The organism is Paenibacillus sp. TY11 (assembly GCF_059772165.1).
On the sequence record NZ_JCBAIQ010000013.1, the window covers coordinates 57,672 to 115,342 of the forward strand.

The following is a 57,671-nucleotide window of genomic DNA, read 5'->3' on the forward strand; positions in this document are numbered from 1 at the left end:
TGTACTCTGGCAAAGCCGCACGAGGTATTCGAACAGAATTTATGAATGACATGCATCGGTATCCCGGAAAAATTCCTGCCTACCCAATTCAAAACGCAATGACGAGGGACATTCGCCAGGCAGCTGCAAAAGCGAATAACCCTGAGTACATGTCACTCTGGGCGGGCCAAGGTCTTCGGTTAGCCACTGATCGCTCTGCCGCTGCAACTGTCAAACAGACGATCGATCAAGCAAATGTGCTTGTCAAACTAATCTTTAATCTTCGAAGAGTCGGAGACTAATACAATTAACTGGACATTACGCTAACGGGAAACGTTAGTGGAATAACCAGGGAGCAGATTGCCGTTGCAGCTGTTCCCTAGTTTTCATTGAAGTAACGGGCAGGATAGTTGAATATTAATTCCAGTGAACCGTATCATATGTAAATGAGATTTTTAAATATTGCGAAAAAAATGTATTGCGAGGTTTTTATATGGAGAAAATACATAATATTTTTAGTATCCTTATTGGTGAATTTAGAAATGATACACTTAATCAAAATTTGACATTTGTGGTTGTGATTGCTGCGGGTTTATTAACAATCAGTGCTCTTGTTACAATTTTTATTTCATTGAACAAGCAGCATATAATTCAAAAATGCAAAGAACTTACATGGGATATAGAAGATATTATTAACGGAAATGGAAAAGATTACAATAAGTATGAGTTAAAAAGTAAATTCACTTTATCCTGAATTTCGAAAGCCCGTAACAGTAATGAATCGAGAGACTCAGCGTTCGAAAAACCTGTAAGAATCAGGGATAATTTACAGGGGGAATATTCAAAAATTGATTTCCAGCATACAACTTCCCCCACCCAGAAGACCGGGCATCTGAATTTCCATGTTAGATTTTAGAAGTCTTCATTCTAGCTGGGCAATGCGGAATTCCATCCGTTTCCAGCTGTGGCGGTTTGTGAATATCTTCGCCAGTTTGAGGACGGTGGTTCGACTGTGACTCACCAGCGTTGCTGCACAGTGGAAGAATTCCAGACGAAACCTTGCATTGGTATAGCCCCTATGAACCGGTTCGCAGAGGTTATAGGCCAGCAATTTGACGAGCAGGTCGATTTCATTCGCTTCAAAAGAGCCGGTGGCGATTTTGTCGATGGAAAATCCGCGTTTGGCTTCCTTGATGTAGTTCTCCATACAACAGCGTTGGTTATAAAAGCGCCACAAATCGATGGATTCCCAATCCAGGTTCGTGACGATGGCCTCGTACTCCCAGTCGGTATCCAGCAGGAGACAAGCTTGGTCATCATCAACGACTTTTGCCTTGCGGATCACGGCGACCCGCCGAGGCTTTTTCCAAGACGTGGCTTGGTACCCAAGAGCGATGCCTTCAATGATCCAGTCTTCGTCCACGTAACGTTTCCAGTACCGGCAAGCGGCCACTTCTGTTGCCAAACGCTTTGTCCATTTCATTTTGCCCACGTATCCAATCTTCCGCCCCTCCCACATGGAATAGAAGTCTTCGCCGCCAAAACCTTTGTCAAACCGGGAATAGAGAACCTGATGCTGACCGAAGAGGTTAAAGGTCTCTTCCAGAAAAGGGACAGCCTCGGTGGAGGAGTGAACATTTCCTGAGCGGAGCACGGCATTCAGGCAAAGGCGGGACTGTCCCTCAAAAGCGAGCAAGGAGTGGTAGCTTTTTCGCCCCGGTTTATGGGCATTCACGCCTTTTGCTGCTTTGGCCTGATGGCCATAGACCGTCTCCACCGTCGAATCCAAATCAAGAATGAGCTTGGAAGGCAGACAAGGCCGGATCACTTCGAGGTTCACTTGCCGGAGTTCCATTCGAACATGGGGATTGGTTTTCCCCAGCCGATCCAGTTCTTTGTAGAGAAGGGAGTGGTGTGGACAGCGTCCTCCAAGAAACCGCTGAAGGAGAGAGTCCTTTTGCCATCGGCGAAAGTGAAAAAGACGCTCACAGCCGAGAACCCAGCCGACAATGAGATATAGCAGAATGCGATGCACGGAAAACAAGGCATTGTGTGCTTTGCCTCCGGCTAAGATTTGCAGCACCTGGCTCAGTTTAATTTTTTCGAGATAATCGAGGAAGATCTTGCTTCCTCCGATGCTTGTGGACTGATCCAGTGAAAATTCGGTCTTGATTTTATGGATGGGTGTGGTAGACTTCACCTAAAAGGTGCTCCTCTCTTTGGGTGATTTTGTTCTCGCAAACACCATTCTACCAAAGATTTGAGCCCTTTTTTTTGTTTTTTAATAGAAGGTTACTTTCGAAATTTAGGTTAATGTTTCCTATATTGTATGCGGAAGCCCCTTAGGAGTAAAAAAACGCTATGCCGGCCACATCCAAAGGCTTAGCGTATATTTTCGTTAAAATGTTGGCGGGACCCCAGGAAGCGCTTGAGTAGGGCCGTGTTTATCCGCAGTACAAGCATTGAAAATAATAGTGCAAAGGATCAGGTCGCTGCTGCGGTCTGATCCTTTTTTGCTTGACCTTAGTCTAGGTAATGAACTAGACGGAAGACTGTGTGGGGAAATAATCCATCATGTTATACTGAGAGGGCACTTCCAGCCTATACCAATTTCATTGAAGGAGAATTTTCTAATGCGTAAAAAAAGAGTTACAAAAGTGCTCGCTGTAACGCTAAGCACGTCTCTAGCTGTGACTTACTTGATTGCTTTGGTCGGAGGGCATAGTGTTAGTGCGGAACAGCCCCCTCTTAAGGGGCAAACAATCACAGCGATTCAACCTGCAGCTGTTCCTGCTGCTCCAAGCGGTCCGGTTGACCCCAAAGAAGTGGAGGCCTTCGCGGACAATTACTTTGGGGAAAGCTTGAAGAAGTTCAATGTCCCGGGTGCCATGTTCGTCGTCGTTCAGGACGGACAAGTAGTTTTATCCAAAGGATACGGGTATGCAAACAAAGAAAGCAAAACCCCAGTTGATTCCAATACCGTTTTTCGCATCGGTTCCATTTCTAAGACGTTTACGGCTGCGGCTGTGCTGCAGCTTGCTGACCAAGGGAAGATCAAGCTGGATCAGGACATCCAATCCTATCTCGGAGGTATCACAATACCCAATTCGACAGGTAAACCGCTAACTATGGAAAATATGCTGACCCACATGACTGGGTTCGATTTCCCATATGAAAAAGATGATGACGCCTCGCCCGATCTTCTTAATCAAGAGACTTCTCTTCGAGATTTCTTAATTGATCGAATGCCAACCATCGTCCGGACGCCGGGGGAAGCCTACCAGTATGACGATTATGCTTTTGCTTTGGCGGGATATGCCGTGGAACAAGTTACCGGGCTCCCTTTTCATGAATACATGGATAAAAACATCTTTCAGCCGCTCGGCATGAATTCTTCCCATGATCTTGTAACCCCAGAGCTTAAAGCCCGAATGGCTACAGCTTACGATCCGCAAGGCACGCCATATCCGGAGTATGGCATTTATCCTACGGACATGCCTCAGGGCGGAATGTTGTCCACCGGAAGCGATATGGCTAAATTCATGGTCATGCTTCTGCAAAAAGGAAAGGCCGGAGATCGGCAAATGTTAAGCGAACAAAGTGTTCAGCGAATGAGCAAGTTTTCCGTTTTCGCTCATCCGGCCATACCTATTACAAGCTATGGATTTGAAAGCATTTTCAATGAACTGTCGAATGGTCAGTATGTCGTCGGCAAAGGCGGGAACATCCCCGGATATGCCTCATGGATATGGCTACTGCCTGAGCGCAAAACGGGATTGTTCGTCATTTATAATAATGATTCCGAATTGCGCTCGGATTTGTATGCTGCCTTTATGAACCATTATTATCCGAAGAGCACCGAGACGCCTGAATCGGTATCACCTCTGACAGAACAGCAAGCCGCGCGTTACGTCGGATTATACAGAGACCTGCATACCCCGGCATTTGTGACTAGAATTACGTACAATAACGGACAACTTGTAGCGGAAGACAAATACAAATTGAGGAATGGCAAGACTACTTTGAAAAAGATAGATCCCTTGTTGTTTATGGATGACCACGGGAAGAAAATAGCATTTCTTGAACAAAAGGATGGCGGTATTGCTTATATGTACAGACCTACCAAATCACCGTTAGCCTATTCGCCCAAAATGCAGGAAAAAGCGCTGTTTTCCGATGTCTCGAAAGAAAGCCCCTACCAACCGTCTATTGAAAAGCTCCATTCGCTGGATATCATCAATGGAAGAGATGGGCGCAGCTTTGACCCCAAGGCACCCATGACCCGGGCGGAATTCATCACAATGCTGCTGCATGCTGTCGGCTATCCGCCCTCCAAATCGAAATCCGGTTACACGGATATCGAACACCATTTTGCGGTCAAAGAGATACAGGCGGCGGTCGAGCATCATTGGTTGGGGGAGGAGCCCGGAGGCCGATTTGAACCGGATCGCACGATAACTCGGGAAGAAATGGCCGTCATCTTAACGCGCATTCCTCTTCCATGGCCGCTTGGCGATGAGGTGCGATTGGCAGGGCAAACCGATGAATCGGCTATCAAGGCCGTAAGCAAGCTTGTTGCTGCCGGAGTTACGGATCCAGTCACAATAACCAATTCTGACGGTTCAGTCGATTTCCGCTCCAAAGCACCTTTGCTTCGCCAAGAAGCCTCCTTTTTCATTGACAAGGCTCTATTTGTTCCTTAATCTCTTATCGGCCGTTACAGCCGCATTCGCACCGTGACAGAAACTCCAATCATGACTAACTTGTTGTTTGCTTCCAGTTTCATCTTTCACTACCATCCTTTCTTCATTTGACGGATTGTAATATGAAGTGGACACCTGCTGGAAATCAATAAAAAAATGGCCCATGACCTGATTCGTGTAGAATGAAAGTTCCAACACCAGCATTCACACAAGGAGAATCAGTCCATGAGTTATTCACATCTTAGCCTAATCGAACGCAGCAAGCTAGAAATCCTGCATCAGCTGTCAGAAGAAAATAAAGTTGTAGACTAGAAAAAGACTGACGGTTCTTCCTTAAGCTAACGGGCAGAATAGTTGAATAAAATGTGGAAATATACTAATAGATTTCGTAATGACCTGATCGATGTGACGGCTACCGCAGAGCAAAGTATAAGGACAGCTACCGCGCAGGGCACGAAAGCAGTATTTTTTTGTATGAAGCAGCCACCAAAGTATTAAAGGCAGCGCAGATCGGCGGCAGGCTCCCGAACATCGCCGCCCTGCAAGCGGAATACAAAAGGCTTCAAGAGGAAAAGCTGTATACCGACTATGGGAAACTGAAAAAGCAGGTAAAGGAATACGACGTTATCAAGCGGAACATTGATGGGATTTTGCGACAGCCAAGAGAAGCCGAACGGCAAAAGGAAACTGAACGATAAGCACAAAAAAAGAACGGGGCGCGGCGGTCATTCATAGACCAACCGCACCCCGTTTTTACTATGGGTGTGTCACGCAGCAGAACGATGATTTTGAGGGAAAAGGTATAAAACCCTTGCTCCTCTCAAAACGCGTCCGGAAACCAGCACTATACAAGGGCCTATGCGCCCCTATTGCGTAACATCCCGCTGTTTCTGCTTGCGCTCGGCGGTTGTTGATACTGAATTTCTTTCAAAATATCTCTCGTTGAATAAAAAAATTCTGATATACTGTTGATAATTGAGGTACTGTGTTGTACGATGTATATGCAGGAGGTAGGTGTGAAAGGCGGAACAGATATGACGAATATATGAAAAACAAACCAGTTAACAGAGTATTTTAAGGAAAAGAATTAATTTCCGGGATGCGAAAAAAAGAGGAATTTACCGCTTGTTAGGACAGAATGGCGTTGGTAAAACAACAATTATGAAGATGATTACAAACTTACAATATTAATAGAGAAGAGGAATTTCTTATGAAAATACGTAGTCAAATTACATTTGCAAGTCTGGCCCTTTTAATAACTGGAAGTTCCCTGCTATACACATTGCCAACCTCAATTGTAAAAGCAGAGCCCACTCAAAATGTATCTAGTTCGTTACAAACAACCACTCAACGAGATCATAATTCCGTCAAGCAAGCAATGCGGGATACATTGCAACTTGGATTCCCGGGGATACTTGCTAAAACTTCTGAGGGTGGAAAAACGTGGGGTTATGCCGCTGGGATAGCGAATCTGAGCACCAAGAAACCAATGGAAACAGATTTTCGATTTCGCATTGGCAGCGTGACGAAGACGTTCACCGCAACGGTTGTACTTCAATTAGCTGGAGAGAACCGCTTAAATCTAGACGACTCCATCGAAAAATGGTTGCCTGGTGTCATTCAAGGAAACGGATATAATGCTAAACAGATTACCATCCGGCAGATATTGAACCATACAAGTGGTATCGCTGAATACTCAAGGTCAAAAGACGCTGATTTTATGGATACAAAAAAATCGTATACGGCTGATGAAATAGTGAAGATGGGGATTTCTCTGCCCCCAGACTTTGTCCCAGGAAAGAGCTGGTCTTATTCAAACACGGGATACGTATTACTGGGTATTCTTATTGAAAAAGTAACCGGAAACAGCTACGCGGAAGAGATTGAAAAACGGATTATTGAACCGCTTGAATTGTCGGATACATTCCTACCTGGCAATTCAAGCGTTATTCCAGGCACCAAGCATGCTCGGGGATATTCCCAACCAGACGAAGCAAGTGAGATAAAAGACGTTACTTATTATAATCCAAGTGCAGGTAGCTCGGCTGGAGATATGATTTCTACTGCTGACGACTTAAATAAGTTCTTCTCTTCCTTGCTCGGTGGCAAATTACTGAAGGAACCGCAACTAAAACAAATGCTTACTACAGTTCCTGTAGGAAGATCAGGAATCGATGGATATGGTCTTGGAATCTCTGAATTTAAGCTTCCAAACGGTGTCTCGGTATGGGGGCACATAGGTGGCATTCTAGGGTTTTCTACTTTTGCAGGAGGTACACTTGGAGGCAAGCATACGTTGGTCGTCAGTTTGAACAGTTTGGGTAGAGATAACAGTCCTAATCCTTTTAAAAATATTTTACTTGCTGAATTTAGCAAATAGGAAAAAAGGAAAATACGGATAAATTTTGTCATAGTTTTTATAGTTAAAAATATACCTTTCTAGTTCAAAAGCCTCTGCGTTCGGCGGTTGTTGGTACTGAATTTACTATTGATAAATATAGTACTGTGTTGTACGATATATATGCAGGAGGTACAATACATGAATGTAGAAGATTGGAAATCACAAATTAAGCGAGGAACACTCGATTTCTGTATTCTATTGCTAATAAAGCAACGACCATATTATGGGTATGAAATCATAAGTAAGTTAGAGCGGTATCCTATTGTTGCTGCAAAAGAAAATACAATTTATCCACTGCTTAGAAGATTATTGAAAGAAGAATATATTTCTTCATCTTGGCAAGAAAGTACAGAGGGCTTGCCACCGAGAAAATATTATACCCTTACAGAAAAAGGAAACGAATACTTAAAAGCGATGTCCTTAGAATGGGATAATTTATTAACAGCTATATCAGAAATTAAAGGAGAGTTAGATTATGGATAAAATTATGAATGACTATCTTGTAAAAATTGAAAAGTATTTGAAATCTATGTCCGATTCCGAGCGTATTGACATTGTAAAAGAAATCAAAAGCGTAATGCTTGAATTGCAAAATAATGGTGTATCTTCTGAGCAAATCATCGAACGGTTAGGAAACCCAAAAGAATTAGCGACAGCATACTTAGGTGAAGCTATTTCAAAGAACAGTAAATTTAGTTGGCGTAAATTCGGCGCAATATTTGCATTTTGTAGCAGCTTTGCAGGCGTCAGCGGTATGTTACTTTTGCCGTTCATCAGTACTCTTTCCATTGCTTTAATGATTGGTGGAGTTATTACGCTGATAGGCGGAATTGTTAAATTTTTCGGGTATCTTATGGGATATGATATTGCCGGAATAACAATCGAAATGGGAGCATTTACACCAAGCCCAATGCAGTTCTTGCCAATTTCTATTGTGATTGGTGTGTTAATGTTTTGGCTCGGGAAAGTCTTATGGAAGCTTACTATTAAATATATACACGCAATTAGTCAGAAAAAGAAAACAGTGTAATAATATAAAGAACGGGGCGCGGCGGTCATTCATAGACCAACCGTACCCCGTTTTTACTATGGGTGTGTCACGCAGTAAAGCCCTTACCCCTCTCAAAACGAGAGCGGAAACCTGCGCTATACAGGGGCTTATGCACCCCTATCGCTTAACAATGCCCGTTGTTGTCCTTGAGGCAACCGGACATTACCATCGAAATCTGGTAGGGTATCTTAAACGCAGTGGATGGATTCATTACATCGTCAACCCCCTGCAAGCGAAACGATCGAAAGGCACACAGCTTCGTAAGGTGAAAACAGATGCAGCAGATGCTTGGCATTTGGCTGAGATGAATTACCGAGGGGACGTTAAAGCACACCGTAGCCATCGGAGTTCACGACTGGAGATGAGCCGGGTTACCGGGTCGTGCGGCTATCACAATTGGGCAAAAGAGCATTTCAAAATGGAGATTAGCTTTGTGTTTATGTATATTTAGTGGTCAAACTGTACTCTGTACATTGTACAGTTGATAAGACGACTCCTTGAACAGAAAAGTTGCGAATCGACGAGCAAAAGTTCTCTTTGGTCGCTCAAACATTTGGCTGTATTGTATACTGGATTCCGTATAGCGCATAACACGAAGTTGCCAGTTCTAAGAATTGTGGATCTTCTTCTGTTTCTGAAAGGAATTAGGCTTCGTTGAATTATCGGGGAACGATAGCACAAAGAAGAACACAGGCTGCCATAATATCGGCAGCCTGTTGAGCTATACCAGCTAATAGCTTGTCAAGATTACCAGTAAAGTGATTCTAAATCATGTGGTATAGTTAAAATGAGCATGCCAAATAACCCTCCAATTTCCGTTGTGTCTTGGAAGGTTATGCCAATAATAATCTTTTAAATTGGACGAAATTCCTTTTTGTTTTTCAAGATTGCATAGAGCCAATGGACGAGCTTATTTGCACATGCGATTAGAGCTACTTTATGTGGTTTTCCTTCTGCTCTCTTGCGATCATAGAACGCTTTGATTCGCATATTTCGGGAGCGTATAAGCCCACACTGGACAGCCATTACCAGTGCGTAACGCAACTGCCTGGAACCACGTTTCGTGATTCGATTTCGAGTTGCTGTAAATTTACCGGAAGCAAAGACACTCGGGTCAATGCCTGCAAAAGCCACTAACTTTTTAGGATGATCAAATCGGTCGACTTCTCCAATTTCAGATAAAATTGTTGCAGCAATTTTATGCCCAATACCGGGAATCGACTGAATTAATTCATACTCTTCAATTTCTTCAGCCAGAGCATCTATGTTCTGTTCCAGTTCAGCAAGATGCTCTTGGTACTGAAGAATAAGGGTAATAAGAACTTTCAAATTGATTAAGTGGCTTGCATACATGGTTTGCTGAAATGGGTTTTGCTTTGCCGCGTCTAGCAGTCGCTGAACCCGTTGGTTAATCCAGCCCTCTGAACGCCCCCGTTTCGAAGAAAGTAGTTCTTTCATCTTAGCTTTGAGTGTAATTTCATCCGTCTGCAAAACTGAATATGAGGTTGGAAATTTACTTAAAAACCGTAGTGAAATACGGGAATACATAGCTCCAAAGACGCCTTTGCTGGGAAAACCTGATCTAAAACGGCTTGGAATTGCAGCTTCGTCTGTACACACATCTTTGAAAGGGACTCATACTGTCTTGTAAGATAGCGCAGATTGAGAAGTTGCACACCTCTTTTCTTAAAAGGTTCAAACTCTTCCTTGTAGTACAACTCTCCCAATAGGTAAGCGTCCGCAGCATCCGTCTTTACTTTACGAAGTTGAGACTTTCTAAGCCGATTTGAGATGAGCGGATTAATGACAATGTAAATGTAGTGATGTTCTTCTAGGAACTGAACAACGGGACTTTGGTAATGGCCGGTTGCTTCTAGAATAAGTAGAGGACGTAGTCTGGATGCAGTCTCAACATCCTTCAAAACTTGATGTAAATTTGCTAGGCCATCACGAGTGTGCTCGAAGTGGAATGTCCCTCTGAAGGGCTTTTCGCGCGCTAAAAAGGCTTGTCCATGACTTTCTTCTTTTGAAATATCTAGACCGACAACTGGATTCATTTCATCTCTCCCTGTAAGTTTAGATTCCCCGGCATCCCTAAGGTTCTTCTTGTCGCTCCATAGCATCGCTTGTTATACGGGATCTTACGTCCCAACCAGCCTCAATCATGGTCATGACAAGTAGGGCGAACACTATAGCGCTCGGGATCAAGTCCCACGGGCAGGTACGTTCGACCAGGCTACCTTAATCCTCTATGCAAATGAAAAAAGGATCAACCAGAAAGAACTGGTTGATCTCATAATACGAACGGGCAGTTTAACGCAACAATATTCTGGAGCAGTAGCCTTAGATTCAGGTTATTTAACGACCCCGATTTGCAAAGGCCTTCAAGATCGAAACATTCGCAGTATGTGTGTCCGCAACAGTAAGAATTGCCCTACCGAACTACGGATGGACGGAGCACCTTAGAATTAGCAAAAGAAACCCGAAGTCTCATAAAAGACGTGGGTTTCTCGTCAATCTGAGCAGCCTTTAGGACTACTTTTTATTTCCCAATATTAAACCAACCGGGCATTGCTTGAATTACATTCCAAAGTTTTTCTGGAATATTAAGCTGGTTGAGTTTCGAAACGTTCAACTCAGAATCTACCTCGGCTTCACGTCCATTTGCGACCTTTTCAACCCAGTTAGGATCCATAATTAACGCATGCCCAATGGCGACTAGCGGCAATCCTAATTCCGCAGCTTGAAGAGCATCATCCGGTGTTAGTATGGAACCAGCAGCCATCACAGGTATCTTACCGTTTGCTCTTTCAAGAATTAATTCAAGCCGTGTTTTTTCATCTTGACTATCTACTGGCTTTGAAGACACATTATCTAATGAAGCATGAATATAATCTAAATCCTGTTCAACAAGGAAATCAATTAATTCATACGTGTCTTTCATACGTAATCCGTCCACTTTGTGGGATTCTTCAGGGGAAAGCCGGAAACCAATCATAAATGGTTTTGCAGCATGTTTTTCAATGACATTTTTGATTTCGTTAATAATCGCCAATGGAAAACGCAAGCGATTTTCAAGTGATCCTCCCCATTGGTCCGTCCGTTGATTCGTTGCTGGCGACCAGAAGTTTTGAATTAAAAATCCATGTGCCCCATGAATTTCGACGCCATCAAATCCGGCTTCAATCGCTCGTCTTGTTGTATCTCCAAAAGCACGTACAATCGACAAAATCTCCTCATGTGATAGTTCTCTTGTTTCTGGAGTTGAACCTAAATTAGTAATTTCGGGTTGCAATGCACTCGCACTAACTGCATCCAAATCGGGCAAAGCTTTATTGCCAGCATGAAAAATCTGTAGGATCGCTGGAGAGCCTCCACTTTTCGCTGCTTCAGCTAATTTTCGTAAACTTGGAGTAAATTCATCATTGTACCCAGCGAATTCATTCGTAAAACCCTGCCCATTAGGTGTAACATGAGTACACCCTGTAATGACGAGTCCTACTCCATTCACTCTTTGTTTGTAATACTTTACTTCGTCATCCGAAATGGTAAGATCGTCATTGCTTGACCAGGTGGTCATAGGTGCCATAACGATACTATTCTTCATTGTTATTCCACTTCTGAATGTGAAGGATTCAAATAACCTACTGTATTTTTGATTCATTTCCTTAACCTCGCTATCATATTTTATTTTCTGTTTCAGTGTAATTGGTTACTGTTACAGTAGGTCAAGGATTTATTTTTATATGATTACATATAGAATTGTTGTGCTTTCATTCTCTTTATGATATATATTTAGTTACAGTAACTGTAACTAAAGGTGGGACAAGTAGATGTTGTATTCAATGACATACGTAGTGGAGAATTTAAATGTATCTGCAAAGACACTTAGGTTTTATGAAGAGCAGGGGATATTACCAAATATATCTCGTGATGAAAAAGGCCGTAGAGTTTATAACCAACAACAAATAGATTGGATTTCTTTTATTCGTTGTCTCAAAGAGACAGGAATGCCTCTTTCAAAAATCAAGGATTACAAGGAACTTTATGAATTGGGAAATAGCACCTTTTTGCAAAGAGAGGAGATGTTGATACAGCATAAATTGGAACTTCAGAAGAAAATTGACGAAAGTTTTAAACACATGGAAGAAATAAACTATAAACTAGCCATGTATGAACTTCAGAAAGAAGAGGTTATGAAAAACCCTAACTATAACTTTAAATGTCACGGTCACGGCCTGGAGATTAAGACGGTGAATTAATGTAATGTACTTGCGCTAACGGGAAACTTTAGTTAAATAGCCTCAGTCTAAAACCTCTTATTTGAAGCAAACTATCATTAATTTATCTTAAATCTATGCTCAACTACGCGGAGAACGACGGAGAGAACTATATCGCCGATTCTTTTAGCCTGTGTTAGCGGCGGAATCACATTTAAATATCTGCCGCTATTCAACTATTGGGCATGATAGCTTAATAAAATCATGGCTTTACACAAGCTCATTCAGCAAATGAGTAACTGTGTGAAACGCACGCTAAGAAAAGCGATATCCTTTTGAGCTGATATCCTGGATGCGGTCAATGACCTTGGATACTCTGGAAAAAAGGCTGCATGCCTGATTAGCTGCAAACATGCCATATGGCTTTAAAAATTCACGCAGAGTAAAATCAAACGCTAAGTGACTTGATTGTATTCATTTTATTATTTCCAGTTTGCCGAACAATCACTAAAATGTATAATGATTATTCGAGGTGATGACGGTGGCAAGATCCAAAGAGTTCGAAGTTAATGAAGTATTAGATAAAGCAATGCATCTGTTCTGGACACAAGGATATGAGAAAACTTCGATGCAAGACTTGGTTGAGTCTATGGGTATTCATCGAAAAAGTATATATGATACCTTTGGTGATAAGCATGCCTTGTTTATGAAAGCTCTGGAACGATATGAAACGAAGCAGACCAGCAAAATGAAATACCTTATTGAAAAACAAAAATCAACCAAACAAGTAATCCGTGAGATGTTTATGTCGACTGTAAGACACGAAGGAGAACCACTAGGGTGTTTTATCGTAAATTCAGGCGTGGAACTGGGTGTATTGGATTCCGAAGTTTCATCCTTGGTTAGCGAGAGCTATACCCGAACGGAGGAATTCTTGACCAGCCTTATTCTGGAAGGGCAACAAACTGGTGAGATCAAGCTTGATCTTGACCCGGTAGTTATTTCTCATTATTTAATGAATGCGTGGTTAGGGCTGCGTACTTTGGTTAAGACCTCAACAGATCAACAAAAATTAATGAATATTATTGATATGACACTATCTGTTTTAGAATAAAATGGATTACAACAACTCACCTTAATAAGGACTGGCTGTTTTCATGATACAAGTTCTTACCCATCTAATTGAACAAAGAACTTGTATCACTTCAAGAAAGCCAAGAGACGTTGTTCTCAAATTAAAAGAATAGTGATAAAAATAATTCTTTACTGTTCGTTCTAGAAATGATATCATGACAGCAAGTTAGATCTAACAGTTTTTTTTGCACAATAGAGAACGATCGTTCTAAATAAGTTTCATGATCTTATACACATTAATCTGCAGGATATGAAGGAGAGAATATGGTGAAATACACAGTGATTACAGGAGCAAGTTCCGGAATTGGATATGAAACGGCATTGGCATTTGCAGCACGAGGCAAGAACTTGATTTTGGTAGCGAGAAGATTGGATAAATTGGAAGAGCTTAAATCCACTATTCAGGGTATTGATCCTAAAATAAATGTTATCGTTCATACAAGTGACCTGTCTGTTACAGCAGAAGCGTACGCACTGTATAAAGATTTGAAGGAATATCAAATCGAGACTTGGATTAATAATGCTGGGCTCGGAGACAGCTCCTTCATTTCTGATCAGAATTTGGATAAAGTGGAGACTATGTTGCGTGTTAACGTCGAATCCTTGACCATCCTTTCTACATTGTATGTGCGAGATTATGCAGATGTCGAAGGCACTCAATTAATTAACGTATCTTCAGCGCTTGGATATGCAATCGCTGTTGGAAGTGTTGCTTATTCTGCATCGAAATACTACGTTAGTGCCTTCACGGAAGGGCTTGCTAAAGAACTGGAACTGAAAGGTGCAAAACTAAAAGCGAAGATCCTGGCACCAGCGATAACGGAAACGGAATTTGTGAAAAAATCAATAGATACTGAAGATTTTGATTACAAGGCAAATATGCCCAAGTACCATACAGCTAAAGAAATGGCGGGCTTCATGATCGATCTGTATGATCGTAACGAGGTGGTAGTAGGGATTGTAGATCAGAACTATGATTTCCATCTGAGAGGTTCAATCTACCCAATCATTTCAGAATTGAACTAATACATCTGTTAAATATTATTTGAAGAGGAGTGTATTTAATTGAAAAAGGTATGGAGTAAGACGAAAATTGGCAACATGGAATTGTCCCATCGACTAGCGATGGCCCCCATGACACGCAGTCGAGCACAAGAAGATGGTACACCGGGGGAGCAAGCTGCACTTTATTATGCTCAGCGTGCAACCATGGGACTCCTAATTACGGAAGGTACACAACCTTCTGATGATGGACAAGGTTACTTGTGGTCACCTGGCATTTATACCGATAAGCATATTGGAGGATGGAAAAAAGTTACGGATGCCGTGCATGAAGCTGGTGGATATGTATACATCCAATTAATGCATGCAGGTCGCATGTCACATCCAGACAATACCCCACATCATCGTCAACCTGTTGCGCCCTCTGCCATCGCACCTGGTGTGGAAATGTTCACGGCTACTGGGATGCAGGATATCCCCGTTCCGCGGGAATTGAGTAAAGAGGATATTCAAACGACCATCGTCGATTTCCGAAAAGCAGCAGCGGCGGCGATTAAAGCAGGTGCGGATGGCGTCGAAATTCATGGAGCCAATGGATATCTGATTAATCAATTTTTCGGAGAAAATTCGAATACACGTACAGATGAGTATGGAGGATCTATACAAAATCGTGTTCGCTTTGCTATCGAGGTCACAAAAGCCATCGTCGAAGAAATTGGAGCAGAACGAACAGGCTTCCGTATTTCACCAGGGACACCTCTTGGTGGAATCCAGGATGGTGAACAAGGTCCTGAACTTTATCGTTATCTTGTAAAGGAATTAGCTGATTTGGATCTAGCTTACCTTCACGTCATGCATCTTGGTAATGAACCGCTACTCCAAGACATTCGCGAAATCTGGCAGAATCCATTGTTGGTCAATCGGGCTGGAAGAGCTCTGGAGGATCTCACTGTGGATATAGATCAAGGTCTCGCTGATGTGGTACCTGTAGGGGTATGGTCTTTAGCCAATCCGGATTTAGTTGAACGACTTCAAAAAGGGGCGCCACTAAATGAAGCAGATCCCACAACATTCTTTGGTTTGGGGAGCAAAGGTTATACAGATTATCCAACGTTGAAAGAACAAAAGTTGTAAAAGGAGCTACACTAGTATAAAGCATGAAACGTGGCGTACAACTGAACATTGTACGCCATGTTCATAGTCTATTAGCAAAGGAAGAAGATGAATGATGAGAGCAGCCCAAATACAGAAATACTCCAAAGAAATCCAAGTGGAAATAAATAATGTCGATATACCACAGATCCATAGTCGTGAGGTCCTTGTCAAAGTAAAAGCAGCGGGTGTAAATCCACTGGATATTATGAATATGAACGGCAGCGTTCGGATGATTGCCGACTATAAGTTACCTTTAACTTTAGGGAATGAGCTATCTGGTGTGATTGAAGCAGTCGGTGATGATGTTTTGAATTTTAAAGTGGGGGATTCTGTTTATACAAGGTTGCCGCTGAATAAAATTGGTGCTTTTGCTGAATATGCGGCTGTGCATGAAGATGCTTTATCCATGATGCCTGAGAATCTATCTTTTATTGAAGCTGCTGCGGTACCCCTTACTGCATTGACTGCGTATCAAGCATTGCATGATGTACTTGGAGTCGAGCCGAATAAAAAGCTGTTCATTCCTGGAGGAACCGGAGGATTCGGTGCGATGGCCATTCCCATTGCCAAGTCCATGGGATTAACGGTTATTACAAGTGGTAGCGAGAGAGGCCGATCACGTACACTGTCGATCGGAGCAGATCAGTTCATCAATTATAAGACAGAGAATTATCCGGACATCCTGTCCGATATCGATTATGTCATCGACACCTTAGGTGCCGATGAGATCAAAGCTGAACTGAGCATTTTGAAACCACATGGAAAATTAGTTTCTCTGAAAGCGGGACCCAATTATCGTTTTGCAGTGGACAGTAAACTTCCGATGTGGAAAAGAGCATTGTTTGGTCTCGTGGGTGCTCGCCTGGATTCCTTAGCGCGTAAGAATCAAAAAGAATATCGTTTTTTATTTGTGCATTCCAGCGGAAGTCAATTGCAAGAAATCACAATCCTTGTAGAAAAAGAAGGTATCAAGCCCTCAATTGATTCAACGTATAAATTTGATGACATTGAAAGTGCATTGATTAAAGTGTCGGCGGGTCATTCCCAGGGCAAAGTCATTGTTACCTTATAAATACAATTAAGGTATTTTTTATGATAATTTGTCTGAACAGGAGGGACCCAAATAGTGAGAAGCAAAGAATTTGAGGAGTCTGTTGTGCTAGAAAAAGCGATGAGACTTTTTTGGAAACAAGGATACGAGAAAACGTCCATGGCCGATCTGGTTGAGCATATGGGAATTCACCGTAGAAGCTTGTATGACACATTTGGCGACAAATATACGCTCTTTCTAAAGTCAGTAGATCTTTATAATCAAAAAATTAGTACCACTCTTGCAGCAGGGGTAAAGCGCTCCAAAACAGCAACGGAAGCACTTCAGTGTATTGTTGGCTTTTTGATTCATGGAGAAGAGAATCCGGGTTCAGGCTGCTTAATCGTGAATTCAACGGTGGAATTAGCGGCGCTTGATGACGACATCAATACCCGATCATTGGAGATGTTTGCGAATACGGAGAAACTATTTGAGGACATTATTTTGTGGGGACAGCAAAGAGGTGAATTCACAACCGAGTATAGCGCTGAGGCATTGGCAGAGTATCTGCATAATGTAGGGGTTGGGCTGAGGGTGATAGCCAAGACTTCGATTTCCAAAGAGAAACTTCTTCGTATAACGAATCTATCCATGCAGCTTATACTAATATAACCGTTTAGCTTGAACTTTCTAGAATAATCATTCTAATAATGTTATAACATCATTCCAGATGGATAAAATTTCACCAAAAGGAGAGGCAGGCACCAAATGAGAAAAACAGTTTTAATCACAGGGGCATCGGGCGGGATTGGTAAAGAGTTAGCAGATCGATTTGCCAAAGGTGGATATAATATTGTGCTGGTAGCTCGTAGCGAGGGTAAAATATTGGATCTTGCACAGGAGTATCAGAAAAAATATGGCATTCAGGCGACGGTTATTGCCAAGGATGTAGCGGCAACTGGGGTACCACAGGAGATTTTCAACGAGCTTAAGGAAAAGGGAATTATTATTGACTACCTTGTCAACAATGCGGGTTTCGGTCTGTTTGGGACATTTATGGAGACGGATATAGAACAAGAAATCAATATGATTGACGTAAATATCAAGGCTTTAACCGTTATGACGAAACTGTTTTTGCCAGATATGATCAAGCGTGGACAAGGAGGAGTGATGAATGTGGCCTCGTTGGTGGGCTTTTTTCCTGGGCCGATGATGTCGGTTTATTATGCGACAAAGGCATACGTACTTTCGTTCACGGAGGCTCTGGAGAACGAAGTAAATGATACTGGCGTTACGGTGACGGCACTGTGCCCAGGTTTGACATCCACCGGATTTGTTGATCGCTCGGGTATGGGCGTCTCGAAGATGTTGCAGGGGCCGATAATGGAAGCCGGACAAGTGGCGGAAGAAGGATATCAAGGCTTCTTGGGTGGCAAGACGTTAATTATACCAGGTGCTCGAAACCGATTCATCGCCTTTATGCCACGGCTATTGTCTCGCAAAATAATGACTCGCATGATTAGATCCTCACAGGACAAAACAGGATATTAATCGAATTGAGAAAGATAAATACTTAAAAGAGTGAATCGCTATCGAATTTTTGTTGGAACAAGTAACAACATATAAAAAGGACCTGGCCATTTGATCTTTTCTGATTCCCCTCAAGCAACCGTTTCATGGAATGAGGAAAAAAGATAGTTGTTTTGCAATGGAAGAGCTATACACAAGGTGAAATATAACGTATACCACTAAATAAAAAGGTCGTCTGCTGGCCGTTAATTCACCAGATGAACGAGAAAGGGTTACACAAGATTGGTAATAGAGATCACTCGCAAGCAGGACTCAAGTATTCCCAGAGGTTGTTCCCCATAAAGTGATAACGTACCTTGTCCCAAAGACTGGGGGCAGATAAGTTTATCGACTACACAACGGAACAATACACAGTTGTACTGAAAAACTATGACTACGTTATTGATACTCGAGGAGCCGGCGAATTTAGTAAACAATTGAAGATACTCAAGTCAGGTGGTAAATTAGTGTCATTAAACGCAGGTCCTAATGTCCGTTTTGCGAGTCAAATCCCCGAATTGTCTACTTCAAAGAAAATCCTCTTTAGTATATTGGGAACACCTTTTGATGGTACCGCTAAGTGTCAAAAGAAAAGTTATGACTTTATATACGGCAACCGAATGGTATGCAGTTAGTTGCTTTCACCCAGTTTCATGAAAAAAAGAATGTAAAACCAGTAATTGATTTGATATCCCTTTGACCAAGTGAATGCTGCGATTGCTAAGATTGCGACTGAGCATAGCCAGGATAATGTCATTTTAATAGTAGACATTGGAGATAAGCAAAGAGAATTGTTACAGTTAAATGGTTTCCATACCGAAAAGCTTCATCAAACAATGGATTTTAACTTACAAGAACACAATTTTAAGAATATTCAGTCGTTAATAGCACCATTTTCTGAACTATATAGTTCGTGGGAGCATTGGTTTCATCGTGAATTGCATTGGTGTTCGAAGTGTATGGAGGGGGGTATCATTCTTGGCTGCATCAGTTTAAACTTCTGGATGAATGCGCATTTCATGATCTCAAATTGAATAATGCTTGTCCTACCTGCAGGTCAACAATACCTTTCTTGTTGTCGAATAGACAGTTAGAACATGCTTTTCAGTGCAAGTGTGGATATGCTTTTGCTACTTTTCATATGTCCAGTTGGAACGAATGGAGAGCGCCTGATCAAATGAATCCTGCTGTCCTTCGTTGGCTTCAGGCAAACCAGGCAAACATGAAGACATCAATTATGAATTCCAAATGGATCATTCATGCACAACATTGCAATTTAAAGCGTTTAGTTACGGATGAACCCGAAGAGATAAAAGTATTTAATTCAGAAGAATCCGCGCACAGACAGGATTATTTCTCTAACCGTTTCCAAAAAGATTTACTGCAAGTTACTTCTAATGCTGTTCAACAAGTTGTAGACCGATTATTTCAGAGTTCACTTAAGTCTCATCAACATTGCATAACTCAATTGATGGAGCTTAGAAAATCGAATGAAACGATTGAATTCCCTGAAATTTGTCCCTATGCATATGCTTATGTTTTTTGGAGAAAATCTCTTTTAAAGGAGGAGCATTTCTACGGCTTTAATTCTTTAAGAACAAGCTTGATTTCTGATGTAGCACCACTTCTAATCAGGGAGCTTCTGGAGTATTTCTCTGATCAGGTCGTCAATTATCAAATGAAAATCCGTAGAAGTATTGATATGGGGGGGCTTTCCTGGATTCTTGAAAAACTGGTCTTACAGTTCAGTGAGAATTTCTTCTGTGCCTGGATGGAGACCGCAGGGAAGAGAAGTAAAGAAATTAGCGTACCTTCTTGGAATGAAATTGAGAATATGAGGGATCGCTCGTTTCCAGATGTCGCTTTCAAATACAACTTTCATGAGAGCAGCTCATCTAGCAGCATTGAATATTATCATTTGCAAAACCGAGAACCGTTGTTGACTAACAAATGCAATTGTCCGAATCAACATGAAACCGCTAAACAAGATATTCAATCAATGATATCGTATACACCACAAAAAGTTGCGATGCTGAACATGAGTAATCCAAGTAATGAACATAAGATCCTCCAAAAAACAGTCGAGACATATGTAAAAAAATTGAGTTTTTGAAGCCGTTAATCTGAAAAGATTGCCGGTTTTTTGTATTTAACCCGGACCGGATAAATTGAGAATGAAAAGAGGGACGTAAACGGCAATAGGTAGAAGTTCTTGTCCTTTAACGGTACAAGTTCTTGTCCACCGTCACGAGTAGTTTGCAGGAGGGATAGATTAATTGAATTCATACATATGTACAAAATACGGGTTTTGTGAATATGTATGAAAGAAATCGCTTTACAATCCTTAATTGTCCAGTGTCGTGTCCAGTGACAACAAGTTTACTCCTTTATTGACAACAAGTTTGCCGTATTAGAGATTATGACAACAAGTTTATCCCTTTTCCTATATGACTTTTGTTGGAACAAGCAAAAAAATATTTTTGAACTCCATATTTCTGGTATCATCCTTCTTGAAAGGTATAAACTTGTTGTCACTTTCCTCGTGAGGGGTAAACTTGTTGTCATTCTCCTCGGAAGGTATAAACTTGTTGTCACATCTCCAAAAAAATTATTATTATAAGTAGCTATAAATTACTTTTGTTTTCTATCAAGGTTTACATCACTTATCCATATTGTTAACTGCTTTCCTCATTTCTTCATCTGTTAAATGTGTATAGATCATTGTTGTTTGTATTGAGGAATGTCCTAATTGGTTTTTCAACCTAGGAACATCATTGTTCTCTAAGTGATAACGCGTTGCAAATGAATGTCTCAGAGAATGCACGGTTAAAGCCGGTTTTCCAAAAGCTGAAGCATACTTTTCAATCAGTTTTTCAATGGACCTCTGCGTTAAGCGTCGGCTTTTTCCCTTGCGACCAACAGGAGCTGCAATAAACAAAAAGCTTTCGTTTTTTTCTGGGATATATCTGGATTCTCTAATCTGCAGATAATTTTCTAAATCTAGTAACGCTTGCTTGCTGAAATATACATATTGCTCTTTATTACCTTTTCGTATAACACGAACTAAAGCTTTATTCATATCCAGATCCTCGACGTTAATGCCTGCAACCTCAGATAGTCTAAGGCCTGATCCTAAAATGAGGGAAACAATAGCTGTATCTCGTTCACGGTTAAATTGATGGAAATTGTAAATACGTTTATTTTCTTTATTCATTTCTCCGAAATCATAAGCTATAAACTGCCTAAATGACTCAAAATCGTCCTCCCTAAGAATTTTCCCATCAATACGATTGGCAATGGTTTCTTGGCTTTCTTTAACCACATTTAAATCCATTTTGGCCATAACATTGCGCTGGATATATGGCTTTAAGTCACTTGTTTCAGCTTTGTTCTGTAAGTAATCAAATAAGGATTTTAGCGAGGACAATTTACGGTTAATGGTTAGCTTGGTATTGCCAAGTTGATACTCCAAAAAAGATAGGAAATTTTCCACTTCACGAATCGTTAGTTTCTCCAAAGCAGCTAAATTAATGTTTTTACGGCTTTCTTCATTAAAGTTTTCTGCAACTAACCAATCAAAAAAAATAATATAGTCATGGCAATAGTTCAGAAGCGTTGTGGGAGAAAGTTTTCGTTTTCTGCTATCAATAAATTCCGTAACAAACCACGGAAGATCAGACAATTTTTCATCGATTCGATTCATGTAATGCATTTTCATTTGTTTATCCATATATGTATAACCTCCATAAATTATTATACTTCAGCTATAAATATTCGTCAAAATCATATTTTACGTAATTAAATCAGTGTAACCTACTTGCTACTCCAAGGCTCCCAACCAACGGCGGGAATAGTGCGCAATCCGCTTAGCTGTATGCAAGTACTTTTCCTTTCCCATATGCTGATAACTCATCATGAAGCCATACAACCCCTACGCCTGACGCGTGTCCAAGAAGAGCTATTTTCATCCCCTTGTCCCCTGTGAGTCTGAACTATACTACCGAGGAAGGGATCAAATTCAACAATGTGATGGACTGAGCCATCCGGTCTTACGAAAGTTTTCATGACGGTATCTGCATGCCGTTCCGCAATTTGCTTGAAACATGGATCACCCGTTTCCTCTGATGCTCAATATAGTAAAGGAATGTTAAACATGCAGTCGATGATCGTCCAGCCGGGTGTATCTTCTTTTGAGATATCATTCATTGGTTTTTTCCTTGTGGATGACCGCCTTAAGGTAGCAGCACACCCAACCCTCAACGACTTTCAATGGGATCATGTTCTTGTCCCTCGGTGAAGTAATTGCATCTGTATTGAGACAACTGTCTAATCGGATATGACACAATGCACTTATCCTCAGCTCGGGACAAGAACTTGTATCGAAATTTAGAATGGTTTTCGTATGCAAAAGAACAATTAGCAAATGATTTAACTTCTTTCCCAGAGTGGTAGGGAACTTTATGTCACTAAAAATTGACACAAAGTTCCCTACCAAAAATTAAAACCCCCCTCGTTTTATAAGGGGTTACTTGGTTGGCAACTTTATGTCATTCTACATTTATCATCTTTATTTGTCGGACGACAAAGAACTTATACCGTTAAAGGACAAGAACTTGTACCGATTTCCGTACCCTTTCTGCTTTGGATGTTTAAAGCATCAAAAAAACCGTAGATCATTTTCAGATTAACGGTCTCAAAAATTCAACTTTTTTGCATATTCCTCGACTGTTTTTTGAAGCATCTTATGCTCATTACTTGGATCACTCATGATTAGCATTGTAGTTTTTTGTGGTGTTTATGATACCATCGATTAAATATCATGTTTAGCACCTTCATGCTGATAGGGGCAATCACATTTGTTTAGCAACAGCTCTTTGCTTTTCATATGGTAATATTCAATGCTGCTTGATGAACTGCTCTCATTAAAGTTGTATTTAAAAGCTACATTCGGGAAAAACTGATCTCTCATATCCTCAATTTCGCTCCAAGAAGGTACGCTGATTTCCTTACTTTTCTTCCCTGCGATCGCCAACCAAGCACAAAAGAAATTCTTACAGAACTGCATGACCAGTTTTTCAAGAATCCAAGAAAGAACCTTCACATCAAGACTACTATGGATTTTCATTTGATATCTGGCAATCTGGTCAACGAAATACTCCAGGATGTCTCTGATTATTAGTAGTGCCGTATCAGAAATCAAGTTAGTTCTTAAAGAATTGAAGCCATAGAAATGTTCCCCCTTTAAGAGAGATTTTTTCCAAAAGACATAAGTGTATGCATAGGGGCAAATTTCAGGGAATGCAGCCGTTTTATCAGATTTTCTAAGTCCCATTAATTGAGAAATGCAATGTTGATGGTGCTGAAGTGAATCCTGGAATAGTTGCTCTACAACTTGCTGAAATGCATTAGAACAAACTTGTTGTAAATCTTTTGACAACGGTTAGAGAAATATTCAAGTCTGTGTACGAGTTCTACTGAAATAAAATGTTTAATTTCCTCAGGGTCAGTATTTATTAATAGCTTCAGGTTACAATGTTGTGCATGAATTATCCATTTGGAATGCATGATTGTATTTTTTTTATTTATTAAAAGCTACTCCTTCAAAACATCATAGCCCACCACAGTTCGTGAGTCCATCCTAATATTCCTAAATTATACTTCATTTATTAGAAACTGATAAATATATCAATCACTTTTACTTTTTCTTCAGTTTGCTTAGGTCATTTAGTTTCTGAATGCTTAATTGATTAATGTCATCTTTTTTCTTCATGTATTGTTTTTGAATTGAATGAGAGAACCAATGTAGTTTCGTATTACAGTTGTTTTTATTGATTACGTTCATCTGTTAACAAAGAACCTTGGAGCTCATTCCCAAGGTTTCTGAATAATTTACTATAAGTTCTAAAAACCCGTATAACGGATAATAAGGTATTATGTTACTTAATGAGGTTTTAAGTCCATGCGCTCATTGTTTAGAAATACATCTAATCGGCAATCGGACTATGTTCTTGTCCTTGGCTTAGGACAAGAACTTGTACCGAAATAGAAAGCTTTTTGTCTTTACTCTCTGTTCTTTCAATTATCCACTTCTCAATGTCCCCCCATTTTGTAGCGTGGAATTTCTTATGTTGGGGCACGATATTCGCAAAGCAAAAGGAATCACAATCTGCATCATTTCCCTCCGCGTCTTCTCCCCAGCCTACATCGTCTCTACTAACTAGATGACCTCGATCCCTTAAATCTGCTTGGCCTCCGGCATATAGCCAGTCTCCCACTTGATTTTCCTCACCGATTCGGTCATCAAGATGCCAGTCATTACATCTGTCAATTCGCAGATCTTGTTCTAAATCCGTATTGTTTGCTCCGAAAATTGCAAATTTCCTGTCTTTATTCATGACGATTGAAAAATGAGTAAAAGGAAACACCTTACCTCCTTCTACTGCTGACTTACCAATATCATCCCTAAGCTGAGAAAAAGGAATGTGGTATTTCTCCCCCAGAAAATTTACATTAAACCCGTCATTTAATCCCATCGTGTACACCTCTTTCTTAACATCAAGAAAAGTTTTATTGTCGTTTTATACAGAAGTACCAGATTCCGACCATCCTGAAAGATTAGTCGGTAATAGCGCATAGAGCTCCTTTAATTTTTTCACATCATGTTGAAACCACTTTCTTATCCACTTACAGTACTCCTCAGTCCCATTATGCTCTTTACAACCAACCGTCTTTACTTTGGCAATCAAATGACCCACCATCATACCTGACATAATTGCTTTTAAGACCCCGTGTGATGAGGCAGGATCCAGCACAGCAGCAGCATCACCAACTAAAAAGTAGCCTGGACCAGCAGGCTGTCGAATAGCTCTCCATGTCATATCTGCACCGAAAGTTCTACCTACTGAGCTTAATTCTTGATATTCTTTTGGAAGCCATCCATTTTCAAGTGGCATATTATTGAAACATAGACGTGTCCACTGGTATAAGCCTACTCCGATTTTCGCGGTCCACGTCCATCCTTCATGATCGGCAACAATAGCAGGTTCATCATCATGGAGATGGCATTCTCCTTGCACATACCCATATTGTGCAATAAGTTGAGGTGAGTACGTATCCATTGGTAAATGCATTTTTTTTGCTAACCAGTGCTGACGACCTGTACCATCAATTAGAAATGAGGACATCAATTGACCTCCTGCTGTAACGACGCCTACCACACGATTATTTTGTATAACCGGTCTCAGCGCACGATTCCGAAGATAAACCTTTACTCCCAAAGACATGGCACGCTCGAGCAAAATGGAATCAAATTCAGAACGTCGCGCTTGATATCCATACCAAATGCCTGTTTCATCACCACCAAAAGGGACGAATTGACGATCTTTCTCCCATTTTATCCAATGTCCTTTATGACGTAAAAAGCCTGCTTGGTGAACAATTTGTGCAACACCTAATTGATACAATAGAGGCTCAATACCTGGATGTAGTGTCTCTCCTGGAGTTTGTCTTGGGAAAGACTTCCCATCGATCATTGCAACTTTAAGTCCCTTACTTGCACAAGTAATGGCAGTTGCTGCCCCAGCTGGTCCACAACCAACAATAATGACATCGTACTTTTTATTCATTCCCATTTTTATATGTCCACACTTCATCTTCACCAGTTACGTAACGAAGTAAAGTATTCTCTCCACTCACAAATAAGATGACTCTTTCTTTAATTGTAAATCGAATCTTTTTACTATTACTTTGCGGAATAACATTTCCTGACCTATATACATCAAATCGATAAATGTTACTAGTAAATTCAGTTCTTGTTTGCAACTGGGCTCTTTTCAGCTCCTCATTATCTCCTGCAACTGTTTGAAAAGATAAAACTCTCCATTCGCTTTTTTGTCTAGTCAAGCTATTTTCAGGGTTAGAGCTTGGAGCCAATCCTAACGCTTTATAAACATAAGCCATCGTTAAAAGCCTTTGCTTATACTCCGTAACATCTATTTTCCCGGTAAGTGACAAAGTGAATTTATTGTTCAAAGCATTTTCAACATAGTCTGCATGAGATAAGCGAGTGTATTCAACTTCACCTTTGGTTTGATCTAAGATTGGACCTGGGACACCATCCCAAGGTACCCCGCCCACAATGCCAAGCTCCTCATCGGTTAACGGGCATACCGTAGGAAATCTTGTTTCGAACGTTCTTGCGGCATCCGGTGCAACTGCAGGCCAAAAAGTACTCAAGGCTGCACACAGCTTGGCATCTTCAGGGAATGGGCTTCCTAAACCATATCCAGCAATAAATTCTTGGCCCTCTATGCTGCGATCGTAGCTTACATCCCAACCCGGTGCGAAAACACCAGAAGCCGCATCCGGCAAATAGGAATGCCTTGATGTAAAAGGAACACGTAGCGTTGTCTCATCTGGTATTTTTTCATACAATGTTGTTACGATTGCCGTCATCGTTTAGTCTAAAAACTGATGTCCCTTCATTAGTTAGTTTAATATTTACAGGGTATCTTATATCAGATAACGTGTAAGGCAAGTCATCTTTGTTTTCCCAAACATAAAGTTTTATTGTTTCATTCACTTCCTTCTCATACCATTCCATTAACTCTCTCTGGTCACAGTTCGGGAAAAAGTCTGGGGCTGTTACCATAGAATAGGCAGGGTAATATTGTATATCCGTTATTTCTGGACAGACTGCTTCTATCCATCCATCCCCTGTATAGTCTTTATAATGAATGGCCTGATAGCCTCCTCTCCTTACCTTTTTAATCATCTCTTCCGCTGTCATATTGTTGAGGTTCCTTTGGCTTCCATTGTCTAAGAGTTCATGGCGCACATGTACATATTCAGGCACTGGTCTTCCAAATACCTGCTGCTCTTTATAGAAACGAAATTGTAAACTTGAGGAAAAGGGCCGAATATCTAAACCTGAAATAGTCCCTTCCTCTAAATCACTGCTTTCAGGAACAGTGAAGGTCAGTAACTTATTGTTGTATTTTGCTTTTTCAATAAGTGCTGGATGTACATCAGGGACAAGCACGTGAGGTCCAAAATCAGAATTACCGGACCATTCAGCTATTCCCTCAGTGAAATAAAACGGTGACTCATGAATATCTGGTTCTTTCCAGCCGGTATCATAAGTTCTTTCACCCACATATTCTTTATCATTTAAAACCTGATGTATACGACGAATTTTCTCATTAACAAGAGATGCCTTAAGCTCTAAAGTTAACTTCAATGCATTATTCTGATCGTCTTTTAAACATTCCGAACCGTTAAAAATCTTATGAATAGGTACCCAAAACATTCTGTCTTTATCATCTTCTGCAACCTATGCGATACTCATTGGTCCAAAATTCCCTGAATCACCTTTTTTTTGGACTGCTAAGTAAGCTGAATACCGCGCGGGTAGGACTCGAAATGCAAAATCATCCCTTTCGAAAAAGGGAAGAAAACCTCGGCTTACGGGATTGTAAAGGGGTTCCTTCGTTCCAACTCGTGCTACCCCAGTACGTGAGAAACAAAGATCAGCATGTTTTCGATGAACCGTTTCTGGTGAAGGGCGATATTCCGTCGAGAACACTACAATCGCTAGATCTCCACCTGCACGCTTGCGGAGTTCTGATAAGCAGGGTGGTTTGATACCATAAACATAATTCTCAATGATATCGAGCTCAGCCAACGTTGGATATACAGACAGTGGTAAACCATTAAGCCCCAGATTGACATTCGGTGAGGCTAAGGCGTGATAAAGCAAGCTTCTAGCTGGATATCCAGGTTCAATACCTCGTTTTCCTTCCATTGAGAAATCTTCAAAACCTTTTACGGTACGATTAATCTTTAATTCTTTACTCAGCTCTCCCTGCAAATCTGCTGCTGTAATATCTACTTCATGTATCAGAAGTAAATCTCTCCACCCGTGCGGAGCAAGCCGTTTACATATTTGTTCGACTTGTTGTATTAATAAATCCATCATATACATCCTTTCATTGTTTGTATGACATACATTTAATATGAGCGTAATTCGACAAAAGATTCTCTTTTTGTCCTATCTAAAACAATTTAATCCAATACCAACACTTGGATCTTATGTGCTAAAAAAAGTAGAATAAAGTTGATTTGGCTATTCCTTTTGCCTTTCCATTAACGAAATAAGATATACGCCCATCTAACGGATAAAACTATGTCAGAAGCCATCAATAAGGGGATAGGGAAAGAACATTTAAATCGGAACATGTTCACTCCTGCATAGGAGAGAGAGAACTAGTACTGATAAACAAAAAAGCCGCTAAAATAGCGACTTCAATGGGACCTTGCCCACCTCCGAAGCCCGAGTTGGAACGGCCGACAGCAAGGGCTCACGTTCTCAATCAGTTGTTCGCGGTGGAGCGAGAGCTGAAGGAGGCAACGCAGGAAGAACGAGAGAACGTCCGAAAGGAGCGTAGTTTCCTGATTCTGGATGCTTTTTCGACATGGCTGCGTCAGCAAAAATCTCGCGTCTTGCCAAAGAGTGCACTGGGCCAAGCAATCACGTATTGCCTGAACCAATGGGAGAAGTTGACCGCTTTCCTGAAGATCGTTTATCTCTTGCATCTTTGTGAATCATAATATTATAGAAAAAAATCCAGTCATTAAAGAGTCGATTTACAGTATTTGCATAAATGTATTATTCATGCTTTGGTCATCTTAAGCTTTGTGAAAAACTAATCAAAGGAGTGACAAGGTATGACAAAGGATTTTGAAGAACTTAAAAAAATTAAAGAAAAACATGAGGATGATTTACTAAGTAAAGCGAATGTTATTGGCGTAGATATCGGATATAAGTATATTAAAGGTAAAAAAACTAATGAAATTGTTATCAGAACTTTTGTTGAGAAAAAGGAAGATGTTTCTGAGAAAGATTTAGTGCCGAAGAAAATTGATGGTATAACAACAGATGTTATCGAAACATCAAAAATTGAATTACAGGTTTTAAAGGTTCCAGTAGACGCCCCCGTGTTACAAGAGGAGACTCGTCACTTTGAACCATTAACAGGCGGAATTGAATTAGGTCCATGCCGTGTCATTAACGGGAGTGTTTACATGGGTACATTAGGAGCCATTGTCAAAAAGGGAAATGATTTTTATGCATTAAGCAATTTCCATGTCATGTGCGTGGATGGTAATTGGAATAAAGGTGATGACATTGTTCAACCCTCCAGAGCACATGGCGGGGATTGTCAAAGTGATTTAATTGGAAAAATTGATGATGTGTGCCTCGCGAACAAGTATGGAAAAGTGGAAAACCAAGTCGATGCCGCTATAAGCACCATTAAAAATAGAACCATTACCCCAGATGAGGTTTTTAAAATCGGAAAAATTAAAGGTGCGGCTAATCCAAAATTCGGAGATATGGTTCGAAAACATGGGCGAACTACTAATTTAACTTATGGGGAAATTGACGGATTAAATGCCACTGTATCTATTAGCTATGGAGAGGGAATTGGAGTTGTCACCTTAAGAAACCAAATCAGTATTGCGCCTGATAGAACTCGGAATGATGCTTTTTCAAAACCCGGTGACTCAGGGTCTGTAATCGTCGACAGTGATAATAAAATTGTCGGTTTGTTATTTGCTGGTGCCAATGACCATTCGCATACTTTTGCTAATCATTTTTCAGAAGTGGAGAAAGCATTGGGTATATCCCTAGTGACTGAATCTTTAGCTGGGGTTTAAATAAATTGACATCCCTCTTAGAAGTGAGGTCAAAATAGCCCACACCCTATGACGTAGCCAACCCGAAAAGGCCTCCAGAATGGAGAGCCCTGCAAAAGCCTCGTTTTTATGGTATTGGGGGCTCGGAACTGGAAAATAAATTCGATAGGACGGAAAAAGCAGCTTCATCCTCAGCCGAGGATGGGCTGTTTTTGCTCTTTTAACTTCACCATCCGTTTTACGTTTACAACAAACGCGGTAAGGTAGGCTTGTATTCGCATGCGGAAGAGACCACGATACCTGGCTGTATCCATACCGTGGAATCTCTTCATTTCCGCGTTCTTGTGTTCAATGATCGGTCTGCGCTTGATTCGTTCCTTGAACGTATCACTGAATTCGAACTCGATCTGTTCCTTATAGTGTTCGGCGATTATTCGAATCGAGTAAGTCTTGCTCTTAGCTCCTGGCTTGTAGCATCCTTCACGCAGCGGACAGGTTTTGCATTTCTCGACGTCAAAGTAAAAGACGAGTGAACGGCTCTCTCCGCTGGTCTTGCTGCTTTGAATCGCCTTGCGCTGACACCGCTCACCGGCCGGACAAACGACGAAATCGGCATCCTTGTTATATTCGAACCCTTTCTGACGCTCGCCCCCTTCGTGGACAATAGGGTTTAATGGCACGACAGGCGATATGGTTTCCTTCTTCATTCTGGCCAGATTATCTTTACCGGAATAGGAGGTATCCGCAATGATTTCATTTACGGTTACGCCGTTTGCGGTTGTTTGTTCAAGCAACGACGGTAACTGCTTACCGTCGCGCTTCCCGGCGTCACCTCCAGCGCGGTAATGATCTCTTCTTCCGTCATAGCGATATGTTCTTTGGAGCCAAAGAACGATTTCGAGCTACTCTTCCAGCCGAAACGCGCATCCGGGTCGATGGCGGAGAGAATCCCCTTGTGGGACAGTAGCCGTTCGTTCTCGACGATTTGTTTGGCGATGCTCAGTTTCTCACTCAACGCTCCTTCATGGTCCGGAAGCAGTTGCTCTACCTTCTCTCCTAGGTGTGCCAAGTAGGGAAATTTCTAAAGAAATTCTGATATCCTAGTTCTCTCTCCGGAGAGCATCTACGATACTAACTTTATTCAACCTGTACATCGGCCCAATCGTTGCGACGATCGTCGTAATCATCGAACCTGCGAAAGCGATGCCGATACTGTACCACGGGAACACCCAATCTGTATCCAAAGCACTCGCAAAGAGAACTTGTATTCCATAATTTAGCGTCGTCCCTAGGATAACTCCGATCATGGCGGCAAATAGTCCATAAAATACGCCTTCTAAGATAATCATTTTTCTCACTTCCTTCTGGGTCATGCCGATGGCCTTGAGGGTTGCAAATTCTTTCGTACGAAGAATTAGATTCGTACTTACTGTATTTACAATGTTCAAGAAAGCAATTAGAACAATGACACCGATAAAACCGTAAAGCAAGATACTAAAAGTCTTTGCGTCGTTTTTAGCTTGAGCGACCTCTGCCACTCGATCATGGTAGTTAAAACCAGCGTTTTTATTAGTTAATGTTTTAAGATAGTCCGTTATAGGATGATTTGATATATCGGGATTAGCGAGGATAAATATTCTGGAATAAGTGTCGTTACCCATAATCTTGGAGTATACTTTCGGCGTCGTAATGAATGAAAGATCTTGACCTGTACTATATTTCTTCGATAACAAATCTTGATCGACAATTCCGACCACAGTCACGGTTTGATATTCATTATGATTTCCGTCAATTGTTCGGATTTTGATGTGATCTCCAACCTTAAATTGGGTTTGATCGAGAATTAGTCGTTTGCCTTCTTCTGTCATCATCATTATTTTTTGTAGGACGATAACGCCATTCTCTTGGTTCATTTTCTCTTTGTCAATCTTCCCGGCCGTGAGTTTGGATTGCAGAGCATCCAAGCCATTGTCTCCGTAGGACACAAGGAAATTATTATCTGTTCGATACCCTTTCCCTTCGGCAACGATGTATCGATCCTTATGAAATCCATAATATTGGGGATTGATCTTATCCTTAGGGATGATTGCATCTACTTGATTCCTGTAAAATTTGTAGGCTTGTTGAACAGCATCAAGCTTAGAAACATCCCGATACACAGTATCGTCTATTCGACTTGAAGGACCATCATAGGAAAGCGAATAAGAATACTGCGCACCTGAGAGCTGTGTTATTCGCTGCATGAAATCAACCAAACCACTAAAGACAATAAATAAAATAATACTAATAATCATGGAAAAGGCTGTAATCCGGAAACGTTTCTTGTTCCGTTGCAAGTTTCTGCTGGCGAATTGCCCTACGACGCCAAACAGCTTTTTAACAAACAGAGACTTTTTGACCTTTGTGATATTTTCAACCTTCGAGCTTCTCGCATTTTTCAGCGCTTCAAGAGGATATACGCGAGCTGCTTGTTTTGCTGGTCCAATAGCGGAAAGGTATACGCTCAGCAAGCCCAATAAACCGGCAGAGATTAGAATCGGTAGGGAAATGACCATTCTCATATCATTTAAGAAACCTAACGTTAACAAGCTGATATTGTAAAACAATACCTTCATAAAAAGGGTTCCTGTGAGAATCCCGATGGGTATGCCGATCAAGCTTATCAGGGTTGCTTCTTGCATCACAATTTTGCGAATTTGGGCTGGTGTAGCTCCAATGCATCTTAACATACCGAATTGTGAAATCCGCTCCAGTACAGAAATATGAAAAATATTATAAATCATTGCAATCGTACAAATCATTATAATCGCAATGACAGCAGCGAAAGTTAGGATTAAGCTGTTATTCACACCTTCATAAATGCTTTTGCCATACAATTTAAGCAGTTCATTATTGTACTCAATTCTTACATTTTCAATAAAGTTATCCCTATCCAGTTGCATAGCGGAACCTTGTTCGACATTACTCAGCTGTAAAGAGGACATCAAGGCTTCCGTCTTTTCTTTGATGTTCTTCAAAGATTTCATTTTGACGTAAATAAAGTAATTTTTGTTGTTATCGATACTCTTGTTATCATTGAAAGTAATTGCAGGAAAGATGTATCCGGAAGACCAATTCTCTTTGCTTGACGGCTTCATAAAGCCTACAACAGTATATTCTCTTTGGGATTGTGCTTGGAAGGCTTCGTCAAGATCCCAACCATAATCGCCAAGTCCGTTAATCTTTTTGTCTTCACCAGTTGACGCCACCTTCCGGATTCCAAGGTTTAGCGTAATTGTTTCTCCAAGCTTTGGTTTTTTTAAAAAATAACTCAGACTCGAAGATGAAAGGATAATTTCATCCGAATTTTCCGGGTACCTGCCCGAGTCTAGTTGTGACTGAAGCATGTTCATTGCATTCACATTATATCCCTTGACATTCAAGTACCGGTAGGGTGCGGCAAACGGATCTTCCTTCTTTTCCTTCTCTTTTGTTTCCCTAAGGACAGCATATCCTTCTCTACTGATGACGCCGGCACTTTCTACGGCTGCATTGTTTTTGACTTTCGGGATTGCTTCTCCTGAAATACCATTGAAAGAGACGTGGTAATCTCCGAAGTCCTGCATGGTTTGTCTGACTGACTTATCCCAATAGCTCACCCCGATTGTTCCAATGGAAGTAAACAGTGTAACCGACAAGATTATACCGAAGATTGTAAGCATCGATCTTTTTTTCTGTCCCTTTAAATATTTTCTAGTAAGATCTGTGTAGCTTTTCAACTTTTACTCACCTCATTTGCTTGTAGAAGGACTCCGTCTTCGATTCTTACGACTCGATCTGCAATTTTAGCAATATTTAAATCGTGCGTGATCATGATTAACGTCTGATTATATTTTTTAACGGAAAACGTAAGTAAATCCATGATATCCCTGCCGCTTTTACTATCCAGATTTCCGGTAGGTTCATCCGCCAAAATAATCGACGGTTTATTAATTAACGCACGGCCAATCGCCGTTCTTTGCTGTTGTCCGCCTGACAATTCGGATGGAAGATGATGTCTCCGCTCGGTCAGACCTAATATACCCAGTAATTCCTGAACATAATTTTCATCTACCCTTTTGTTCTCCAATAGTATCGGTAACTTGATATTTTCCTCTGTAGATAGGACCGGGATCAGATTGTATGATTGAAAAATAAATCCAATTTTCCGTCTTCGAAATACAGCGAGCTCCTCTTCACTTCTGGAGTAAAGATCCGTACCATCGATGATGACCTGTCCACTAGAAGGGCGGTCCACTCCACCTAGAAGATGCATTAAGGTACTTTTTCCTGATCCACTGGCTCCTACGATGGCAACAAATTCTCCCTGTTGAACAGAGAAATTGACATTTTTTAAAGCTTCAACTTTCGCTTCTGCACTTCCATAGGTTTTACATAAATTAGTAGTCTTTAGTATTTCCACCTGTTTACCTCCTGAGCTGATGTTTCACTTTGTATGTTTGTTATTATAAAGATCGAAGCTTACAATAAAGTGAAGAGGAAGCTTACGTTATTGTAAGCTTCCTCTACTATCCCATTTATTAAACGAAACTCTAAATTCTGTTCCTAGCCCTAACTGACTTACAACGGTGATCATACCGCCTTGCTCTTCAATAATAGACTTGGATAAGGACAAGCCAATGCCAAGACTTTGTGGCTTTGTCGTTCTTCTCCCTCTATAAAATCGTTCAAAAATGTGAGGCAAATCTTCTGGGGAAATGCCTTCTCCTTGATCTCGAATGATTACTGTCTGGAATAATGAATTTTTTTCTAAAATAACATCAATTCCTCCCTCTAGTGGCGTATGTTCCAGTGCATTTTTAATCAAGTTAATCAAGGCTTCTGTTAGCCATTCTTCATCCGCCCAAACATACATATCTTCTCCACCATGAATGTGAATCTTCTGCTTCCTTTGCTCGGATAACATTCGCAACGAATGTACAGCATGATCGATCATTTCTCTTACTCGAACGCGTTCTATCAGGAACGTTATTGCTCCGGCTTCAACCCGTGCCATCTTCAGTAAACTGATAATCAGCCATTCCATTCGCTCTAGTTGTTGACGGCCTCGATCCAGAAATTTCGTTCTCATTTCTTCCTTCATATGAGGATCATTTAGCAAATTTTCATTAAAAACGATGAGGGTTGCTAGTGGCGTTTTGAGCTGATGCGAAATATCGGAAAGCAGGTTGCGTAGAAACATTTTCTCTTGTTGGAGTTGCCGAAGACTGTTGTGTAACCTTTCGGCCATCGCGTTAAAGTTTCGTCCTAATGCGCCAAAGTCTCCTTCATCATTCTCGGGAAGCGGTTGATCAAACTGATGTTCAACAACCTGCTCCGCTGCAAAGGTTATGGTTCGAATCTTGTTAAATATTTTGCGGTATTCCCATCCCAATAACAGCAGTAATGGAATACTATAAAGCAAAACCTGAGTCGCCGTTTTCATGGGTAAGGCGTTATCCGAGAGTACAGGTTGATCGTTTACGGGCATATCTTCCTTATATTCATATTGAGCCAGGCTGCGTTTTCCCTCTACGATTTCATCTTCTTGTGCACCCTGAGTGATAAAGTGGATAATTTCATTTTCTAGTTGAGGAGCTTGCTTCAAAACATAACCAATCAATGCAGCATTTTGATTAACCACGGCCTTATTGATCTGACTGACTTGATAACTCATATAAAAGAATATGATTACCGCTAACATAACTTGTAATACGATCGCTTTAACAGTAATAGACTTCCACTCTGGATTACGGACGAATTCATTCATGGTTTATCTCCCTACAATATCTGCATTCCATTTATATCCGACTCCTCGAACGGTAATGATGTATCTCGGTACCGCAGGAACATCCTCGATCTTCTCTCTTAACCTTCTGATATGAACTGAAAGGGTGTTGTTATCGATGAATTCTCCTGACATATCCCACAGACTGTTAAGGATGATACTTCTGCTGCAAATTTGCTTGGGGTGAGTCATTAACATCAATAGCAATCGATATTCCAGCCCCGTCAATAAAAGTTCCTGATTGTTTTTAAGAACAATTCCTTCTAGAACTCGAACTTCAATATCGTCGGATATCCATCTATTCGGTTCATCCGTGGGCTTATGATTGCGCCTTAATACGGCTTTCATTCTAGAGAGAAGTTCTTTGGTACGGAGCGGTTTGGTCATATAATCATCTGCTCCCAAATCAAGACCAGCAACAACATTTGTCTCCTCATCCAAAGCTGTCAAAAAAATGATGGGAACCTGAGATAATGCACGGATTTCCCTACACAGGTCATACCCTGAACCATCAGGTAAATTTATATCCAACAAAATTAAATCGATGTTGTCTGTCTTTAATGCCTTTCTGGCTTCTTCCAAGCTACCGGCAAGAACAACGGCATATCCTTCACTTGTTAAAGTATATTCAATACCGAACACCAAATTATCATCATCTTCAACCAGTAAAATTCGATTCATTGAGCACCTCAGTTTAATTCAAGAAAGTTTTTAAAATGCTTACTTATTATCGTACAGAACTCCATACAATTCCGTTTTTCAAAAAAATGGCGGCGGTAAAACTACACCGTTTTTCCACTGTATCATGAAAGATATCTTTCACAAAGCTGTTTAGTGGAAAATTTATTAAAGACAACTCTGGTTCACCCATTAAACGTCCCAAAAATCATCAACCAATGTGGAATAATTTTTAAGTTGAGAAAGCCTATTTCTAAGCCACGCCCAGTGAGGGAAAATTTTCTGTTGTTCATGCCCAAATGGAGAAGGCAGGCTCCCTTTCGGACTAAATGTCGGGCTATTTTCTTCACATTCTGTCATCAACGCCTGTTGCTGCATTTTGGCTTTGCCCCGCATTCGGCAACGACGGTACCCGTGTAGATTTTTGGCATCAGCAAGCTACGCTCAATGGCTTGAGCGCGGCACTTGTAGATCTGCTCGTCTTCGGCGCTTATCCGGTTTTGGTGTACTTTCTTTTTGTAGTCCTCTAAACTATCAAGTTCAATGCTGTGATACAAAATAGAACTTATTCTAGTCCAGTTAAGCTTTAAGTCTACTAAGTATTCTTCGAAATAGCGTTCATAAAAATGACCTTTGGGGAGCCATTACAAATGTGATCCGATCTAGTTCATCTATATCCAAAAAAAATTTTCTCATTTGCTATACACTTCTTTTGTTTTCTTTATAGTATTGATCAAGAGTGTCAAAAATAATAAAAGATAAAAAAGCTTCCTTTAGAATTTCATGATTGTCATTGTATAATCAGCATAATTTCAAATAGGCATTCCCTGTTATTTAGGGTTTGCAATATAAAAAGTAATCTTGTATCATTTTCAGTGAATGAACGATCACTAACTTAAATAAAAGGAGAAATGTCTTATGAATGAAATGGATACAAGCCGTACACTGCGTTTGTTATTCCCTCAATGGCAAGGAGGGAACAATCCTCCTTACGTTCTGGGAGCTCACTTGTTAAACTGGCTTGCTCCCAAGTCTAATGGTCCTTTTGAAGAAGTACCCGTCGATCTGAACCCTAATGTAGAAAAAGAACAAGGTATAATTGCCAAAAGTACCGTGTTACAACAAGCTAGATCAGCCAAAAGTCTAATTCATAAACATAACCCTGAACGTATCGTTGTCCTTGGAGGGGATTGCAGTGTAGAACTTGCTCCTTTTTCTTATTTGAATGAGAAATATGATGGAGATGTTGCTCTGTTATGGGTAGATGCTCACCCTGATGTCTCGATCCCTGAAGACTTTGAAAACCATCATGCTCATGTTCTTGCCAATTTGCTTGGGGTAGGTGATCAGGAATTTGTTGCAGAGGTGCCTCATCTTTTTAAACCTGAACAAATCCTATATGTAGGATTGAACGACATGATCGATGCTCTTCACTCAGAGCCCATGAAAAACATGAAATTAGATATTGTAGGTCCCGATGAAATTAAGAAGGATAGTTCTAAAGTGCTCCAATGGCTAGCTGAGAAAAAACCGTCCAAGATTATTATTCATTTTGATCTGGATGTACTGGATATGAAAGAATTCCGCTCTCTTCTGGTTGCTTATCCGGGAACATACGAAGAATACACCAAAAGCTTCCCACAAGGATCAAGTATGGAAACCATTATCCGAGTTTTGCAAGATGTAGCCAAATCCTATGATGTAGTCGGTCTAGGGATCACCGAACATTTCCCTTGGGACTCTTATTTCTTGGCGAACATGCTGTCTCGTTTACCTCTGCTTGGAGATATTGATAATAAAGAGCGTCCAGTCTTTAATACACTTTAATCCAAATGCAGACTATGGTAATGTACATGGTATGATGGATGTACATTATTTCGAGAAACAAGGAGGTTGCAGGGATAAGAGCCAAGAAGGTATCCCTGTACATTTGAAGTACAATGAATAACTCTGAACCGCCTAAATCGAAACGAATGAAACAAAAAGACGATAGCAGACGCTTGCTCATCGAGGCTGCTGTTCGATGTTTTTCACGCAATGGATTTCACAAAACAGGCATTGTCGAAATTGCAAAAGAAGCAGGAATGAGTGCAGGGAATCTGTACCGCCACTTTCCAAGTAAAGATGCATTTATTATTGCACTGGTGGAAGAAGAACAGCGCCATGCCTTGGCCAAAATGGAATTTAAAGAAACCGAAAAAGATCCTCTCGGACAGATTCTGACGATTATAACTAGTTGTGTCAGTAATCCCGTATATCCTATGGACCAGAGATTATGGATCGAAATTTTGGCTGAAGCTTCACGCAATAAGGGTGTGCGACATGTCTTCAATCAAAGTGATATCATCATGCGCGAATCATTCAAGAATCTGCTTACAAGTGCTATTCATGAAAAACAAGTAGATCCAGATTATGATGTGGAGACCCTTTCTCTCTGGTTGTATGCGCTGATTGACGGCCTTATTGCACGTACAGCCACTGACGAACAATTTAGTTTCGATCACCATATGAGTCAATTCAATCAACTGATTCGCCAAGCATTAAATCCCAAAGAGCTCCAGTAAAAGAAACAGCGGTAGCTATGGACGAGAAAATAAAGTCCTAGACTGCCGCTGTTTTACGATTACTTTAATGGCGCCTCCGTCAGCTGTTTTTTGGCGTACAATAACCATCCTCGCAAACATTGCCTGATTCTTGGTTTAGAGTTGTATCTAACGTCATCAGCGGATGTTCCTCGTCCCATACTTTTTGCAGCGCCTCCAGAAACACTTCACTTGATTGTGCACCTGAAATCGCATATTTGCGGTTGATGACAAAGAAAGGTACACCTGTAGCTCCAAGATTGCTTGCTTCGCGCCCATCTGCACGAACTTCATCCTCATATTGCGTGCTTTCCAGCACGTTGAGCGTTTTCTCGCGATCCATACCGGCTTCCGCCGCTATGTCAGCCAGTGTGTCCGCATCGCCGATATGCTTGGAATCTGTGAAATATGCTTTGTACAGAAGCTCCAACACTTCCGCACTCTTGCCATAGGTACCCGCAAACTTGATCAATCGATGCGCATCGAGCGAATTAGTAGGGATTATTCGGTCAAATTGAAAATCCACTCCATCACCCTTCGCTTGTTGGGCAAATTGTTTATGCACGGCCTTGGCTTCTTCTCTACTGCCACCATGCTTTGAAACATACAAGTCGTGTACATCGTAAGCTGGGTATTTCTCGGCAAAAGGATCTAGCTGGAAGCTCCGGTACTCCACATTCACTTTATCTTTGGATGCAAACCGCCCCAGCCCGTCCTCGAAACGCTGTTTTCCGATATAACAAAATGGGCAGCCAATATCCGACCAAATCTCTATTTTCATTTCGTTCCTCTCCCTTCACTTGATAAACAGATCGAATCCTTTCTCAACTGTTGTATACAATCGGCATTTGATGAATTAAGGATGACTCGGAAGCTGCATGATACATAAATTTAGCGATATTTTCTCGAGATACCCCCATCTTGGCTGGCTGATCGCCTAGCGAGTAAGCATAATGAACGTTTTCCTTATGCCTTACATTTGGATTAATAATCCGAACTACTGTCCAGTCTAAAGAAGATCGCTTGATGATTTTCTCAAGCTTTTTCAATTCGTTATAACCATTCGGAAACATCACCTTGGCCATAATTCCCGGTACAACTGTGGCAATCGAATTCCGATCCTTATCAGATTTCAAGGTTGGAGTAGCAAGTGTAATGAGTCGTTTCTTATTTAACTTTCTCATCGCATTTACAATAACCTCATGACCATCCGCAACAGGGGTACCTTTTAATTTTCTGGACGTATCGAGTGCGGGTCCCAATGTGCTAATGACGACATCAGCATTCGATAGTGCTTGTTCCACCAAGTTTTGATTAGATAATTGACCTTCGACAACATTTAGCCTCTCATGTTTCTGTCCAATTTTCCCCGCATTTCTAGCATAAAGGGTAACGTTATCCCCGTTTTGAATTGCTACCTCAGTCAAAATTTTCCCAATTGCACCACTACCACCAAAAAGCGTTATGTTCATTAGTTGATCACCTCGATATTTTATTGTTAGATTGCTCTTTTGACCCAATGAACATTTAGGTTACAGCAAAACTTTATCGAACTTTTGTTGAATATATATCGTCCGTTGGTTATTATTATATGGGTTATGATGATTACTTCAATCGCCAATAAAGTGATTTTTGTTTTATATCCAACGGATTCAACTGATTTGTTAAATATCTTCTGGGGGCTATACATTATGGGAGTTAAAATCGATCGAAGAATATTAAAAACAAAGGCAGCCATATTTAATGCATTTATAGGTTTGATCTCGGAGAAGGACTTTGAAGAAATAACTATTAATGAGATTGCGGATCGGGCGAATGTTAACAGAGGAACCATTTATTTTCACTACACCGATAAATACGATCTTCTTAACAAATGCATCGATGAGCATTTGAGCAGAATGATCTCCGTTTGCATCTTAACCGATCCAAATCAGGAAAAGGTTGATTTCATCCATTCTTTGTTACCTGTTTTTCAATACTTTGAGCAGAACCATACGTTTTTCGCTTCCATGCTTTCGAATAAAGGAATCCCTGCTTTTCGGGAGCATATGTTGGAGATCGTGACAGGGAATATAAAAGACCAAGTCAATATGGAGGACCTTAATAAGGGGTATGACAAGCTATTGATCACGCAATTTATGGCCTTTGCATTCATTGGGGTAATCGAATGGTGGATTATAAATAACATGCCACATTCACCGAAATACATGGCCGAACAGGTATGGGGATTGTTTAAAAGGAATCAGGTATACCCTTCATAAGCGAGATAACCCGTTTTTTAACTTATAGTTTAGCGAAAACAAGTTATTTGAGAACATCATGTATTACACGATGTTCTCAACGAGTATGAAAAAATTAGGTATCACAATTCTGCATAGTTACTAATCGTCCTTCTTCTTAATAAGACCCCCAAAGAATACTTTATTTTCCTTGAACACCTATATGCTTAATGAAATATGTTAGAGGACCCATGCCAAATCCTGAGCTTGGCGACCCTTTTCCTCAAATACTTTTTTGAAAATGAACTATCTCGATGCTTGGCGTTCATTTCTTATCTTTTGTCTATACATCCCTGGAGCCAAACCAAAATGTTTGCGGAATAGTTTAGATAGATGTGCTGTATCCTGATACCCCACATACTCAGCGATCCAGTTGATGGTGTGATCGCTATTTAGCAGCCAGTGTCGTACCTCCTGAAGTCTAATATAAGTAATGTATTCTTTAAACCCACAATCGGTCTTCTGCTTAAACCACTGACTGAAATAGACTGGATTCAAATGGACTTCAGAAGATACCTCCTCCAACGTTAATGATCTTCTAAAGTGACAGTTTATATAATGTAAAACGCGTTGCACCGCAGGTTCCCCAGCTGTATTGATAAGTCTATCCAAAAGATCAGGTATTTCTGTCATACTTAGAAGCCAATCCGTATCCCCGGGCAACTGATTCACAGTAATGACTTTAGCTCCTGCATAATTCCTTGTGATCAGCTCCTTCACTTTCATGAAATCATTCTCGTCTATTTGTATAAGAAGAACACTCATGAGTTCCTTCCCCCTTTTATGCTCGAAGTATACGAATAGTTTTATGGAATAAAACATAACGTGAAACGGTACACATTCCAAACAAAACTTGATTTACACCATAAAACTCTAGATTAAGACACTATTAGGATGTTCATTTTCATTGCTATAATAACCATATGTTAAATAAACTAACTCGAGGAGGCTAAACCATAATGGAAAGTATAAAAGAGTTAAATGTATATCCTGAAAAAGGACATAGCATCATGTTTGTGTTCCGAAGAAAACCAGGGATGTCACTTGAAGAGTTTCGCTATCATTATGAATTCACTCATGGACCTCTTGCTACCAAGCTTCCGGGGCTTATTTCTTATCGGCAGCATCCTACTCGTAAACCGGGGAAGGGAGATGGGGCTTATGTCCCCGACGAAGCACCCTATGATGCTGTTTCGCTATACATCTTCGAAAATGCAGCTGTAGCAGAGGCAGCTTGGGTTTCGCCGCAAGGTTTGTTAGTGGATGAAGATACACTAAAATTTATAGATACTGAGACCATGATCAGCTTGCCTGTTATCCCTCGGCAAGTCCTCTAAATTCATGTTCATAACATTAAATTTGGAACAGCCGAAACACCTCCATTCGTTATGGAACATGTTTCGGCTGTTTTACCTCTACTCTGTAATGATTTTTCCATTGGTAGCGATGACTTCTTTGTACCAATTGAAACTCTTCTTTCGTGTTCTCTCAAAAGTTCCCGATAAATCATCGTGACGATCGACATAAATGAAGCCATAACGTTTACGCATCTCTCCGGTGGAGTTGCTTACGATGTCTATGCATCCCCAACTAGTGTATCCCATGACCTCGACTCCATCTTGAATCGCTTCTGCGACTTGCACAAGATGCTCGCGGATATAATCAATCCGATAGTCATCCTCAACAATCCCCTTCTCATTCGGGACATCTATTGCGCCTAGGCCATTCTCGACAATAAACAAAGGTTTTTCATATCTGTCATAGAACTGATTTAACGTGTAGCGCAATCCCTTTGGATCGATTGACCAACCCCACTCGGAAGCTGAAAGGTACGGATTTTTAACCGCGCTCATAATATTGCCTCTGGATTGCTCATTAAGTTCAGGATCTGTCGTTGCACAGTAACTCATGTAATAGCTAAAAGAAATGAAATCGACCGTGTGTTTAAGTGTCTTCAGATCCTCTTCTGTGATATCGAGATCAATATTGGATTCTCTGAAATAACGCAGTATATACCCAGGATATTTACCTTTGACTTGCACATCTGCAAAGAAGAAATTCTCCCTGTCTTTACGCATGGCTTCCAACACATCCTCTGGTTTAGGTGTAAGAGGATACATTGGGCCACCCGCTATCATGCACCCGATCTGAGCATCAGGAATAATTTCATGACAAGCCTTCACTGCTAAAGCACTTGCAACGAATTGATGATGGATAGCCTGATAAGTTACTTGCTCAGTTGCCTGATCAGGATAAATTCCTCCTGCAATAAAAGGACCATGAAGCATCATATTAATTTCGTTGAATGTCAGCCAATACTTTACTTTGTCCCCATACCGATCGAAAACAACTCTCGAAAAACGTTCAAAAAGAGTAATCACTTCTCGATTAGACCAGCCACCGTACTTATGGACGAGTCCAAGAGGCATTTCATAATGAGAAAGTGTAACTAATGGTTGAATTCCGTATTTGAGCAGTTCATCAAATAACCGATCATAAAATTCCAGACCTGCTTCGTTAGGAATGGCTTCATCTCCATTCGGAAAAATCCGGGTCCACGCTATAGAAGTTCTTAGTGTTCGGAACCCCATTTCTGCGAACAATGCGATATCCTCGGGGTAACGATGGTAAAAATCAATGGCCTTGTGTTTGAGATATTCACCATCAGGCTTATCCAGGATCTGACCGAATATTCCGTCCGACAACACATCTGAGACAGATAATCCCTTACCATCCTCCAGATATGCACCTTCGATCTGATTCGCAGCCACGGCTCCGCCCCAGAGAAAGTCAGGGGGGAATAAATCCCCCGACGTTTTAATTTCATTGACCGATTTTTTTGTAAAATCCATTGTTTTTCACCCTCCAAATTTTCTTTATCCGATTACCTTCATTAAAGGATCTTTTTCATCAATACTTCCGATTGATTTTGCATTAACATCGATATAGTCATTATAATTAGCTACAATAATAGGCGTTACCGTGTCATAGCCAGCTTTTTTAATCTGTTCTATGTCGAACTCAACCAACAGATCGCCAGCCTCAACATGTTGACCTACTTCAACGTGAGTCTCAAAATGTTGACCGTTCAGTTTAACGGTATCTATGCCAATATGAATCAATATTTCTGCTCCACTGTCAGCCACAACAACAATGGCGTGTTTCTTCTTGAAAACAGTCGCGACCGTACCTTTGACAGGTGACACCGCTCTTCCTGTAGTGGGTCTAATTGCAATCCCTTTGCCCATCATACCAGCTGCAAAGGCAGGATCACTGACTTGCGAGAGTTCTACCACTTCTCCATGAATAGGACTAAGAATAGGTTGAACACGATCTGGATTATTAAATTGTACCGTTACGGGTGCTTTAGGATCACTCTCTATCGTCCCTGTAATTGTATTATTCGAAGAGACGGTTGCAGCTTCTTTTCTCTCTGGAATATCTTCAAATCCAATAATGAGCGTCAGAACAAAACCAACAACAAAACTAACTGCACAGCCGATCAAGAAATACAGGAATGTGGAACCGAAGAAAAATGGTAACCCTGCAATCGGCCCGGTACCAATTCCCGTGGCACCAACTTTAAACCATCCCATTATTGCACTGCCCAGCCCTCCAGCAATAGCAGCTGCGATCAATGGTTTTTTTAACTTAACGGTTACACCGTAAAGAGCAGGTTCGGTAATCCCGATAATGGCATTCAGTGCTGCTGTTCCAGCTACAGCCTTGAATTCTTTGTTCTTGGTTTTCAAATATACCGCAAGAGTCGCCCCTGCCTGACCCGAGTTGGCTGCAACTGCAATCCCCATTATATAGTCAACACCATACTTAGAAAGGGATTGGAACATGACTGGCAAGAACCCGTAATGCATACCTGTGATGACAATCAGCGGATAAAATCCTCCGAGAAGAAGCCCCGCTAGCCATCCATAGTTCATGTATAGTGAAATAAATCCGACGGCAATTCCATTTCCTATGAGTGTTCCAGCAGGTCCAAGCGCAATGAGAATGATAGAAGAAACAATGAACAATGTAAGCAGTGGCAAAAAGATAGACTGAAGAACCTTAGGAATGATACGTTTTAAAATCTTTTCCACATAAGACATAAACCACACGCCCAGAATAATGGGTAATACAGACGATGCGTATATGACTGAAGTAATCGGGATGCCAAGTAGGGTGACAGGTGATTCACCGTTCAAAAGAGCACCTAAGTTAGGATGAATCAAAACACCCGCAATCGCCCCAGCGACATATTGGTTAGCATTAAACTTTTTCGCCGTACTAAAAGCAAGAAGGATAGGCAAGAAATAAAATGCCGCATCGGCGAATATAGATAGCAACTTGTATGTGCTACTTTCCAAAGATACGAGTTCAAAAGATGAGAGTAATGTGATAATCCCTTTAAGTAATCCCGCCCCGATGATTGCTGGAATGATTGGAGCAAAAATACTTGAGATGACATTAAAGAAGGAATTGATAATCCCTTTGAAGCCTTTCGAACTTGATGCAGAACTACTATCATCCGAAACTTGACGGTTACCCAGCAATTTTACAAATTCGCTGTGAACATCGGATACCTTATCCCCAACAATAATTTGAAATTGCCCCCCATTGACTGTCACTCCCATAACACCCTGTATAGCCTGAATACCAGCTTTGTCTGCTTTCTCATTGTCTTTAAGGGTAAGACGCAATCGAGTTACACAGTGAGTTACATCTTTTACGTTTTCTTCTCCACCTAATAAAGGCAGTATTTCTTGTGCAATTTTCTGATTGCTCATGCTGATCCCCCCGGGATTTTAATGAAAAACGGAAGCAAAAAAGACCCAAATTCAACCAACTTACGCCCCGCGGTAGTCGTAAGTTCGTTAGAATTTAGGTCTTGCCTGCTCGAAGCAGTTACAATCCTACTTATCCTAAAGAATTATTCGTTTTGTGAATATGAGCATAATTTAGCACGTACTTTGGAATCTGTCAACGCTTACATCAGGTGTGAAGATCTCAACTCCTGTTGACCACTCTTTCAATATGGATCGTCAAATAGAGTAATTCGTCCTTGTTTAAGAGATAATCATAGCTTAGCTTGATGTATTCTTTGATTTTCCAGGCACATTCATAAGATGGCTTATACTTATCTTTCACAATATTTAGCAATTCCTCATCTTTACTTTCCGTCATAATTTTATTAAACATCCGCTGGGAAAAAAATTTGAGATGAGTTACGAATCTGAAGTAGTTAAGCGATTCTTCATCCAAATCAATTCTGAATGTATATTGAACAATGTTTAGGATTTCCTTAATTAATCTTGTGATATTTGCCGCTTCAGGTACATTTTCGTTCATTTGAGCATTAACGATATGGAGGGCAATAAAGCCAGCCTCATCTTCAGGGAGTTCCACACCAAGACGCTCTTTAATTATGGACAGAGCTTCCATGCCGATTCCAAATTCCAATCTATAGAATCGTTTTATTTCCCAAAGGAGTGCATTATGAATATCTATCCCTTGTTGATGACGTTCGATTGTAAAATTAATATGATCGGGAAGCGAAATATATATGCTTTCATTCAGTTTTCGATTCGTTTTCTGCATAGCATAGTTAATAATATCTTCTGTAAGCGACATAATCTCCAACGATATTTTGTTTAATAACGTCTTTAGTCTATCGGTAAGTTCCTTATTCTCAAGGCTGAATACTTTCTCAATTTTGGACTTATCAACGGTGTCGCCTTTTTTCTTTTGAAAAGCGATCCCTAAGCCCATAATCACCAATTCCTTGTTGTCTTCATTCATCGCCGTGATCACATTATTGTTGATCACTCTTGAAATCAACATGAATATCCCCCCAATGTTCAAAAAGCATAAAAAAAGACAAGTCTCCATTGACCACTGTGCTTGTCTGAATTGTATGTGATTCTAACATTTTGCTTAAATGAACGTCAATTATCAAATTTAATGTAATGCTGTGTAGCCATCAACATTTTTGTTGTGCTTTACTTACCTACGGACATGATTTGTTTGGCTAAAATAAGACTTCTCAGACAAATAAGAGACAATTAATAGGAATACTACAAACCATATGTTGCAACACTCCATGCCACCTGGTGAGGATTACGTCAACGCCAGATTTTTCTACTAACCTAGTGGCTAGGTCCAAGACCGACTGTATATATTTCTCGCCTGTCCAGCAGTATGAGATAAACTTTTTTACCACTCTTAATATCATCCTCCGAAAGTCATAGTTAGTTGCTGCCATTCTGCATTTTGGCTCGGCAACGGCCTTGCTCACCGATCCATTCCGGGAAACGTATTTGTCTTTATTGGACGAAGCGAAGGCTAATGGGCAGTTCACCTCCTTTGATCCCAATTATCGGGGGAACCTTTGGGAGGACAGGCTGGAGGAATTTATCGCACTGTCCAGAAGAGGAATTAAACATCATTACGGGGCTGACTAACCGCCATGCTTCATTGGATCTTTTACATGGGTTGGGAGCGAAGATCACGTTAAATTTGTAAAGGCAGCCGATAATCGGCTGCCTTTACATTTGAATAGTGTTTGCAAAATTATAATTCTTATTTTCTAGAATAGGCTCGCAGATTTGCGTACATAGGCCTTGCAAGAGCACATTTCTAAAGTGCTTGCCGTATCAACATCTGACCAATAGAGCCGCTGGCGCCAAACAGGTGAAGCCCTCCTGGAAAGTGTCTTAGAACGTTGATGCTACTTTGGCCACTTCTTGAAGTCCTTCTTTTACAATCACCTCTGCACGATCCTTGTACTGATTATGTCCTTCAATAATAACCTCGGTAGTTTGAATTCCGAAAAGGCCAAGATTCATCTTCACTGGTTTAACCGCTGATTCGAAGGATGCCATCGGCTCTATCGAGTACATTCCTCCACGTGCGCTTAGCAATGCGACTTTTTTATCACCGGCAAGACCAATAGGACCTTCAGCAGTAAATTTAAATGTTTTGCCAACCTGGGAGATATGAGCGATGTAGTTGACCAACGGTGCAGGTGCCATGGTGTTCCAGAGTGGAAAGGCAATAACTACTTTATCTGCGGCAAGGAATTGATCCAGATAACGATTGGACGTTGTTGTGGCTTCCAACTCTTCTGCCGTAAGTTCATAACCTTGACTTAATTTATAGAGGCCTGTGATCACAGTATTCCCATAAGTAGGAAGGTTCTCTACGAACAAATCAAGTTCAGTAATTACATCAGAAGAATGGGTATCTTTATAAGTCTTGAGAAAAGTCTCATACATCTGAACACTTACTGCTTGATCTGCTGGACGATCATTCGCTTTAATAAAAAGTACATTGGACATAGTAATTTCTCCCTTATAGTAAGATATTTATCTCAGTCGATTTCATATTGTGCCTTCTTAAAGCACATTTAAAACTTTTAAATGCAACTGTGATGAGCACATTATAATTCATTTATTCCTTAATCGCAAGTTTTATTTCTGTACGAATGTTAGGTTATAAAATATGCTTTATAACGTTGTAGTATAGGAGTGACACCTGATTGTTTGGTCTGTAGGAGCAATAGCGTTTTGAGGGGGAGCCCTTTCACAGCATTCGTATCGTATTTACCTATCTTCTGAATACAACAATAGACGACTAACTATGATCGATGAAGAGGTATACTTTTAATCACTTTTCTTACAACTAGGGTTTTAAAAAGCTTACTTTCGTCTATTGATTGAACTTACCATCAAAATTTATATGACTATCTAAAAGATATTGGGAACGGGTCTATTCTGGTAGTATCCTTTAATACTTTAACTGGTATTACAATACCATTGCTGTTATTTATATGCATTAGTTACAAGTATGCGAAATTGGGGGGGATGAGCGATCAGTGTACTGTTATAACAAAATCCAGCAAGAAAATAAAAAGTCGCCAATATGGCGACATCCTTTGAATCAGCACATTATAAATTTCGGCTTAGTCTTTCTCAACTTTTACCAATTAAAAGAAATCTATACGGTTAGCGACATCTTCGATTGTAAACTGACTCAAATATTTTATAGTGTGCTGTTCAGTTTCATACAGAATTTTTTCCAATTCAAGATCAAGCTGTTTAGCGGCATCTCCACAATCGATATCAAAATCAGATTCTGATATATCCGTATTTACTGCATAATAAATATCACCTAAAGTAATTAGACCGGGAGCTTTTCGTAAAATGTAGCCCCCCTCACGTCCACCTTTTGACTCCACGATACCTGCAATGGTTAAAGACTGCATGACTCTTCTCATGAATGTAGCATGCGATTTAACTTGACTCGCAATCATTGCACTAGATAAAACGCTGTTACTTTTTGCTAGCCATACGACAGAATGAACGGCTATTTTAAAACGGGGAGGACCGATGTGGATTCCACGATTTGCTGTACTCATATGAACACACCTTTTCTCTGTTTAGTTATTATTGGTTATTTAAACTGAATTTTAACTGATAACAAGCTTTAAATATTCTCAATTCGTACTGCTAAAGAATATATTCCTTCATTAAGACACCAGTCGAGTATAACACCTCTAATCTATATTAGCAGGTACGAGACGTGCTCACACTAAAATCAATGAAAATTCCTGATCTCTCCTACTGGTCCGGCGGGATGGAGAGAACCACATAAGCCCTCAGTGTTACAAACCATCCAGCGGACGATATAAACAGGCCCAAATTTATGAATCAGGATGAACCCCAGCACAGCGGGCCAGTTAGTCTGGCCAGGAAAGATTTTTCCCAACCCTCGGAAAGGTACAAAATCCATTCAGAGTCCCAGCCCCGCCAATAACAGCGGTAAATAGACAAAAACTATGATTCAGCCATTTAGCTTAAAAGGCCCCTTACTGTGCTAACTCCGCTAATGAATAGGAATCATAATACAACCAAGGAATACGTAGTTCTCTCCACTGTATTCCTTTAATTTAGATATATACCTTTACAGCTAATGGTACTTATGCTATTCCATTTTCGGCAGTCAAGTTCTTGTCCCGAGCAAAGGACAAGAACTTAAATCATTAAAATAAAAAAAGCTGTCATTATCCACTTGCAGTTAAGATTGGAGCATCAGGAGAAAAGACTGCCACAATGGAGAACAGTCAAAAAGTTTTTTAAATTAATGAATTATAGTGCTCAGTCAACTTAACTCAAAATACCTTTTTCTTTCCCGTATATTGAATAATAAATCTGCACCGACTCCTTGAACCGCACGCAGCGCATGCACAATCTCCCGCTCCCGCAGAAACTTGAGGCTGTCTTGCAGATCCACATCATCCGTCTTGTCAATCAGCCACTGGTATGTAGCTTGGGCATTTTCTTCGGCGGCTATTTACTCATACAAATCTGCCAGTGGATCACCTATAGCCGCGTGCAGGTTGTGATAAACGGAACCCCTATTGCATTGTTGTAGAACAAGACTACTAGACTGCCGCTGCTTTATTAACTAACGTACCCAGTTAGCATAATGACCTGTTTGTTGACTATATGTCCCTAAATTAAGTTCCCCTTTAATAAAGACTGTTCGGCATAAGAAGATCTCTCTTAGAGAGAGTGTTACTTTGTCTGATTGAACAACTAACGTACACCTTCCTCAATAAAAAATTTCAGCCCTTGAGAAAGATAAGGTATCACCAATTGGATATATTCTTCAGCAGGCTTTGTTTCGTTATATTGCCATTTAACAGCCGCCCCGTAAATGCTCCAGCTTAACATTACAGATGCAATTCGAACGGATTCCTCACGGACTCCTGCATTCTGATTCATCATCATCTCGAAAAATACTTGCTCAAGTTCTTTCTTAATTATCGCTTCTATTATAGAAGTAAATGATTCGAAGCTTTTTCGACATTGGGAAGCCAGCGAAGATTGAAACTGAGTAACCGACATAAATACACTGGCAAGCGTCGTTTCATTGAGCTGGTCATGTATTGAAATTTCTCTCATTACGTTCGTCATTAGATGTTCTTCCAGTGTTTTCTCGAGCAGATCGTATTTATCCATAAAATGATAGTAAAAGGTGGCACGGTTGATCGTTGCTTCTGATGTAATGTCTTTAATGCTGATATTCTTAAAATCCTTTTTCGTTGAGAGGAGAAGAAATGCATCCATAATTAATCTGCGTGTACGTACATAACGTGGGTCGAGCCTGTTTTCCGTCATCTCATCTCACCTCCACTTTTTAGACATTTCACTGGGTATGTCGTATATCCGATAAAAACGTAATTTTATCGGTTGAAAGTAGCATACCAGTACTTACAATATAACTATACAACAAGTGTTGTAGAAATAATAGATGTATGAAAGACGAGGCTAAGTTATGATAATTACAATTTTTGGTGCCAGCGGCGCTATAGGAAAGTTGGTCGTAAAAGAAGCTTTAACACACGGCGACCAGGTAGTGGCTTATGTAAGAAGAGCGGATGCTCTGCCTGAAAATCACCCGAATTTACAAGTGGTTGTCGGTAGCCTGGATGACCACCGCAAAATGGAAGATGCGATTACAAATTCAGACGCCGTGATCAGCGCGATTGGACCGGCGCGCTTGGACCGGCGCTGGATAAATCCAGAAAAGTGAAGGATTTGACGATCGCCCGGGCTCATGAAACCATCATTCAAACGATGCAGGCTTTAAATAAAAAACGTTTTGTCACACTGGGGACGCCTACCGTGAAAGCAAAAGAAGACCGTTCACAAATCGCTACCGTGCTGCCCGGTATTATGGCTAGGTTTCTTTTCCCAACCGGCTATCAGGAGATGAAACGCATCGAGCAGTTGATCCACAAATCAAACCTAGAATGGACTGTCGTACGCATTATCAATCCGAACATCGAACAAGACGGCAAGAGCTATGGAATTTCGTTCGGTGATACGAAGGCAGGCATGAATGTATCTCGGGAAAACGTTGCGAAATGCTTGTACGATTCTGTTTATAAATCTGCCTTTATACAAAAAATGCCGATTGTTTTTAATAAATAAGGAGAAAAAACGACAATTACAATATGGATTATACAAGGATTATTGGCAGCCATGTTGTCTAATGGCGGGATTTGAAAAAAAATTCAGCACCGCTATGCAAGTCGATGCCTTCAAGCGCAGCCGGTGCACTCCTTTTGAGTATTACAGTATCATGACTCATCTTCGGGTAAAAGACGACCTGCTCTATTAATTGACTAGAAGAAAGGATGCCCAATATGTCAAATGTGGATGGGAAACATTTATTCGCTGGGCGAATTGATTGCGGAACAGCACAGGCGGAGGATCAAAGCGGCTGAGCGGGTTACAGATATTTGGCAAATGGCCAAAATGCCGGATGAAGCGGGACTCGACGTATTAGGAGTAGGCGAACATCACACTGAGTAGCGCCCACGGTACGAAAAGCCGTGAAGCGTGCAGCTGCAACTTGATCTACTGCGTTATCAACAAACTACAACAAGGAAAGGATTGCAAGACATGAGTAATATGAAAAATACGATTTTCCAGGGAACAATCCACCATTCCGGTTACGTTGTTCCCGATCTTAAAGAAGCCGTTGATTTTTTTACAGATATCTTAGGATTTGAAGTATTGTTTAGTCCAGGCCCTATGAAGTTTAACGATGACCAGTTAAACAGATATTTCGGCGTTCCTGCCGGTTCCAGTGTAGCAGGTGCTGCTTTTCTGCAATACGGCGGCCTACAAATCGAACTGGCGCAGTGGACGGTGGAGCATCAACATCCCTATCAGATGAATCCTTCCGATGTAGGTGCTGCCCACCTAGCCATCACGGTTTCCGATTTGGACGCAGCTATGACGTATTTCCAGGCTCAACCCTCTGTATCTGTAAGAGAAATCAGCCCACTTGGTTTCTTTTATATTACTGCACCATGGGGAATGGAAATCCAAATCATGCAATTGATGAAACAGTAATTTAATCTAAACTAAAAGAAGGAGTGCTAAACTATGACTCAAAAAGCAAACATAAAACGTTCTGTTCTACATCATGTTGGGATCACAACTGGTCGAATCGAAATAATGGTGGAATGGTATGGAAATGTACTTGGGACCAAAATCAATTTCGAAAAAGAAAACCCTGCCGCTAACTTGAACGGTGTTAAAGGAGTCTGGGTAACAAACGACAGTGCCAACCACCGGATTGCAATCATCGGCCTACCAGGATTACAATCTGAGACAAGCAATGCACCCCGCGTGGGAATCAGTCATATAGCTTTCGAATACGACTCACTCGACGATCTGTTGGATACGTATGTGCGCTTAAGGGACATCGACATTACACCGGTCGTCTCGGCAGATCAGGGCATCAGTATAGCGTTTTATTATAAAGATCCTGATGGAAATACGGTGGAATTGACTATGGACACTCTCGGAGATTGGGACGCATCTACCGAATTTATGAAAACCTCTCTGGCATTCGCAGAACATCCTATGGGGAAGTATGTTGATGTTGACAAAATGCTGGAAGCAAGGTCTCATGGAGCATCTTCCGCAGAACTTCATGAGCGTGCATATGCTGGCGAATTTATTCCTGACTATGAGATGGATGCTAGTAAATTGCTCTAAGTGTCCTAGAATTACTGAGCAGGAAGGATATGAAAACACCCGATACAGTTGTGAGCTGACCGCATGTTACGTGTCCAGGCAGAAAAATGTTACCTTAATTAGTTTTGGGGACCAAGTTCAGATACGGGTGCACGCAACCGGGCCTGTAACCACTTCGTTAAATCAAGGCGCTGCTCAACGAGTTCTGTCGTGAGATAATTTCAATTTGAATGATAACGATAACTAACGTTTAAACAGTATCATTTCCCCAAATGCTTACTAGATCATTGATTTGGAGCGATACGACCCTTAGTTCTCCGCCAATGGCATAGAGTTCCAGCCCCCTGCTTTCCAAGTCCGGGAAAAGGTACATGTCTTTAATGGTATCCACTCTCCTATTGATTGTTGATAAGGTGTTTAACAGCCCCAATCACCTTTTATATGTTTCAGCCTTGATCTTTAAGATATCGGTCGTAGCCTTTCTGTTTGATTTCCAGCCATTTGTCTAGTCCTAGTCTGGACAGCTCGGCCTTATATTCCGCCCATTCTTCTTCCACTTTGCCCGTTTTGATCCATTCTGCCCGTTTGCGGTTAACGTAAGCAAACAAATCGGTTTCCAGTGTAGAGATCTGCTTCTGATCTTCCAGCGAGAAGAAGACTTTCGGGAAATTGTGGTCAGCCTTCATATAAGGAACGAGTCTTTTCTTTATGAGCTCGATCCGCCCCACTGCATCGTCGGGCTTGGTCGTTACAGTTCCGTAATACTCGTCAAGAATTGCCAATGGACCGCCGATATTCGTTTTTTGCCGCAGCTCGACAGGGGCCGTTCCCTTAAGCGGAAGATGCTTCAGCATATGACTCGCTTCAGCATATGACTCGCTTCATCGTATTCAAAAATGTTCTGCTGAGTTTTGTCGCCGTAGGTGCCCCAGTTGTCCTGTACGGACTGGATAGGATCATACAGTTGGTCAATCCATTTTGCCGTAAGCTCAAGATTTTTGTTGTCACTGGTAATCACCATTCTCCCCCGGTCAAAGCCGAGATTGTTCGTGCGGGTCACATTGACTTCACCGCTTGGTCCGGCGAGCGGATTCATCAATTCATATTTATCGTTATCTCCTGAGATGTTCGCCTTATCCCATTGAAAGTAGAGACCATATTTTTCATTCTGGCCTTTGGCCAGATACGTATAATCCTGCTCGAATGACTCTTCGTCGATCAGGTTCAGCTTATACTGTCCGAAGAAAATAAAGTTCTAGACTGAAAAATAGAGTGTTAGACTCGGAAAATAAAGTTTTAGACTGAGAAAATAAAGTATTAGACTGCCCGCGCTTCATTAAGCTAACAGACAGGTTAGTTTAATAAATTCTACTTTATTAAGGTAAGTGTACAGATGTATAATAATGTAATTAGATAATGTAGAGGACTAATAATAATGAGGACTATTGCTGCAACTGATTCGCACTATGAATATATTAAAGAACATGACCATCATATCTTAGAAAACTTAATCTTTTGGTTATGACCTCCACATTAGCGAATGAAGGAGCTCAGCATTTATATAGGAAATTAGGTTATCGAGATTCAGGGTGCTTAATACTTGAAGATGAGCCTTTGGAAATCTTGCTTACTAAGAGCCTATAATTACATTAGTAGATATCGATTACGCTAGCGGGAAACATAGCACAATAACCAGGGAGCGGATTGCCAACGCGGCAGCTGCTCCCTGGTTTCGTTGAAGTAACGGGCAGTTTAACGCACACAAGTCCATGTTTTACTACGTCTATACATGGAATCCTTTTTGCATTGGGGGGATAACAAAAAGTAGAATATTTACTTGTGAACTTCATCGGCGTATAGTGCAACGGTTACTAAAAAACCAACCCCCGAAACCAAAACAGTTCCGGAGGTGATTGCTTTACTTATTTCTCCCTTTTTAAATAGCCTTCCGTTGTCCACTTGCCTTTGGAAGCACAAAGTTTTCCAGAGGTCTGCTGACCTACACCTTAATGGCTTTCCAACACGCATCCAATGTCTGCCGAATCTGCTCCTCGCCAAAAGGATATTTTCCTCCCAAATATCCCCTTATCGAAGTAGCAACCATGCCTTTGATGAGATGACAGCAAAACATTGGATCCATTTCGCTGACGATGCCCTGCCTCTGACCTTCTTCAATAATTCCAAAAATCTCAATCATCGCAGGATTCATCATATTTCTCACTTCTTCGTAGATGTAAGGAGAATCGCTGTATCCTTCCAGAAACAGGATTTCTTTGGGGAAGCTCAGCCCGTAATCCACCATGCGTCTCAGAATGCCCTTGGATCGTTCATAGATAGTAAGATTAGGATCATAGCCGGTCATGATCACCTCTCCCATGTGGATGAGTACACTTTTATAAAGCTCACTAACCAGTTCTTCTTTGTTATTAAAATAATTATAGAAGGTGCTGGAGCCGACATTGGCTCGTTTGAAGATTTTCGGAAAAGTAACGGACTGTATGCCCTCTTCAATGATCAAGTCCAGCGTTGCAACCATAATATCTTCTCGCTTACCCGTGTTTACCCCTCCCTTTACGGAAAATAATTTCTAGTTGATTATAGTTTTGTGACATCACAATGTCAATATTGGAATTATAGTTCCATCAAATTTAGTAATAATTCAGTAATTTTTATTGTATTAAAAGAAAAACCACATAAAATAGAATGGTAATTCTAAAATTATTGACAACTACATCTTCAACCCTTATTGTGATATTAGAAAATATTTTCCACGACCGATTCGCAATGTTCATACAACTATTTATAAATCAGGAGGTCATATCAATGGTCAATTATAAAGGCAAAGTCGCACTTGTTACAGGTGCTTCATCCGGCATAGGAGAGGCATACGCGAAGGATCTCGCCGCAAGAGGCAGCCATGTCATTGTGGTTGCACGCTCGAAGGATAAACTGGAGGTTCTCGCAAAGGATTTGAAAGCTGCCTATGGAGTAAACACCTATGCTTTGGTCAGTGATCTCTCTAAGCCCGGGGCTGCTGGAGAACTGGCAGAACAAGTTAAGGCGCTTGGCCTGAAGGTGAACATTTTGATTAACAATGCAGGGTTCGGCACGCACGGTCGGTTTGAAGAAATCCCCATGGATCGTTACCGAGAAATGGTTAATCTGAATATCACCTCACTCATGGATATGACTGCTCAGTTTTTACCCTACATGCAACAGCAGAAGGATGGCATCATTGTTAATGTTTCTTCTTTTTTGGCTTTTTATCCATTCCCTTATATGGGGGCTTACGCCGCTACCAAGGCGTTTGTGCTATCCTTCTCGGAATCGCTCTGGGCTGAGAACCGGCACTTGGGGATTCGTGTTCTGGCGCTGTGTCCGGGAGCGACCAAAACAGGATTTTTCGATGTGGTCGGTACTACGGATATGCCGGGAGGCGTTACGGGTACTCCTCAGTCCGTTGTAAGGACCGCCTTTCGTGGACTTGAGAAGAATCGCAGCTATGTGGTAGACGGTATCGGCAATTACTGGATTGCCAACAGCGCCCGCTTTGTCACACGTAAATTTATGGCTGCCTTCTCTGAGCGTCTTGGACGCCCTGCATCGAAGAATTAAAAACCGGTATTCTTGGAGAATCATTTTTCGTATATGGAATATTGAACTAACAGAAAACGTTAGTTGAATGACAGCAGCGGTAGTCTAAGACTTTATTTATTAAGTCTTGGTCTACCGCTGCTTCCTCTAATGGATCAGTCTAAAACTTATTTGTCATGATCTGACGATTCTTCAAATCAAAAACTCCATTAAATCAATGGTCTCAGTCTAATACTTTAT

The 57,671-nt window shown here is 40.9% G+C and carries 55 protein-coding genes and 6 pseudogenes (1 of these 61 only partly in view); 32 read left to right on the forward strand and 29 right to left on the reverse strand.

Annotated features, from left to right (window positions below; translation table 11 throughout):
* Nucleotides 1-281 carry the end of an NAD(P)H-dependent flavin oxidoreductase gene (locus tag AC6EJC_RS16170; RefSeq protein ID WP_444954848.1) on the forward strand. 808 nt of this gene lie to the left of the window's left edge, so only the last 281 of its 1,089 coding nucleotides appear in the window; its start codon lies off the left edge, out of view; its stop codon occupies nt 279-281.
* Nucleotides 282-472: 191 nt separating this feature from the next.
* On the forward strand, nt 473-733 hold the full coding sequence (locus AC6EJC_RS16175; protein WP_444954849.1) for a hypothetical protein: 261 nt from the start codon (nt 473-475) through the stop codon (nt 731-733).
* A 168-nt stretch (nt 734-901) separates the two neighbouring features.
* On the opposite strand, the gene AC6EJC_RS16180 is transcribed toward AC6EJC_RS16175, so the two are convergent.
* Complete coding sequence (locus AC6EJC_RS16180) at nt 902-2,179, reverse strand: IS1380 family transposase (RefSeq protein ID WP_444954850.1); 1,278 nt, start codon at nt 2,177-2,179, stop codon at nt 902-904.
* A gap of 433 nt (nt 2,180-2,612) precedes the next feature.
* On the opposite strand from AC6EJC_RS16180, the gene AC6EJC_RS16185 reads away from it, so the two are divergent.
* The 7 genes from AC6EJC_RS16185 (at nt 2,613) to AC6EJC_RS16215 (ending at nt 8,585) form a co-directional block, all read left to right on the forward strand.
* On the forward strand, nt 2,613-4,682 hold the full coding sequence (locus AC6EJC_RS16185) for a serine hydrolase domain-containing protein (RefSeq protein WP_049825158.1): 2,070 nt from the start codon (nt 2,613-2,615) through the stop codon (nt 4,680-4,682).
* Nucleotides 4,683-5,152: 470 nt separating this feature from the next.
* A complete protein-coding gene (locus tag AC6EJC_RS16190) occupies nt 5,153-5,380 on the forward strand; it encodes a hypothetical protein (RefSeq protein ID WP_134912602.1) in 228 nt (75 codons plus the stop codon).
* Between the two features lie 427 nt (nt 5,381-5,807).
* A complete protein-coding gene (locus tag AC6EJC_RS16195; protein ID WP_407672911.1) occupies nt 5,808-5,873 on the forward strand; it encodes a hypothetical protein in 66 nt (21 codons plus the stop codon).
* 19 nt (nt 5,874-5,892) lie between these two features.
* Nucleotides 5,893-7,062 (forward strand): serine hydrolase domain-containing protein, encoded by a 1,170-nt coding sequence (locus AC6EJC_RS16200; RefSeq protein ID WP_226000126.1) that lies wholly within the window; start codon nt 5,893-5,895, stop codon nt 7,060-7,062.
* A 159-nt stretch (nt 7,063-7,221) separates the two neighbouring features.
* Nucleotides 7,222-7,566 carry a PadR family transcriptional regulator gene (locus AC6EJC_RS16205; RefSeq protein ID WP_025717778.1) on the forward strand — a complete coding sequence of 115 codons (345 nt, stop codon included), beginning with the start codon at nt 7,222-7,224 and terminating at the stop codon, nt 7,564-7,566.
* Nucleotides 7,559-8,113 carry a DUF1700 domain-containing protein gene (locus tag AC6EJC_RS16210; protein WP_444954851.1) on the forward strand — a complete coding sequence of 185 codons (555 nt, stop codon included), beginning with the start codon at nt 7,559-7,561 and terminating at the stop codon, nt 8,111-8,113. Before AC6EJC_RS16205 ends, AC6EJC_RS16210 begins: the two co-directional genes overlap by 8 nt.
* Nucleotides 8,114-8,243: 130 nt before the next feature.
* Nucleotides 8,244-8,585: an IS110 family transposase gene (locus AC6EJC_RS16215; protein ID WP_444954852.1), complete on the forward strand. Its 342-nt coding sequence runs from the start codon at nt 8,244-8,246 to the stop codon at nt 8,583-8,585.
* A 401-nt stretch (nt 8,586-8,986) separates the two neighbouring features.
* Here AC6EJC_RS16215 and AC6EJC_RS16220 read toward each other — a convergent pair.
* Both AC6EJC_RS16220 and AC6EJC_RS16225 read right to left on the reverse strand, forming a co-directional pair.
* Nucleotides 8,987-10,191, reverse strand: a pseudogene (locus tag AC6EJC_RS16220) (IS110 family RNA-guided transposase).
* A gap of 485 nt (nt 10,192-10,676) precedes the next feature.
* Nucleotides 10,677-11,798, reverse strand: coding sequence for an NADH-dependent flavin oxidoreductase (locus AC6EJC_RS16225; RefSeq protein ID WP_076295893.1), 1,122 nt, complete (start codon nt 11,796-11,798; stop codon nt 10,677-10,679).
* Between the two features lie 169 nt (nt 11,799-11,967).
* Here AC6EJC_RS16225 and AC6EJC_RS16230 point away from each other — a divergent pair, with 169 nt between their 5' ends.
* The 9 genes from AC6EJC_RS16230 (at nt 11,968) to AC6EJC_RS16270 (ending at nt 20,357) form a co-directional block, all read left to right on the forward strand.
* The gene (locus tag AC6EJC_RS16230; protein ID WP_444954853.1) at nt 11,968-12,396 is read left to right on the forward strand and encodes a MerR family transcriptional regulator; all 429 of its coding nucleotides are present in this window, start codon (nt 11,968-11,970) and stop codon (nt 12,394-12,396) included.
* Between the two features lie 499 nt (nt 12,397-12,895).
* A complete protein-coding gene (locus AC6EJC_RS16235; protein ID WP_444954854.1) occupies nt 12,896-13,468 on the forward strand; it encodes a TetR/AcrR family transcriptional regulator in 573 nt (190 codons plus the stop codon).
* A 287-nt stretch (nt 13,469-13,755) separates the two neighbouring features.
* Nucleotides 13,756-14,514, forward strand: a complete 759-nt coding sequence (locus AC6EJC_RS16240) for an SDR family NAD(P)-dependent oxidoreductase (protein WP_444954939.1) — start codon at nt 13,756-13,758, stop codon at nt 14,512-14,514.
* 39 nt (nt 14,515-14,553) lie between these two features.
* Nucleotides 14,554-15,624 (forward strand): alkene reductase, encoded by a 1,071-nt coding sequence (locus AC6EJC_RS16245; protein WP_444954855.1) that lies wholly within the window; start codon nt 14,554-14,556, stop codon nt 15,622-15,624.
* A gap of 94 nt (nt 15,625-15,718) precedes the next feature.
* Complete coding sequence (locus AC6EJC_RS16250; protein ID WP_444954940.1) at nt 15,719-16,717, forward strand: NADP-dependent oxidoreductase; 999 nt, start codon at nt 15,719-15,721, stop codon at nt 16,715-16,717.
* A gap of 51 nt (nt 16,718-16,768) precedes the next feature.
* The gene (locus AC6EJC_RS16255; protein WP_444954941.1) at nt 16,769-17,347 is read left to right on the forward strand and encodes a TetR/AcrR family transcriptional regulator; all 579 of its coding nucleotides are present in this window, start codon (nt 16,769-16,771) and stop codon (nt 17,345-17,347) included.
* A gap of 96 nt (nt 17,348-17,443) precedes the next feature.
* Entirely contained in the window at nt 17,444-18,226 is a 783-nt protein-coding gene (locus tag AC6EJC_RS16260) for an SDR family NAD(P)-dependent oxidoreductase (protein ID WP_444954856.1), read from the forward strand.
* A gap of 335 nt (nt 18,227-18,561) precedes the next feature.
* Nucleotides 18,562-18,879, forward strand: a complete 318-nt coding sequence (locus AC6EJC_RS16265) for a zinc-binding dehydrogenase (RefSeq protein ID WP_444954857.1) — start codon at nt 18,562-18,564, stop codon at nt 18,877-18,879.
* 602 nt (nt 18,880-19,481) lie between these two features.
* Nucleotides 19,482-20,357: a hypothetical protein gene (locus AC6EJC_RS16270; RefSeq protein ID WP_444954858.1), complete on the forward strand. Its 876-nt coding sequence runs from the start codon at nt 19,482-19,484 to the stop codon at nt 20,355-20,357.
* A gap of 546 nt (nt 20,358-20,903) precedes the next feature.
* Here AC6EJC_RS16270 and xerS read toward each other — a convergent pair.
* From xerS to AC6EJC_RS16305, 7 genes are all read right to left on the reverse strand, one after another.
* Nucleotides 20,904-21,974 carry a tyrosine recombinase XerS gene (gene xerS, locus AC6EJC_RS16275; protein WP_190299353.1) on the reverse strand — a complete coding sequence of 357 codons (1,071 nt, stop codon included), beginning with the start codon at nt 21,972-21,974 and terminating at the stop codon, nt 20,904-20,906.
* Between the two features lie 1,080 nt (nt 21,975-23,054).
* Nucleotides 23,055-23,681 carry a hypothetical protein gene (locus AC6EJC_RS16280; RefSeq protein WP_444954859.1) on the reverse strand — a complete coding sequence of 209 codons (627 nt, stop codon included), beginning with the start codon at nt 23,679-23,681 and terminating at the stop codon, nt 23,055-23,057.
* A gap of 547 nt (nt 23,682-24,228) precedes the next feature.
* Nucleotides 24,229-24,777 (reverse strand): DNA/RNA non-specific endonuclease, encoded by a 549-nt coding sequence (locus AC6EJC_RS16285; protein ID WP_444954860.1) that lies wholly within the window; start codon nt 24,775-24,777, stop codon nt 24,229-24,231.
* A 45-nt stretch (nt 24,778-24,822) separates the two neighbouring features.
* Nucleotides 24,823-25,875, reverse strand: a complete 1,053-nt coding sequence (locus AC6EJC_RS16290) for an NAD(P)/FAD-dependent oxidoreductase (RefSeq protein ID WP_444954861.1) — start codon at nt 25,873-25,875, stop codon at nt 24,823-24,825.
* Nucleotides 25,862-26,698, reverse strand: a complete 837-nt coding sequence (locus AC6EJC_RS16295) for a hypothetical protein (protein ID WP_444954862.1) — start codon at nt 26,696-26,698, stop codon at nt 25,862-25,864. Before AC6EJC_RS16295 ends, AC6EJC_RS16290 begins: the two co-directional genes overlap by 14 nt.
* Nucleotides 26,670-27,551 carry a hypothetical protein gene (locus AC6EJC_RS16300; protein WP_444954863.1) on the reverse strand — a complete coding sequence of 294 codons (882 nt, stop codon included), beginning with the start codon at nt 27,549-27,551 and terminating at the stop codon, nt 26,670-26,672. The genes AC6EJC_RS16295 and AC6EJC_RS16300 overlap by 29 nt, the downstream gene beginning before the upstream one ends.
* 24 nt (nt 27,552-27,575) lie before the next feature.
* Nucleotides 27,576-28,220 (reverse strand): hypothetical protein, encoded by a 645-nt coding sequence (locus tag AC6EJC_RS16305; RefSeq protein ID WP_444954864.1) that lies wholly within the window; start codon nt 28,218-28,220, stop codon nt 27,576-27,578.
* Between the two features lie 386 nt (nt 28,221-28,606).
* On the opposite strand from AC6EJC_RS16305, the pseudogene AC6EJC_RS16310 reads away from it, so the two are divergent.
* Both AC6EJC_RS16310 and AC6EJC_RS16315 read left to right on the forward strand, forming a co-directional pair.
* Nucleotides 28,607-28,819: pseudogene (locus AC6EJC_RS16310) on the forward strand (IS66 family transposase); the annotation flags it as partial.
* A gap of 150 nt (nt 28,820-28,969) precedes the next feature.
* Nucleotides 28,970-29,959: a chymotrypsin family serine protease gene (locus AC6EJC_RS16315; protein WP_444954865.1), complete on the forward strand. Its 990-nt coding sequence runs from the start codon at nt 28,970-28,972 to the stop codon at nt 29,957-29,959.
* A gap of 170 nt (nt 29,960-30,129) precedes the next feature.
* Here the strand turns inward: AC6EJC_RS16315 and AC6EJC_RS16320 are convergent.
* The 6 genes and pseudogenes from AC6EJC_RS16320 to AC6EJC_RS16345 form a co-directional block, all read right to left on the reverse strand.
* A pseudogene (locus AC6EJC_RS16320) lies at nt 30,130-31,010 on the reverse strand (transposase); the annotation flags it as partial.
* A 28-nt stretch (nt 31,011-31,038) separates the two neighbouring features.
* Nucleotides 31,039-33,696 (reverse strand): ABC transporter permease, encoded by a 2,658-nt coding sequence (locus tag AC6EJC_RS16325; RefSeq protein WP_444954866.1) that lies wholly within the window; start codon nt 33,694-33,696, stop codon nt 31,039-31,041.
* Nucleotides 33,693-34,379: an ABC transporter ATP-binding protein gene (locus AC6EJC_RS16330; RefSeq protein ID WP_272640768.1), complete on the reverse strand. Its 687-nt coding sequence runs from the start codon at nt 34,377-34,379 to the stop codon at nt 33,693-33,695. The genes AC6EJC_RS16325 and AC6EJC_RS16330 overlap by 4 nt, the downstream gene beginning before the upstream one ends.
* Nucleotides 34,380-34,466: 87 nt before the next feature.
* Entirely contained in the window at nt 34,467-35,726 is a 1,260-nt protein-coding gene (locus AC6EJC_RS16335) for a HAMP domain-containing sensor histidine kinase (RefSeq protein WP_444954867.1), read from the reverse strand.
* Nucleotides 35,727-35,729: 3 nt separating this feature from the next.
* Nucleotides 35,730-36,425 (reverse strand): response regulator transcription factor, encoded by a 696-nt coding sequence (locus AC6EJC_RS16340; protein ID WP_272640767.1) that lies wholly within the window; start codon nt 36,423-36,425, stop codon nt 35,730-35,732.
* 189 nt (nt 36,426-36,614) lie between these two features.
* On the reverse strand, nt 36,615-36,800 hold the full coding sequence (locus tag AC6EJC_RS16345; protein WP_134902189.1) for a hypothetical protein: 186 nt from the start codon (nt 36,798-36,800) through the stop codon (nt 36,615-36,617).
* A gap of 540 nt (nt 36,801-37,340) precedes the next feature.
* Between AC6EJC_RS16345 and AC6EJC_RS16350 the strand changes: the two genes are divergently transcribed.
* On the forward strand, nt 37,341-38,249 hold the full coding sequence (locus AC6EJC_RS16350; RefSeq protein WP_444954868.1) for an arginase family protein: 909 nt from the start codon (nt 37,341-37,343) through the stop codon (nt 38,247-38,249).
* 113 nt (nt 38,250-38,362) lie between these two features.
* The gene (locus tag AC6EJC_RS16355; RefSeq protein ID WP_025683119.1) at nt 38,363-38,986 is read left to right on the forward strand and encodes a TetR/AcrR family transcriptional regulator; all 624 of its coding nucleotides are present in this window, start codon (nt 38,363-38,365) and stop codon (nt 38,984-38,986) included.
* 79 nt (nt 38,987-39,065) lie between these two features.
* Here AC6EJC_RS16355 and AC6EJC_RS16360 read toward each other — a convergent pair whose 3' ends face one another.
* Together AC6EJC_RS16360 and AC6EJC_RS16365 are read right to left on the reverse strand one after the other, a co-directional pair.
* Complete coding sequence (locus AC6EJC_RS16360; RefSeq protein ID WP_444954869.1) at nt 39,066-39,785, reverse strand: DsbA family oxidoreductase; 720 nt, start codon at nt 39,783-39,785, stop codon at nt 39,066-39,068.
* 43 nt (nt 39,786-39,828) lie between these two features.
* Nucleotides 39,829-40,476 (reverse strand): NAD(P)-dependent oxidoreductase, encoded by a 648-nt coding sequence (locus AC6EJC_RS16365; RefSeq protein WP_025684495.1) that lies wholly within the window; start codon nt 40,474-40,476, stop codon nt 39,829-39,831.
* Between the two features lie 219 nt (nt 40,477-40,695).
* Between AC6EJC_RS16365 and AC6EJC_RS16370 the strand changes: the two genes are divergently transcribed.
* Complete coding sequence (locus AC6EJC_RS16370) at nt 40,696-41,265, forward strand: TetR/AcrR family transcriptional regulator (RefSeq protein WP_444954870.1); 570 nt, start codon at nt 40,696-40,698, stop codon at nt 41,263-41,265.
* A 264-nt stretch (nt 41,266-41,529) separates the two neighbouring features.
* Here AC6EJC_RS16370 and AC6EJC_RS16375 read toward each other — a convergent pair whose 3' ends face one another.
* A complete protein-coding gene (locus tag AC6EJC_RS16375; RefSeq protein WP_025684496.1) occupies nt 41,530-42,048 on the reverse strand; it encodes a helix-turn-helix transcriptional regulator in 519 nt (172 codons plus the stop codon).
* A gap of 194 nt (nt 42,049-42,242) precedes the next feature.
* On the opposite strand from AC6EJC_RS16375, the gene AC6EJC_RS16380 reads away from it, so the two are divergent.
* On the forward strand, nt 42,243-42,620 hold the full coding sequence (locus AC6EJC_RS16380; RefSeq protein WP_025684497.1) for an EthD domain-containing protein: 378 nt from the start codon (nt 42,243-42,245) through the stop codon (nt 42,618-42,620).
* Nucleotides 42,621-42,698: 78 nt separating this feature from the next.
* Here AC6EJC_RS16380 and AC6EJC_RS16385 read toward each other — a convergent pair whose 3' ends face one another.
* The 3 genes from AC6EJC_RS16385 to licT all read right to left on the reverse strand — a co-directional run bounded on the left by AC6EJC_RS16385 (nt 42,699) and on the right by licT (nt 47,121).
* Nucleotides 42,699-44,135 (reverse strand): glycoside hydrolase family 1 protein, encoded by a 1,437-nt coding sequence (locus tag AC6EJC_RS16385; protein WP_444954871.1) that lies wholly within the window; start codon nt 44,133-44,135, stop codon nt 42,699-42,701.
* A 24-nt stretch (nt 44,136-44,159) separates the two neighbouring features.
* Nucleotides 44,160-46,067, reverse strand: a complete 1,908-nt coding sequence (locus AC6EJC_RS16390; protein ID WP_049827409.1) for a beta-glucoside-specific PTS transporter subunit IIABC — start codon at nt 46,065-46,067, stop codon at nt 44,160-44,162.
* 220 nt (nt 46,068-46,287) lie between these two features.
* Nucleotides 46,288-47,121 (reverse strand): BglG family transcription antiterminator LicT, encoded by an 834-nt coding sequence (gene licT, locus AC6EJC_RS16395; RefSeq protein ID WP_025684499.1) that lies wholly within the window; start codon nt 47,119-47,121, stop codon nt 46,288-46,290.
* Nucleotides 47,122-47,597: 476 nt separating this feature from the next.
* On the opposite strand from licT, the gene AC6EJC_RS16400 reads away from it, so the two are divergent.
* Nucleotides 47,598-47,741 carry a hypothetical protein gene (locus AC6EJC_RS16400; protein ID WP_209440974.1) on the forward strand — a complete coding sequence of 48 codons (144 nt, stop codon included), beginning with the start codon at nt 47,598-47,600 and terminating at the stop codon, nt 47,739-47,741.
* 252 nt (nt 47,742-47,993) lie between these two features.
* On the opposite strand, the gene AC6EJC_RS16405 is transcribed toward AC6EJC_RS16400, so the two are convergent.
* The 4 genes and pseudogenes from AC6EJC_RS16405 to AC6EJC_RS16420 all read right to left on the reverse strand — a co-directional run bounded on the left by AC6EJC_RS16405 (nt 47,994) and on the right by AC6EJC_RS16420 (nt 51,461).
* Entirely contained in the window at nt 47,994-48,644 is a 651-nt protein-coding gene (locus AC6EJC_RS16405) for an FMN-dependent NADH-azoreductase (protein ID WP_444954942.1), read from the reverse strand.
* A 620-nt stretch (nt 48,645-49,264) separates the two neighbouring features.
* Nucleotides 49,265-49,696 carry an RrF2 family transcriptional regulator gene (locus AC6EJC_RS16410; protein WP_279833720.1) on the reverse strand — a complete coding sequence of 144 codons (432 nt, stop codon included), beginning with the start codon at nt 49,694-49,696 and terminating at the stop codon, nt 49,265-49,267.
* 743 nt (nt 49,697-50,439) lie between these two features.
* A pseudogene (locus AC6EJC_RS16415) lies at nt 50,440-50,717 on the reverse strand (manganese catalase family protein); the annotation flags it as partial.
* A gap of 159 nt (nt 50,718-50,876) precedes the next feature.
* The gene (locus tag AC6EJC_RS16420) at nt 50,877-51,461 is read right to left on the reverse strand and encodes a TetR/AcrR family transcriptional regulator (RefSeq protein WP_444954872.1); all 585 of its coding nucleotides are present in this window, start codon (nt 51,459-51,461) and stop codon (nt 50,877-50,879) included.
* A gap of 157 nt (nt 51,462-51,618) precedes the next feature.
* Between AC6EJC_RS16420 and AC6EJC_RS16425 the strand changes: the two genes are divergently transcribed.
* The 5 genes from AC6EJC_RS16425 (at nt 51,619) to AC6EJC_RS16445 (ending at nt 53,858) form a co-directional block, all read left to right on the forward strand.
* On the forward strand, nt 51,619-51,876 hold the full coding sequence (locus AC6EJC_RS16425; RefSeq protein WP_444954873.1) for an NAD(P)-dependent oxidoreductase: 258 nt from the start codon (nt 51,619-51,621) through the stop codon (nt 51,874-51,876).
* Complete coding sequence (locus AC6EJC_RS16430) at nt 51,873-52,277, forward strand: NAD(P)H-binding protein (RefSeq protein WP_134903762.1); 405 nt, start codon at nt 51,873-51,875, stop codon at nt 52,275-52,277. Before AC6EJC_RS16425 ends, AC6EJC_RS16430 begins: the two co-directional genes overlap by 4 nt.
* Nucleotides 52,278-52,499: 222 nt before the next feature.
* Nucleotides 52,500-52,661: a hypothetical protein gene (locus tag AC6EJC_RS16435; protein ID WP_444954874.1), complete on the forward strand. Its 162-nt coding sequence runs from the start codon at nt 52,500-52,502 to the stop codon at nt 52,659-52,661.
* Nucleotides 52,662-52,751: 90 nt separating this feature from the next.
* A complete protein-coding gene (locus AC6EJC_RS16440; RefSeq protein WP_246772910.1) occupies nt 52,752-53,207 on the forward strand; it encodes a VOC family protein in 456 nt (151 codons plus the stop codon).
* A gap of 33 nt (nt 53,208-53,240) precedes the next feature.
* Entirely contained in the window at nt 53,241-53,858 is a 618-nt protein-coding gene (locus AC6EJC_RS16445) for a VOC family protein (RefSeq protein WP_444954875.1), read from the forward strand.
* A 229-nt stretch (nt 53,859-54,087) separates the two neighbouring features.
* Here the strand turns inward: AC6EJC_RS16445 and AC6EJC_RS16450 are convergent, their stop codons facing one another.
* On the reverse strand, nt 54,088-54,228 hold the full coding sequence (locus tag AC6EJC_RS16450; protein WP_498475037.1) for a hypothetical protein: 141 nt from the start codon (nt 54,226-54,228) through the stop codon (nt 54,088-54,090).
* A gap of 55 nt (nt 54,229-54,283) precedes the next feature.
* Nucleotides 54,284-55,071 (reverse strand): annotated as a pseudogene (locus AC6EJC_RS16455) (type 2 periplasmic-binding domain-containing protein); the annotation flags it as partial.
* 281 nt (nt 55,072-55,352) lie between these two features.
* Between AC6EJC_RS16455 and AC6EJC_RS16460 the strand changes: the two are divergent.
* A pseudogene (locus AC6EJC_RS16460) lies at nt 55,353-55,481 on the forward strand (N-acetyltransferase); the annotation flags it as partial.
* Nucleotides 55,482-55,836: 355 nt separating this feature from the next.
* Here AC6EJC_RS16460 and AC6EJC_RS16465 read toward each other — a convergent pair.
* The gene (locus AC6EJC_RS16465) at nt 55,837-56,373 is read right to left on the reverse strand and encodes a TetR/AcrR family transcriptional regulator (protein ID WP_025721149.1); all 537 of its coding nucleotides are present in this window, start codon (nt 56,371-56,373) and stop codon (nt 55,837-55,839) included.
* Between the two features lie 287 nt (nt 56,374-56,660).
* Here AC6EJC_RS16465 and AC6EJC_RS16470 point away from each other — a divergent pair, with 287 nt between their 5' ends.
* Nucleotides 56,661-57,452: an SDR family NAD(P)-dependent oxidoreductase gene (locus tag AC6EJC_RS16470; RefSeq protein WP_025721146.1), complete on the forward strand. Its 792-nt coding sequence runs from the start codon at nt 56,661-56,663 to the stop codon at nt 57,450-57,452.
* Nucleotides 57,453-57,671: the final 219 nt, after the last annotated feature.

What these genes read in the sequence shown, in the direction of transcription:
- AC6EJC_RS16420 (WP_444954872.1), bottom strand. Translation starts at nt 51,461, where the DNA reads ATGACGGAAAACAGGCTCGACCCACGTTATGTACGTACACGCAGATTA.
- AC6EJC_RS16410 (WP_279833720.1), bottom strand. Translation starts at nt 49,696, where the DNA reads ATGAGTACAGCAAATCGTGGAATCCACATCGGTCCTCCCCGTTTTAAA.
- AC6EJC_RS16465 (WP_025721149.1), bottom strand. Translation starts at nt 56,373, where the DNA reads ATGGTTGCAACGCTGGACTTGATCATTGAAGAGGGCATACAGTCCGTT.
- AC6EJC_RS16260 (WP_444954856.1), top strand. Translation starts at nt 17,444, where the DNA reads ATGAGAAAAACAGTTTTAATCACAGGGGCATCGGGCGGGATTGGTAAA.
- AC6EJC_RS16390 (WP_049827409.1), bottom strand. Translation starts at nt 46,067, where the DNA reads ATGAGCAATCAGAAAATTGCACAAGAAATACTGCCTTTATTAGGTGGA.
- AC6EJC_RS16225 (WP_076295893.1), bottom strand. Translation starts at nt 11,798, where the DNA reads ATGAATCAAAAATACAGTAGGTTATTTGAATCCTTCACATTCAGAAGT.
- AC6EJC_RS16445 (WP_444954875.1), top strand. Translation starts at nt 53,241, where the DNA reads ATGACTCAAAAAGCAAACATAAAACGTTCTGTTCTACATCATGTTGGG.
- AC6EJC_RS16215 (WP_444954852.1), top strand. Translation starts at nt 8,244, where the DNA reads ATGCACCCCTATCGCTTAACAATGCCCGTTGTTGTCCTTGAGGCAACC.
- AC6EJC_RS16370 (WP_444954870.1), top strand. Translation starts at nt 40,696, where the DNA reads ATGGGAGTTAAAATCGATCGAAGAATATTAAAAACAAAGGCAGCCATA.
- AC6EJC_RS16205 (WP_025717778.1), top strand. Translation starts at nt 7,222, where the DNA reads ATGAATGTAGAAGATTGGAAATCACAAATTAAGCGAGGAACACTCGAT.
- AC6EJC_RS16295 (WP_444954862.1), bottom strand. Translation starts at nt 26,698, where the DNA reads ATGACGGCAATCGTAACAACATTGTATGAAAAAATACCAGATGAGACA.
- AC6EJC_RS16350 (WP_444954868.1), top strand. Translation starts at nt 37,341, where the DNA reads ATGAATGAAATGGATACAAGCCGTACACTGCGTTTGTTATTCCCTCAA.
- AC6EJC_RS16300 (WP_444954863.1), bottom strand. Translation starts at nt 27,551, where the DNA reads ATGTTTTGGGTACCTATTCATAAGATTTTTAACGGTTCGGAATGTTTA.
- AC6EJC_RS16285 (WP_444954860.1), bottom strand. Translation starts at nt 24,777, where the DNA reads ATGGGATTAAATGACGGGTTTAATGTAAATTTTCTGGGGGAGAAATAC.
- AC6EJC_RS16435 (WP_444954874.1), top strand. Translation starts at nt 52,500, where the DNA reads ATGTGGATGGGAAACATTTATTCGCTGGGCGAATTGATTGCGGAACAG.
- AC6EJC_RS16375 (WP_025684496.1), bottom strand. Translation starts at nt 42,048, where the DNA reads ATGAGTGTTCTTCTTATACAAATAGACGAGAATGATTTCATGAAAGTG.
- AC6EJC_RS16365 (WP_025684495.1), bottom strand. Translation starts at nt 40,476, where the DNA reads ATGAACATAACGCTTTTTGGTGGTAGTGGTGCAATTGGGAAAATTTTG.
- AC6EJC_RS16380 (WP_025684497.1), top strand. Translation starts at nt 42,243, where the DNA reads ATGGAAAGTATAAAAGAGTTAAATGTATATCCTGAAAAAGGACATAGC.
- AC6EJC_RS16425 (WP_444954873.1), top strand. Translation starts at nt 51,619, where the DNA reads ATGATAATTACAATTTTTGGTGCCAGCGGCGCTATAGGAAAGTTGGTC.
- AC6EJC_RS16360 (WP_444954869.1), bottom strand. Translation starts at nt 39,785, where the DNA reads ATGAAAATAGAGATTTGGTCGGATATTGGCTGCCCATTTTGTTATATC.
- AC6EJC_RS16355 (WP_025683119.1), top strand. Translation starts at nt 38,363, where the DNA reads ATGAATAACTCTGAACCGCCTAAATCGAAACGAATGAAACAAAAAGAC.
- AC6EJC_RS16385 (WP_444954871.1), bottom strand. Translation starts at nt 44,135, where the DNA reads ATGGATTTTACAAAAAAATCGGTCAATGAAATTAAAACGTCGGGGGAT.
- licT (WP_025684499.1), bottom strand. Translation starts at nt 47,121, where the DNA reads ATGTTGATTTCAAGAGTGATCAACAATAATGTGATCACGGCGATGAAT.
- AC6EJC_RS16210 (WP_444954851.1), top strand. Translation starts at nt 7,559, where the DNA reads ATGGATAAAATTATGAATGACTATCTTGTAAAAATTGAAAAGTATTTG.
- AC6EJC_RS16270 (WP_444954858.1), top strand. Translation starts at nt 19,482, where the DNA reads ATGAATTCCAAATGGATCATTCATGCACAACATTGCAATTTAAAGCGT.
- AC6EJC_RS16440 (WP_246772910.1), top strand. Translation starts at nt 52,752, where the DNA reads ATGAGTAATATGAAAAATACGATTTTCCAGGGAACAATCCACCATTCC.
- AC6EJC_RS16315 (WP_444954865.1), top strand. Translation starts at nt 28,970, where the DNA reads ATGACAAAGGATTTTGAAGAACTTAAAAAAATTAAAGAAAAACATGAG.
- AC6EJC_RS16185 (WP_049825158.1), top strand. Translation starts at nt 2,613, where the DNA reads ATGCGTAAAAAAAGAGTTACAAAAGTGCTCGCTGTAACGCTAAGCACG.
- AC6EJC_RS16340 (WP_272640767.1), bottom strand. Translation starts at nt 36,425, where the DNA reads ATGAATCGAATTTTACTGGTTGAAGATGATGATAATTTGGTGTTCGGT.
- AC6EJC_RS16305 (WP_444954864.1), bottom strand. Translation starts at nt 28,220, where the DNA reads ATGATGGATTTATTAATACAACAAGTCGAACAAATATGTAAACGGCTT.
- AC6EJC_RS16290 (WP_444954861.1), bottom strand. Translation starts at nt 25,875, where the DNA reads ATGGGAATGAATAAAAAGTACGATGTCATTATTGTTGGTTGTGGACCA.
- AC6EJC_RS16230 (WP_444954853.1), top strand. Translation starts at nt 11,968, where the DNA reads ATGTTGTATTCAATGACATACGTAGTGGAGAATTTAAATGTATCTGCA.
- AC6EJC_RS16335 (WP_444954867.1), bottom strand. Translation starts at nt 35,726, where the DNA reads ATGAATGAATTCGTCCGTAATCCAGAGTGGAAGTCTATTACTGTTAAA.
- AC6EJC_RS16470 (WP_025721146.1), top strand. Translation starts at nt 56,661, where the DNA reads ATGGTCAATTATAAAGGCAAAGTCGCACTTGTTACAGGTGCTTCATCC.
- AC6EJC_RS16200 (WP_226000126.1), top strand. Translation starts at nt 5,893, where the DNA reads ATGAAAATACGTAGTCAAATTACATTTGCAAGTCTGGCCCTTTTAATA.
- xerS (WP_190299353.1), bottom strand. Translation starts at nt 21,974, where the DNA reads ATGGATAAACAAATGAAAATGCATTACATGAATCGAATCGATGAAAAA.
- AC6EJC_RS16250 (WP_444954940.1), top strand. Translation starts at nt 15,719, where the DNA reads ATGAGAGCAGCCCAAATACAGAAATACTCCAAAGAAATCCAAGTGGAA.
- AC6EJC_RS16345 (WP_134902189.1), bottom strand. Translation starts at nt 36,800, where the DNA reads ATGCAGCAACAGGCGTTGATGACAGAATGTGAAGAAAATAGCCCGACA.
- AC6EJC_RS16175 (WP_444954849.1), top strand. Translation starts at nt 473, where the DNA reads ATGGAGAAAATACATAATATTTTTAGTATCCTTATTGGTGAATTTAGA.